The following is a 57671-nucleotide window of genomic DNA, read 5'->3' on the forward strand; positions in this document are numbered from 1 at the left end:
ATCAAAAACCGTGAAATCGAAGAATACTTCACACAAAAGGAGATCAACGAAATTTTATCGGATATAAAAGCTGAATTCAATTTAGATTCCATTCGTCCATGGAATAATATTAAAGATAATCTTTTCCACTATTTCCTAAGGAGCCATCCCGATGAGCCGTGGAAATATTACCTGACAGACTATGCTAAAAATGTAGTGGATTTAATGGTAAGCAAATTAGAAAATCCATACAAGAATCATCCGCTGAAAAAAAGTGTGCAAGACTCATTTACAATACGACATGGTGAAATCAATACTATTGAAGAGCTTGAAAGAAAATTCGGAAGAATATTTATACAAGGGTCAAAGAAAATTATTACGGATCATTTAGAGGCATTGGAAGATGAATTGCGTGAGGCATATAAAGAATTAAATGATATTCTCAGAAAAGAAGACGAACACAGTGCAACTTCTTTAGTACGAGAGTTTACTGTTGTTTTTAGAAAGTTCGGAGAAAGAGCAGAAGATATTACAGAAGCCATTATTTCCAAAGACCAATTTCTTGGTAATTTACTAAATGTTGTCGATCATTTTTATAGAAAAATGGAAGACGATGGGAAATTTGACACAGTCAATGTACAGAAAAGTAAGAGTGATTGGGAAAAAGCACAGGAAATATATACAGATATCAGGGAATTTTTCACTTCGGTTGATAGCAAAGTTTACATTATCCGCAGGCAAATCAATCACGCCAGTGAGAAATTGACGGAGTTACAGGAACAATTTTCTTCCAGAGCCTTCTTTAGATTGCAAATAAAAAAATTACACAGGACAATGTTGGAAAGTTCTCGATACACTCCTGACGGCGTAAGGTTTGGCAGTAATTTCCCACTAAAACAATTGATATATGAGCCTGTCCGAATGTTATACCCAAGATATTATGAGTTTGAGCCTCCAAAGCCCAATATCATTGTAAACGTTGAGGTTGATGAAACATATGAACGTAGTGAAAAGCAGAAAATAACGAAAGAAATCAACCGCCAGCAAATCATCAATCAATGGGTTGATAAAGCCAAAGATATTCTGGAAAGCAAAGGGCAATTGTCTATAGATGAATTGATGAATAGTATCATGGATGAAGAAAAGGATCTGTCAATTGCTTATCAGGTAGCATCTCGTATGACAGCTTATACTTCAGAGAATAACGATGTATTTATCGATGTAGAACAAAAAATCATTTCCTTGTCACAACATAACCTATCCCTATGGAAAACGAAAATTATGAAATAAGCGATTATTCTTTTCTCACAGAGGAGAGTGTTGAAAAACATTTTGCAGACATCAATATTCTGTTGTTGTCTGGCAAACATATCGACCACAAGTATTATGCAGAGTATACCGTACTGGAAAGCTATGAATCGCAGTGGAGAAATTTTTATAGTAACTTATACAGGCTTAATCTTGTTGCTGATATCTCTGATAGAAGTCGATATTATTATCTCGATTTTACGGAAAACGGGAAAGGAAAATTAAGCGATGCAAATCGTAATAAAGAGCTTACTGAATTACAAACACTTATTGGGCTGACGCTTTTGGATATGTATTATCAAAAGTATTTCGACGAGGAAAAGATTATTCACTGGAACGAGATCAAAACACAAATACTGGAGAGTGATCATCAAGAAGCATACAAAAGGATTTTGTTTAATGATATAAGGGATTCTTATGATGAAAAAGAATGGAGTACAGTAGAAAGCAAATTTGGTAAAACGATAGACAGCTTTGATAAATTAGGCTGGGTAGAAAAGCAATCGGGGAGAAATGAAGAATTAGTCTTTGAAATAAGACCTGCTATTCACCGTTTAACCAAATTGTATCAGGAGGAGCTTCAGAATTTTGAGTCATTTAGCCAACAACTTAAAAATGATGAAGTACTATGAGTTATCCAAGAATCTATTCCTTATCCACAGTTGGTATTCTGAAACACTATATACACGACTACCTTTTTCATCCGACAAGAACGGATTTTGTTGGTGCAAATGGTGTTGGAAAATCCATTATTGCCGATTTGCTCCAAATGATTTTTGTCTATGATAAAGACATTATCAAATTCGGCACTGATGGAGTAAAGAAAGAAGAACGACAAATCAATACTCTTCCCTATAAAACAAAATGTGCCTACTGTTTCTTGAATATAGAGGTAAATACTGGTAAATTTATTACCATCGGAATACAGATAAATAGCCAGAAGGGAAAACGTGTAATTCCTTTTGTAATTACAAAACAGGCAGATCTAAGCCTGAAAATAAATGAACTGGCTCTTGAAAAAGAAGAGCTTATTTTCGCTAAAGATTTATTGAAGGAAAAAGAAGCTGGAGAGAAAGAAATAGTGGACATACAGGATTTAGCAACATTCCTATATCAAAAGTATGGACTTCGATTGAATTTCTTCGGCAACAATGAAACTGTCAATAACTATTACAAGTTCCTTTATGACAAAAATGTATTACCTCTGAATCTTAGCCAGGACAAAAATCTAAAAGCTTTTGCTAAGGTCATACAATCTTTTTCAAAAGCTAAGACACTGAATTTAAGTGGAAATCAGGCTTCCAGAAACTTAAAAGAATTTCTCTTTGAAGAATCCGATGAAGATATTCTTACCAATTTTCAAAAAGAGCAATCCGAACTAGAAAAGATATTGAGAGAATATGAAAGTCTTAATAAAGACATTCAAAATTTGTCCATCAAGCAAAAAAAGTTAATCAATTTAAGACAGTCGGAACAGTCTCACAAAGTAAAATTCAAATCATTTAAAGAGGCTGAATTACAAAACGCCTTTATAGAATTAAAGCAATTAGAACAAAGAGAATCAGAAGGAAAAACACTGATAACGACCCAAGAGACTGAATTTACTGAACTAAAAACGGCTATCGAAAATCTTCCAGTAGAAGAAGAAAAAATAAAAAAGAGTTATGAGGAAGCGGATGAAAATTTTAATATGTTCAACCGTTATCAAGACTTATCTAACAGCATAGAAATGTTGGGTAAAGAAGTCGATGAACTTAAAATGCTTATCCTTCCTGAAGTAGATGATAGCTGGGCGAATGAGATTCAAAGAATTGACATTTCAAATAGAAATATTCAAGATATAAAAAACGAGATCACTTTTGCAAAACCTTATCTGGAAAAATACAAAACACTTGAAAAAATTATCCAAATCCGAAAAGAACAATCGGAGATTTTGGATGAATTAAAATCATCCTTAAAAAATGATAAGGCAACCAAAGAAAAACTATTAGAATTATTGCAGGACAATAATGAAAATGGACTTTTATACTGGTATATTAAGAATCTACCCTCGTTAGATAATGAAAAATTACAGGCCATTTTGCATTACGCAACCAAACCTATTTCTGAAGTTTCTAATCCTGACAATTTATCTCAATATATCAATCCCGATGAACTAATTAAAAATTTTGAAGCTAATCCATCTAAAGATGGTATCTGGCTTAAATTGGGTGCATTACATCAATTTATACAATTTAATCCAGATGCAACGCTATTGGGAGACAAAGCAAATCTGGAACAATCTGTACAACAGTTAATTCAAAAATTGAACACCGAAATCAGTTTCATAAATATCAAACTGGAAGCATTAGAGAATATCGTAGATGGAAAGCCTTACGATGTAAGTCTATTTAGTTATTTTTTTGATATCTCTATTGCTGTTTTTAGCAATATTGAAAAATTAAAAAATGCCGTAGCCTGTGTTTTACAGATTGATGAAAAGACCTCTCAATTGCAATCACAAAAGAAAAGAGAAGAAGAAGACCTATTGGAAATAAAAAACCGATTTAAAATTGAATATGATGAGCTGGAAGTCGTAAAAAAAGAATTATTGAGGGTTCGTAAAGAATGGAGTGATAAGAAAGACCAGTTTTATGAACAAAAAGGAGCTAAACAAAGTAAGTTCAAATCTCTTGAAATTAAAATAAAGAGCGACAAACAAGACTTGCAGATAATCATTGGTAATCTGATTAAGAAGCAAACAGAATTCACTACGCTCAATAGCGCTTATTATCAACATTTCCTAGAGAACATAACAGACTTTCCTTTAACACTTAGAAACACAGAAGAATTGGAGCAAGCTTATAATGGTTTGTGGGAAGAATATAAAACAGCATTTATTGGCATTTCGAATTTATTTGAAGAAACGAGTGATGAGAAGAATCTGGCAGTGCAATTAACGATTAAAAACCAGGATTTTTCATTCAGGGTTTTGGAAGAAGCATTATTGGGTAATAAAATCAAATCTACTGACGATATCACTACTGCTTTAGACGAAGCTAATCAAACCCGAACAACAATAGCCAATGGTATCAGGGACAATATGATTAAAATATTCAGTAAAACTACTGAGCGATACGAAAAATATGATGACCAAGTAAAAAGAATAAACGCATTCTTTGTTGATAGAAAGATTAGTGATAAGTTTTATTTCAAACTTGAATTTGACGGGAATAAAGAAATAAAGATTGATTATATCAAGCAGATAGCTTACGAGGTTCGTAATACAGCCACAAAAGGAGAGTTACAGTTTGGACAATCTATAGTGGATTTCATTGAAGATTTTTTCAGGAAACAAGCAAAAATCAAAAACAAAGTTCCGATTGATAAATTACTAAACCCCAAAACATACTTTGAACTGTCAGCTAAGCTCACAGATCAGTTTGGAACAGAAGTTCCTGGTAGTACCGGAGAAACTTATTCAGCTATTGCGTTACTGGGGATTGCAAGACTTTCTGCCGTACAAAAGGAAAAACGTAACGGTTTAAGATTTATCATTTTGGAAGAATTAGGAAGTTTGGATAATACCAATTTTAATACCTTTCCTGCTATCGCAGAGGAATTCCAATATCAGATTATAACAATGGCACCACATACATTCAATATCGGTTTGTCTGATGAATGGTATGCTCATCATTTGATTAAAGGAAAAGAGGATGATAATATCAACTATTGCCCCTCAGCTTCCTATTTTAAAACAAAGGACAACAACGAAGATTTGAATATCTATATAAACAGAATAGAAAAATGAATTGGATTGAGTTAAGAGCGTTAAATAATTTATATTCAAACGGTGACGTAAAAATAAATGATACTCTAGCGAAAAGTGGTGAAATTAATTACCTTATTAATTCTCTCAGAATACTTGAGAGAACTCATAATAAGCTTTTTGTTTTAGAGGGCTTTACAGAACTGTATGAAAAAGATTATCTGGAGAAATATCACCGCTATGAAACTTTTTTATCAGACAATGAATTATTAAAGCCCCAACTTCGCTTTGAAGAATCTGATATTCAAATATTAATTGGAATAAAAGAAGATATGGATAATGGCAATTTAGAGCCATTGCGGGAGCAGATTATAAAAAATGAAGCAACTGTTAGAATCGTATCTCTTATGTTTTTCAAAAATGAAAAGTATCTATTAGGCAAAGACGCTTTGATCAATGCTGTTAAATTACTTTTGAATATTGACGAATTAGCTGATGATAAGGATTTACAATATAAATATGTGCTTGAATGTAATAATCCCACTTGCATTGTACTTTGTGAAAACATTGATTTTTTAAAGCGTCCTACATTAGCTAGAGCTAACAATATAGAGTTATGGTATGCTGGTGGTAAAAATGTTACTAAATTGGATTATGCAGATACAAGAGGGTTGCCTATCTACTACTCTTGTGATTGGGACTATGATGGTTTGTTCATCATTTATCCTTTGGTAAAAGAAAAAATACCAAATATTGAACTACTTACGCCAAATGGTACTCCAAAAGGTATCGTAGAAACTGAACATAATAGTAAATGGGAGAACATCAAGGATAGAAATATTAATTCTCTACTAACACCTATTCAATTAGACATCATGAATGAGCTAATAAAACTCGATCAATGGATAATCGAAGAATCTAATAATTTGATTGATATGGTTAATAGATGATTATTCTTTACTTATATCTTTGAATCAACATATTGATCTCTCTTTTATAAAATCAGAAAGCATTTAACAAAAAGGTTTTTCTCTAATGAAATTTGTAATTTCATTAGAGAAAAACCAAAAAAATACTACTTAGTCTCTCAAAACCTTACTCAAAACCTTTAAAAAATCAAATAAAAGTTCAAAAGTACTCCCATCCTTGGTACAAAAGCTTCAAACTATGTTTGGAGCTTTTTTATTTTACAACGTATTAAATATCAATTGTTTACAAAATAAATCCGATTTCAAATCCTCGCTTTTTTCAAAATTGCGTTTATAGTCTATCGAACCAATCCAATAAAACATAAACAACTAAACAACAAGACATTACAACCCTAAAATCAGGTTTTTTAATCAATTTTACATTGGTTTCCCAGCATGTTGGTTGACAGGACATGAACCACTACAACAAACTGATTTACAAGCAAAAACGAAATTAAAAAATTCATTTTTACCCTCTAATGATCAACAGGGTTATTTTCTTTAGGAAAGTGACGATATTTTTAAGATTTACTAGTTATGACAAAAACATTCAAAGGGTATCCTCAGAAAACAATAATAAATCTGTAATCCAATCGATACCCTTATTCAGACAAAAATCAAGAGCGTCTCGACTCTTATTTTATAGTATAGAAGAACCTTTAGAGAATTGTTAATCTAACCGTCAATATAATATCTGATATTTGTGATTGTTTTTCCTTGCCACGTGTGAGTTTCCATTCTTTTGACTCTTCTTTTGACTTTTCAATAATTTCGAAACCTTCAAAAGGCATGTAACGACCATCATTCATGCTCTCCGGAAACACACCAAAATCATTAATTCCTCTGGATATTTCAATTTCCTGATCTAAAACATTGTTTTTTAAAGTGATGTCAAACGTTTCGTAAGGACCTACTACTCCCGGAACAGAAACACTTAGACTTTTTATTCTTAATCTATTTGATTTATTGGAATTAAAATCGTTTTTAGATAAATCAAATGAAATCTCGCCTCCTTTACTAATAAAATTTTCCCAGTCAGCAGCAGGATTTTCACTTTCAAACTTATTACGCAAAGAAATTACTTTTTCAACTTCTTTTCTTCGAACATTATTACGGAAGTAACTTTCTTTTAATTGTGTTAATGCCAGTTTAAGCGCTTCTCCCGCTAATAATCCTTTCTTTAAGCTATCCCATGAATTTTGTGGTATAAATGAATCTGTACGATCAAGTTCGTAATTATATGAATCCTGTAGTTGGTTTAAAGAACGTAGACCAATCTGATACACTGAAAAATAAAGCGATGAAAGCTTAGTAGACATCCAGGAATAGAGATCGACATTCGTAAATTTAGTCGTTAAATGGTCTAACATGGTTTGTTGTTGAACAATTCGCATTTTATGCTCCTCCAGATTATTTTTGATGATTTCCAATCTTTTTTTAGTGGCTTGTATATTGATAGCGATCTCTTCCAAATGGATCATGCTTATATTAATTTCTTTAGCTAAATCCAATGCTCTTCGTTTAGCTTCCGCCTCATCTGTGACAAGCTGTGCTTTTAATATTTTGTTATGAGCAATCATATCAGTAACATTAGCAACAGCTTCTACAGCTTCTCCAAAACGCATTCCTCCATTAGCCAATCCAAAGGTATTGGGTAACAAATGGGCTATTGCGGCTCCTGCACGAACTTTATTTGCGATTAATTGAAGGTTATGCGCTTCATGCTGCATTGTAAAAGCACTTCTTTCCTGTTCGATGATTCCTGATCCAATTAGTTTATGGTAGTAATCTAATTGTAATTGAGCTGATTTCCGGTTTGTTTGTAATGCATTTAACTGTAGTTCAATTTCCTGAATCTGCAATTCAAAATTCTGCGTAACAAATAGTTCTGCTGCCATTGTTTGGGTATGCATCAGTAGCTGGATTTCTTCGTTGTCTTTTTGCTGCAAAATAGAATAAAACTGATTTCCAAATTGGATTACGGTGTCGATGATGGATTCCGTAACGGACATCAAATCCCGGAATTGGTAAATTCTCTTTTTATCCTGTAATGACTGAAGTCCGTGATTATCTAATGAATTAGCTTTACGCAACAACTGTACACTCACCGGATCGATAACCGTTCCGTATTCAGAAGGCGTAAATCGGCTGCCATCTATATTGAGTCCATTTCTTAGATTATATAGACGCCCTTGTACTTTCTTTATTAATTCATTGATGGTATTATGGCTAGGAGTACCAAAATAGTCATTCTCTTTATTTTTTATAGATGAAAAAGAACGATCGTTTTTTGGATCTAATTTTTCATTAGCATTACATATTATAATTTCCTCGCCTAATAAATCTTCAACTTGTAAGTAAAGTTGTGTGGCATGGTTTATACTCTCCCAGGATACGATACGGTATTCATTATCGGCCCAGTCAAATAAAGTATTAACATATTGCTCAAACAACCATTTATTCAACAATTCTTTGTCTTTATCATTTTGATCAAAAAAGTATTGTAGCACATCTTTTTCCCTTTTATAAGGATTAAACACTTTTTCCAACCATTTTACAGCTTCTTCATACTGAAGATTATTACGTAAATAAGAAGCAATTAAGCAAGGAATGTAGACAAAAAATTCTTTGGCGTATAATGTATCGGTACTATTACGAATGTATTTAGTCGCATTACAAGTATTTTCTTGAGGGCTTATTTCTCCGGAGGGAGCATATGTATAAGTTTGATTGTAATTAATCTTACTTTCTGGAAAAAGTTTATTATTCAAATCTTTTTTTAAAACCTCTTCATTATAGATTGTTGCTAAGCCTTCTTTACCCACTAATTTTTTTAGAAATAGTGAAAATTTATTTCCAATGGGAATAATGTTAAAAATATGGGAGCTTTCATTAGTTATATCGTAAGCTCCTTTTTTTTCTGTACATGAATATACATTTTCGAGTTTTTTATCAACTATCAAATATGTATTTAAAGAAGAATTAAAAATAAACCCATTTATCCCTCCAATTTTTAAAAAATTTCGATAGCTAATATACTTATAGTCAATATTATTTATATACACAGAGTTGTCATCAAACACATCAAATTTTAACTCAAGAGCCGATTTATTTTCAGAGGATACTTTGCCTCTACACTCTATTGATTCGTATGAAAATAAGCTTTGATTTAATAGAAAAAAATCTTGATTATTGATGTTTCTAAATCTTGTAATCAAACCTTTTTTTCCATTTTTATCTTTTGTAAGAGGAATTAATTCATCCCATAATGCTTCAAATTTAAATTCTTTTCCGTTGTAGGAAATTTTATTGTCCACAGATATTTTTCCTCGAAACAATGGTCGATATCCATAAAAAACGGGGAAATTTGGCAAATTAATTTGACCCAAAATTTGACCCCAAAAGGCTAAATGTATTATTATTGAATCTCCTGTAAAAAACAATATGGGTTTAAAAGAAAAAGGCCTTCCCTTATTTTCAATTTCAGAAGTATTCCATTTTTTTTCATTACCCCAATTCCCATTGATATCTTGACTTACTGAGCATGTTTCTATCAAATATTTTTTTGACTCATTATTTGAATTATTGTCACTATTTGATTCAGATAATCTAGCGTAAAAAATGTAAATTCTATTAAATGCATAAATAATATTTAGTGAGTTTATGTCTGCATCTATTTGAGTATTAATTTTTTTCCACTGGGAAGTATTTAGTAATTTGGATTCAGGCCTTATTTCAGTATTTAAAAAATAAAACGTATTCTTTTCATTAGAACATTTTGCAAGTAAACACAGGTTTTTTTTATCTTTTAATTTATAATAATGAGAAGTAACAATTTCATTCATGGACAAATGCGACCATTGCTCCAAATAGTCCATCAATGACGATTTAATGACATCATCATTGACTTTATCCCCCTGAAGTTTTAATTTTAATTGTTTATATAAATCGCTTGCAGTATCCAAATTATCGATCTGAAAATACTCATTGGGATAGAGTTCTAATTTTTGCTCCGCTTGCCAGATTCTGAACTTTTCGATCTTTAGCCATTCTTCAGCAGTAATTTGACTAACTTTTTCTGAATCCACATTCTCTAATCCGGATTTCACATTCGCCATATACCACTGTACCGCATTGATAGCTTCTCTAAGCGGAGTGATTGCTATTTTATCGGATGCTTGTACATCCATCAACAAATATTCCGACAGTCGATCTGCATTAGTAATGTCATCATAATTTTCACTAAGCTTCTGAAAAACCATAGGTACCAGTATATCTCTGTCAGCCATTAATTGTTCTCCATACAGTTCTTCAGTTAACACTGAATCTAGCTTATCTAATAAAAGTTTTTCCTGCTTTTCCACCATCATACTTCTTATTACTGTAGCTGTATCCATTGCGGAGAGTTGAAGTTTGTTGTATATTTTGCGATAGACACTAACTTTATACAGAGTTTGATACAACAAACCGCGATCTGAAGATCTCGAGATTTTATACTGCCCGAATATTTCTGTGATTTCCTCCGGATTACATTTTTCTTGTTTCGCAACCTGTTGAATTAAGAGTTCTCTATTGATTTTCTCATCGGATAAACATTGGATCAAACCTGAATTATCACCAGTTGACTCATCGAGGTATTTTTGCAGATGGAGAATACCAATAAGGTAATCAAACGTGTTTTTCAAATAGATCTTACTATCCTTTTTCATCATTATATGATCCAGGAAAATAGAGACCACCTCTTTTCTAATGTTTAGGGTTTGAGCGAAAACTAATGCCGCATATGGAGACATCAAAATCTCCGCTAATTTGTTTTCAAAGAAACTGTCGATGATTTTATTCTCTACTAATTTAAAATTCAGGTTGGAATTCTCTTGAACAAATTCATCTAAATTATTAATGAATTTTTTAACGTTAGGTTTTACAGTTTTCTTTACGAGTTCTATATCTATATCAATTCCAGCAGGAAAATAGTTTCGGATTTTATTTAGTGTAATACAAATTACAATAATAGACGCATCTAAACCACTGTTTGATAAGTATTTATTTGCGTCAAACTCACCAAATTCGTTTAAGCCAATAATTGAATTTGACAAATACCTATTTACTTCCTTTTGAAAATCAGAGAGAACTTTGTCATTTTCTAAATCTTTTGAGGCAGCAAGGTGTACGAACTCAGAAATAATTTTTACAATAATTTCTTTAAAGCGTTTCAAGAAGTTATAGATTTCATCTACAGTACGTCCAGTATGTTGAATTCTTTTAATCAGTGATGCAATCTCAAAAAGATTTGACTGCAATTGAATAAAGTTCTTCGAACCCTGAAAAGGCTTACCAGGACTATACCAGTTATATAAAGCTTCTACATTACCCGGCAAGCGATATAACTCATTCAATGAAGAGATATTTTCCAAAAAATGGAGTATGTTTTCTTCGTCTGTACTTTGGCTTTTAATATTTTTATTGGTAAAAGAAAGGTTGATGCTGGATAGTCTGTTTTTAACCAGTGATTTATTTAGAAATTCTGATTTTTTAATGTCTTCAAACACCTCTGCAATTAGGCTCAAGCGGGCGATTTTTTCTATATTTTCTTTAGAGAATTCTTTAATTTCAAGGACTTGTAAAACAGCAGTAAGTGTTGAATAGTTCCACTTTGTTGCATTGGCAAGGATCATAAAAGACCTTAGTTTTTTGAGATCTTCTTTTCCTATTTTGAGAGAAACTTCATTTTTTTGATACACTAATGAAATTTCTCCCATACCAAAATAGGATAAAAACGCTTTATTATTTATCAGGTTTGAGAGCTTTTTTTCCAAGTTTTCATTTGCATAGAAAAGCTTATTGATAGCTATGTCATCAGTATTTTCTAGCCAGTTTTCCTGATCAGTACTGCCGCTTGTAATGATTTTGACATCTTCACTGTTTAAACCCAGTCTTGAATTGACCCATTCAATGCTTTTGTACGATTCAGGATCTAATTTAGCTGTGATTTCATGCAGAGGAAGTTCTACTTTCTCTAATCTGTTTTTGATGATTTCGAATGTTCTATTATATGGGATAAAACTAATTGTTCCCGCAGCAATGTCTTGCCATATTGGATTCTCATGAGAAACTCTCTTCCAACTATTTTTATCAGGACTGCTCCAATCTGTTAGCTTATTCAGCAATACATTCACTACGCCTTCGAGGTAGTGATGCTTATTTCTATTATTATTGGCATTGATCTGAAGCAGGTTTAAATCGGGACGACGTTGAAACAATTCTAAACCTTCCTGTTCTTCTGCATGTTCTACAAAGTCCTTTTTCTGTTCATCTGAATGTTCTACAAAGTCCTTGTTTGTAGCTATATCCAACAGATAGACTAAATAGGCGCCAGGCCCGTATACGCTGTAGTCTTCAGAAATATTGTTGTATTCCTCGTTTGGGAATAGTGTTTTGTAGTTAGTTGGTGTGTTAAATACTTTTTTCATATCTTATAGTAACAAAATCTTCAATTGTTTACGCAGCAGCTTTATATAATTTTCCCATTTTAATTATTGCATCTTGTCCATCGTATCTAGAGACGCCTATCAGTACTCCCGAAAACGCTCGGTTTCCTATACTGCTCGTCTGTTCACTTTTAACAGGATTTACAGGAGCCAGCGATCTGCCATACTCTAGCACAGGTGTTGAGGCATTAATTTCGCTAACCTTACGTTCTAGATCGGTATATTCATTGCGATCTATATCACCTCTTTTTCCATCAGAAATGTGATCAAAAACCTTGTTCGTGTTATGATATATTTTATGCCTAGCAAATGCCAATGTTCCATCACTCCCGACATAATGAGTCACTTTTAATGATAATTGACTCCGATTAGGATTATTCTTTAAACCCGTTTCAATGGCTAAAGCTTCCGTATTCTGATGCGCACTTGCCGGGTGAGCACTTAAGACATCATTTGGCCCATGAAGTGACCCCGCTAAAGCATGAGATATTTCTGATTTTCTCCTTGCAGCACCTACAACGCTATGCACAAAATTCCTATCTAACCTATTGCTGGCTTCTCTTTGCTCATCAGTCCATGGTTTAGTAGACCGTTTGGTTAACGAAATTTTAATTCCGGAGGTTATTCTTTCATTTTTAGGATCTCTGTTTCCCTTCCAATGAACTCTATATAATCCTGCCTTGTTTATACTTTTAATATCATTGCCTTTTGACGATTTTACTCTGGGTGCTCCTGACCTCATTATACCTAATGAAGAAGGTTTATAAGTAAGTGATTTTACAAGCCCCCTATGATCAATATTAGCCAAAGGCTCATTTCCCACAAAACAATAGAGATTCAACCCATCTACTGTACCAGCTGGATCTGGCCGTGTCCAACGGCATATAGTGGACGAATAATACCTGTAACCGTAATAATACAAGCCGGTAGTATCATCTTTTTCCTGAGCGCTGTAACGATATTCTTTAGTACTATCTAAATTCTTGGGATTTAATAAATAGGTCGTTTCTCCAAAAGCGTTATATTCTTCATAAGATATAATTTCGCCTTGCAGATTTGTTTCTAAACCGATGGAGTGCAAATTATCGCCATGTTGGAAGCGAAATATCAGTTCACTTGTCACTCTCCTGAACAAATGTTTAATTTTTTGATATTGTAATACACAATCATTTTCACCAGCTCCTGACATGGTGATACTATATCGGATTTCTTTATCGCATTTGGTTTGGCGATAGTCTCCAAGGTATATTTTGTCTGTTTTATGAACTATTTTGCCTTTGGAATTGTATGTTTCCTTCACTTTTCTGAGGCGTGTGCCATTTCGGTAAATGTAATATTCGGCATCATCATTTGCGCCGTTTCTTTTTACCAGGATTGCGGCCGATATATTTCCTGACACATTCCATTTAAGTGCGGCGCTCCCTGAGTGAAATGTATTTAACATATAACCCGCCTGATTGTAATTTACCGTAAATACATCTTCACTTTGGGTATAATTTAAAACGCGATTGCTGTATTGGTCTATTTCATAATTGCGGGTATATGGATTCGTTTTGCTGTGACGCCTCGATTGAAGCATGTTGTTTCCTTTATCATAGCTAAAGGTTTCTGTATACATTTCAACAGGATTAGCATTGGCACTTCCAATTATTTGTTGCTTCCTTCCCCCAGATGCAGACAATCTGTACAAGGAATCATAATTATAGTGTGTAACAGGTGAAATAAGCTGATTGTCATAAAAAATTGCTTTTTCACACTTATTTTCAATGGTAGCAATCAACTCTGCCGGTGCATACCAGTAATTTTGTTCCTGTAGCGCCAGACTCTTATTATACGTTTTAATCTGCGTTAAATTAGAACTCAACAAATCATATTCGAATTTTGTATGAATACCATTGGCAAATCCAATTTTTAAGCTATGTCCGTTGGCATCAGTCTGATGCTGTAAAAGTATAGGCATTCGTTCTCCTTTTCCATTGGGAGTTACAAACGAAGCAATACAATGTCCTTGATTATCGTATTCCCATTCCACAGTCGTTTTATCAGGATGACATTGCTTAATCTTTTCGCCCACAGCATTAAACAGTGTACTACTCTTAAAAACTTCATCTTCTAATAAATGCTCTTTCAATGCAATATTGTCATTACACCAATTCGCTTCGGTTTTATACTCTTTTCTGAGCTTGTTAAGTTCTTGAACTGGATATCCGTCAAATGTATAAGCGGGTATTTCAAGTAATCCGGCAGCATCAAATTGTTGAAATAGCTTCCCAAAAAGGTTTTTATTTTTAGCATCAGGAACAGATTCCCCGTATTTAATCATAGAGACGAGTTGATCTACTTTTTCTCCATCATAATTTTCCGGCGTTTGCACATAAATGGAAACAGGTCGTTGGATTGCATCATACAACGTTGTAGTTTTGATAGCTAACCCATCCCAATGGCTTACCATAGCGCCATGAACATTTTTATAACCAAAGCTCCAACCAGCATCACAACTATACATCATTTCCAGATCGTCGCCTAAAGCATATTGATGCATAAAATTATATTGCTTATTTCCGTCGGATTGCTCCTGATTGTATTCGTTAAATCTAGCATCAGCTTGGAGAAGTACACGGCCAACACTATCGAAACGCTGCCAACTAACCAATAAATCAGGGTCTTTAGCATCAATATCTTTACTCGCTAATTTTTCAATTGACTTATCAATTAAAGGCTTAAAACCGCTATTTATATTATAGGATTTATTAGACAAAACAGTCATGATTTCACGATCTAAGCCGTCAGTAATTATTGTTGTTGGCGTATTATAAAACAGCATTGCTTTTTCTGTGGCATTTTTCTCATATTGTTCTGATTTCCAAGACCCATTTTTATAATATTCTGATTCCAAAATGGTATCATTATAATCATAGGCTTGTGTTTCCCATGCATTTAAAATATGGATCAAAGAGAAAAATCCTTTGGGTGTATCTATTCTGATTTCCCGTTGTAATAAATCGTAGGTATGTTTCGATCTCTGATTATGCCACTCCGGATTATTTTTTTCTTGATATTTCCACGAATCGGAAAATCTACTGAGATAGGTATATGCGATTTTACCACCGGCGTTGTATTGCACCGCATTTGAAACAATCCATTTACTCGTTTTTGATTCACGTTCAGTATGTAGCGTTCTTTTCTCTAATTCATGTCCGGTAGCATCATTATACACGATAGCACATCTTAAATTGTTTCCATTTGGCTGACGATGCGTTGTCCGAGTTATTGCAATCATGGATGCGGGTCGCCATGCACCTTCAATTAATTGAGGAAATTCATAAAAGGTAAAACTACCCGCCTGTTGCAAATACTTTTTTGGACTACCGATTACTTCTTCTGAAGAGGCTGGTATATGTTTCCACTCAGAAAGAGGAAGGTCTCCTTCTGTTTTAGTCTTGTCATAAGTAGCTGTAACGCTAACCCTTCCCCATCCGTCAAATAGAATTTCATTCACATTGTCGTTTATATCAATACTTCGATAAGGGCTTAGAACCCGGTAATCAATTTTCACAGCACTTTTGTGACTGATTTCAGCATTCAGCCAATTGACTTCCTTAACCTGAAAAAGTTTATAGCTATCATAGCCCATTGATTGTTCAATATATAAAGAATCATTTTTATCTACCCAATCATAAGCACTACGTATAGGGACAAAAAAGCTACCCGGATTATTATCATAATAGTTGATGACCGAATTTTTCCACCAATAACCGGATTTCCCATCCCAGATATATCCTGCTTGAATCAGTTCCCTTTCATTTATTTTCCCATTTAAAAGCTGATTAACCTGGTCATTGTCAAATGAAGCTATTGCTGTATGTTTCAATAAAACTACTTCCGATACATCCCGTTCATTAGTCCATTCTAAATCTTGCTTTGGACTACTCCAATAAATATTTTTACTCCATGCGAGTAGTCGCATTTGAACAATATATTTTTCAGGAGACCGAGAGTTCGGTATTTGATTGACAAACTCGTTGCCTAAGAACAGTGTTTTCTTTATTTCATCCAAAGTATAATATTGATCTTCGGGCAAATCAAGTCCAGATACTTCAAAGGTTTTAGTTGCCAGTTCAATCCCGATAAAATGAGGCTTCTCAATATTGACCTGATTTAAATAAAGATGTTCTTCCGCAGTACAGAACAATTGACCTTGCTCGTCGATTAAAGGTTTACGCCTAGGGTAAGTTATTGCACATGTCTTGATGGTGTTATTAAAATCATCCGTTTCCAGAATAAAGCGATGATTAACTTTAGGGTCGTCAGCTCTTTTTTCGTAGTTTATAGAAATTGTTTCATCAACGTAATATCTAAATATGGGTTGGCATACTTCAGTCGAGGGTATACTTTTGATGATCTTTAAACAGCTATTTTCTACTGTATAAGGACATGACATATCTGAAAGATCGTAAAATTCCTTCCTGATAATTTCACCAGCCAAATGAAAAAGTTCACTATTTAAATAAGTCTCTCTTATAATAGGAAGATTGGGCGCATTTTTATCGCCCTTGTAAAATTCGTTTGTTGTGCTTTGTTCTTTAAAACCTTGTCCGATATGAAACCATGTTTTTAATAAGGAAGTGCTGTCTGTTTGTGAATCAGAATTCGAAAGATATGTATCTCTTACGATCTCATTTACATTTCCAAACCCCAGAAAAAGCTTTTCATCGGGATCATAATATCCATTGCGATACGAATACGTTGAAGACCGCTCTGTCTGATTAATCTCATCAATAGTACGTATTTCACTTACTGTAATCGTTGGAAATGGAAGATTCGTATACCATTTATCGGAACTATTTTTTAGGTTAAGATAATCTTGCACAGAACTTTTGTAGGAGAAAATTGTTTTGATCCCCATATTATTATTGATCGTATGTAACAATAAGGAACTTTGAAAATTATTTTCCTCATCTGTCCTAAAATCATAGTAGTAATGCGCCATACCTGCTATACAATCAGCGTTATAAATATGAGGATGCATTTTTGAGAGTACTAAACTGGAATTCCCATTTCCTTTAAAATTCACAATTTGAACGATATCATCATCAGACCAGGTCAATCCATTTCCAAAGAAATAGTTAATCGGAATCGTAAAATTACCGGCCCCTTTATTTAAGAAAACTTTTATGTGATCGGGATATATGATAAGCATATCCGACAGACCATTACCATTGACATCAGCAAGTAACAATCGTTTACTCAGATCAATAGTATCACTTTGCAAGTCTAAATCTGGTATTGCATAAACAATCTTTTGATCAAATTTCCCATGTCCTAAATTGGGCCATACTGTAATTTTTTTATGTTGTATTTTTATACGATGCGAAAGTCCGTCTCCAAAAAAATTTGTAAATCCGTAATAAGTAGACGGTTCCTCTATATTTGTAGCTTCAACACCATTCGTATTATCGATTATTATTTCTTTAAAGTCAATTCCTTTTAGCCCAACAGATTCTCTTATATAGAGTTTTTCCGGTGTTATGATTAAATTATCCAATTTCGAGTTACCTCTTAAATCAACCAATTCAGTATATTGCGGGATGTCATTTCTGAAATTACCGGAAAACGCATGAAAACCATCCCATTCATTTGAACTATTTAATGGATAATAACCACTTTGAATACCATCATTTACAATGATCTGTAATTCTCCATTTCCCTCCAGACTCGTTATGGACATCGGCAAATCCGGATCCGAAAAACCATTTGGTGCTTTAATAGCGCTATTGGACTTTGAAAACATTCCATTCCCTAATGCTTCATGGTAATATAACGTTTCTGCATTTCTGTATAGAATCCCGGTGATTCCTTCTTTTTTCAGATCAACAAAATTTAAAGGTATCGTAATTACTTCTCCGTTAGAAAATCGGATTGGTTCAAGTGCAATCGCTAAATTGGCTTGTTCTAGTGAAGCATTAACACCAAAATCAAAAGTCTGCTTAGGAAAATTATATACGGAATAAGCGTTATCGGCATCTTGAATCAGATTTGATTCCGTTATATCGCGAAGTAAACTACAAGTATTAGCATCCTTTGGGGCTATGTATTCAAAACTAAAACACTTTGCAAAAAATGTTTTAGTTTTTTCTTCCTCAAAATGGTGTTTAATAAGTATATTTTGGATCAGATATTCCGTAGCAATTAAAAAACCAGACCGATAGTTATAAATTATATCGTCTCGTTTTTCTGGAAGTTTTTCACCTTTAAACGCAAACGATTTATCTGTTAGCGTTAAATCAAACTGACCATAATTGACTAGTATTTCATAGGCAAAGTTTTCTTTATCATTAGTAAAGTAGTTACCATATTTAATACCGATCAGGTATTTATTATTACCTGTTTCAAAGTCGGCGTAGGAATATTGAATCTTGTTTCCCTTGGCGTCATACACTTCCGAAAGCAACCATTTATATATTTTAGCAGGATCCTTTTTATCAACAATTCTACTTTCTTTTGTTTTACCATAATATGAGGTCACATTATTAGAACTGACAACTTTCCAATAAACATCTTTCCCTGTGCCAATTTTTTCAATACGTGAAAATGATATTAATTTTTGCTCTTTAAAGACTATTCTTTGTGAATCCTTTTTATCAACAAGAACTATATCTTGTCCATTCCATTGGTATTTATCAGATTCGTTATAATACGGTAGGTTTTCGTTGGTTTTTATACATATTGCAGATTCATTGAGATCAAATCCCATACCTAATAAACCATTACCATTATTCGAATTATAGATAATCGAAAAATGAAGCTCCAATTCACGACTGGTTGGTATGGTCAAAGGGAAATCGATGGAAGAGGCTCCTGTAAATAAATTTGTGGCATATTTAATATCCTGAGAGCGACTGGCTTTTCCTTCCGGTAATTTAAGGTTTGTGGTATCAATAGTATTTTTCGGCTTATTCATAATAACTATTTTATAATCTAATCATCCAGTAGAAAATCTTTAATTGATTTTCTAAAAAAGTAAAATTATTCTGTCATAATGTAAGCAATATATTTAAACCATTAGAATTTAAGCCGTAAAAATTCTAATATCAGTATAAATAGTTAATACAATTACGCATAAACACTACAAAAATGACAACTTCAATAGTTCTATAAAAGTTTATCAATCACTTTCAAGCTTTTTCCAGCAAACAACTACAACAACAAACTGATTTACAAGCAAAAATGAAATCAAAAAAATCATTTTTACCCTCTAATGATCAACAAGGTTATTTTCTTTAGGAAAACGACGATATTTTTAAGATTCGTAGGCTGAACCATTTTCTTTTCCATAAAATAGTTCTCGATAAAGACTAAATACTTTTCATCCATTACCTGGAAAGAACCTGATTCATTGTCTTGATCGTCATGTTTTGGATTTGAACTCTTGATATTAAAAACTATCCTTGTAGGCTCATTCACCATTTCATCAAACCCTTCTTTTAACAAAATCGCTTTTTCAGGCAACATATAACTAATAAGCTCTCTTTTGACATCTAACGAAGCTTCTGTATAAAAATCATACAGTTTATTCAAAACACAAAAAATCTCTTGAGAAGATCCTTTTTTAGACAGTATGGCCAACTGCTTCACTTCTTCAACACATGTTTTGATTTGTCTTTTACAATTGGATTGTATTAAGAGATAATCATCATAATCGATATCTCCTTTTACAAACAAATCATGCGCATTGACCATTTTATCCGAAAACTTCTCAACCATGGAAGCCTTTTGAACTCTTTCTGCTTCATTTTTTCGATCGGATGCAGTTTTGAAATTATCCTGAATCATTCCTACCAAAGTAGTATAGGGTTCATTAGCTTTTAGCTTCTTTAGAAATTCAACGAACTGATGGTTTACCTCATCCGCTCTTACACGGAAATTACATCCCGGATGACAATGATAATAATGATACTTTTTAGACCGTCCTTTTGAAGCACTTCCTGTTAGGTTTTTACCACATTCCGGACAAGACAAAAAGCCTCTTAATATAAGCTCTTCGCACAATACTTTTCTTTTCGATGTTTTTCGCTTACGCTTATCAATCACCATCTGAACTTTTCCAAATAGTACAGAGGAAATAAGCGGTTCATGCGCACCATCAATATCATATTCTTTTCCTGTATTCGAATCTTTCCACAATAAATCGGATTTTTTAATAATCTGAAAAAATTGCTCCTACTACATTGCAATCCTTCCGAAACAATTTGATTGTAAACATCCCCTACACTAAATATGTTTTTCGCTACTTCCTCAAAAGCTTTCTTCAACAATTTAGCCTCCGGTTCTTTCGAAGCAATATATTTCACTCCATTACTAGTCTGTCTGTTTTGATAACCCAACGGAGCTTTACCGATCCACTTCCCTTCTTGCTTTGCTTTCAATATTCCTCGCCTAACCCTTTCACTCAACCTGGCATTTTCTGCTTCTGATTCCGCAAAATGTATTGCCAATCGATATTTAGATTCCACAGTATTAAAGTCAACCGGATGATCTACTGTTTGCACACTTACACCAAGCGTTTTCAGCTTTTCAATCATCGTATACGAGTCGATAATAGTTCTACTGAAGCGATCCCAACTGGTAAACAACAGCATATCCACACCAGTCTTTTTAGTTTTAAGTAAGCTGAAAAGCTTTTTCCATTCTGGCCTATCGAAAGATTTCGCAGAACAATCTTCATAAACAGTATCGTATATTTTGACATTATTATCCCTACAATACTTCTCCAGTCTATCCAATTGGCTTCTTTGAGAATACCCTCTGGCCGCTTGCGCTCCCGTACTTACCCTGATATATAAAATTGCTGTCGGCATACAATTATGTTTTACATAATGAAACAAAAGAGAATAGCATTGCAAAAGCATACCGCTTTTACAACGTTATTGAATACTAAGAATTAATCATTTTTTTCACCCCTCAAAAGTCAAAAGGGCATAAAAACGACAGGTACTATTCGGGGATAGCGCGTTTTTTTTACAAGGATAGAATTGTAAAGATATTATTTTTTGTTCAGAGTACCTTAAACGTTTAATTTTAATATCTTAGACAAAAGACAATAATTACAAGATATTATATCTGAAAAGTAACATGAGTTTACCGTTTTCCGAAAAGCTACCTATTTCAAAATTAGCATCTGCCTTTAATAATACCTCAGCAACATACAAATTTTACTGGCTCATCGCTATCGTTGAAGCCGTAGAGGAAAATCGATTACATTTGGACAAAAAAGAACTGTTTGCCAGAATGATCAGTAACGCATGGTACACCGTAAACTACTTTCATATTTCTTTTGGACAACAGGACATTATACAACAAGCAGTAAATACAATTATCATCACAGAAAAAATTGCAATAGACACTGCAAAAAACAACATTTTAAAGCAACTTTGTGAGAGTCAAAATCCCATTACTGTAAAATCATTAAACCATTTCAACAAAAACGTACCTCATTGGTTCTTATCACCCTGGTTTTCCAAAATCAATACTGAGAATGACACTCAATATCGCAAAAGGATTTATTCCGAATCGAAAACATTTGCGAATCACTCGTTATACGCTCTTTTTGATGATCAAATAAAAATAAATCCGGAATGGGTGTCTTACATCAAACAGAATGGCAGGATACTAAAAGATTTTTGCTATTGGAATTTGTCTTTATTCCTTCAGACACGTAATCCAAACGTTCCCAACATACAAGGTAAATTGATAAAGCCTGCTGTTCGTAACTCTCTGATCAAACAACGGAAAAATTATTGGGACATTATTTTTAGCGAATTAGGCACGATTGACTGTATCTATACAAATAAAAAACTATACATCGATAAATATGCCCTGGATCATTTTGTCCCATATGCTTTCGTCACACATGATCTAATATGGAATCTTATTCCGATAGATACACAATATAATTCTTTTAAAAGCGACAAACTTCCTGAATTAGAAAAACACTATGATCGTTTTTTCAAGATTCAGAAAATAGGATTTGAAATCATTAATCACCATCATCCTAAAAACCGATTTCTTGAAGAATATGTAAGTATTTTTCCGTTAATGGACAATACGATTCATTTTGATTACACCAGACACAAGGAGATAATTCAGCCCTTAATTACAATCGCACACAATAATGGTTTTCAGTATATTTGAGATTTCCTTTTTCCCCCAACTTCTGACTATCTTTTTATCTTTTTCAACTTTACTTAAGAGTTCTTTTAGAAGGTAAGTTTTTTGAGATATTAGCTTCTTTTAAAGTCTCGCAATGATTAGAAAATTAAGTAGAAATACGTATTGCTTAAAATCATGTAATTTATTTTCTTACACAAAATTCCCCCCTCAAAAAAACTTTTTTTTAAACCTATAAATAATAAGCATTTCTATTCAAAACATCCTATAGTCCAATACAAATAGAACTATTAAACAACCCAATTATGCAAGAAATAGTCAAACCAAAATTTTTACCTAATACTCCTATTGGAGATGATCTATTCGAAGGAAAATCTCAAAACAAAATTGCAGATGTTGTTGCCTCTGTTATTCAAGATAAAAATTTTCAGATTATTGGCATAGATGGATCTTGGGGAACAGGGAAAAGTAACCTTGTTGAGATCATTAAGAAGAAACTATCCAATCATCATTTTTTCATATATGATGTTTGGGGGCATCAAGAGGACGAACAACGTAAAGCAATTTTAGTTGAACTAACTGAATATATTTCTTGCGAAAAAAGGAATCTCATTACAAACAAAACCAAATGGAAAGACAAACTAAAAAAACTTCTAGCCAAAGAAAAAGAAGTCACCACAATTAATAGACCATACCTAAGTGCCGGTTTTATCTATTCTCTTTTTTCCATTATATACATTCCTACAGTTAACACTTTCAAAAGTGACTTAACAAATTTTTTTGGAATTCAAAGCTTTTTCTGGAAACTTTTATTAGTTACTTTCCCTATATTCATTGTTATAGCTATTTATCTATACAATTTCGTTTGCTCTTGGACAAAATATGATTTTTTCGCTTCTTTCAAAATTGCATCACAAAAAACTTTTCAAGTTTACACAAATAAGCAAGAAGAAGAAACCAAAATTGAAACTATTTCTGAAAACGAACCGTCTGTAAGAGATTTTAGAAATTGGTTAAAAGAAATCGATATTGATTTGGAACAAAAAAAATTAATCCTAGTTTTTGATAATTTTGATAGACTACCCAAAAAGCACATATTAAGCATCTGGTCCTCAATTCATATTTTTTTCTCGGAAGAGAAATATAAAAACATTAAAGTTATCATCCCTTTTGACAGGCTCCATATAAAAAATGCGTTTAAAGAATTAAATTCAGGCGACAGTAGCACTGATTACGCTAATGATTATATAAATAAAACATTTGATTTGGTTTATCGAGTTTCACAGCCTATTCTATCCGATTGGAAAGATTTTTTTAAAGGAAAATGGGAAGAAGCTTTTGGAACAATCGACGAAGAGGAATATTTAAAGGTTATTCAGGCTTATGAAACTTTTAGAGAAAAAATCACACCACGAGAAATAATAGCCTGTATTAATGAGATTGTTTCTATCAAACTCTTAGACACATCAATACCCGATCGTTATATAACTATTTTTGTTTTAAATAAAGATGAAATTCTGGAATCACCTTTAAAAGCAATAAGTGACCCAACATTTTTACAAGGATTATCTCATTTATATAAAGAAGAAGAAGATTTTCAAAAATACATAACAGCACTTACCTATCAGATTAATCCAGATAGCGCTTTAGAAGTTGTATATAAAAAACAACTAAAAGACAGTATCATTAATTCAAAAGAAGAGCTATTTAAAGAAATATCAAAAACTTCGGTCTTTGACAAAATTATCGATTCTGTAATCTCAGAATTGTCGAGTTTGGATACCTTAATAGTAATTTTAGATAAATTAGATGAACATGCAAAAATTTCAAAAGTTCATCTTCAAAGTCTTTGGAATAATATTTACTACAGGACAGTCAATACTTTTGCTGATAATTTTAGCATTCTTGAATACCAGAAAGTACTAACAAAAAACATTGATATCGATAAATCAAAAATTTGCATTTCTAAAATTATTGAAAAGCTCCAAAAATACAGTCAATTTGATCCCTCTGAATTTCCAAGAATGATCAATGATTTTCAGAACTATCTAGATAAAGAAAATATTGTGATTAACATTTTTGACATTCTAAAAACTATGCCAATCAAAGATGTAGATGCAAAACATTTTATAAAATTCATTCAAGGGCAGAAGGATAACTATAAAAACTATAGAATATCAACAAACGAAAATAATCTAAATGAATTTCTATCATCTCAGGAATATCAACAACAAAATCTTGATTATTTAAAAGCTATAGCTAATGATTATAATTTAAGCGATTTCGAAGCAAACATCAAAGGCAAAATCAAAGAAAACAAAGGCGCTATAAGCACATTAAAGCCGCTTATTAATATATTAAAGATTATTTCAGGACATCCTTTAGACACAAACTTAACAGATAGTGATATCTATTCTTTATTCAACCAGACCAATAATGACGAAGACTTTTATTATGATTTAATTTGTTTACGATTATCTAAATCAAACAATTTTGATAATCATTATGCCAGATATTTTAATCAAATTTTGGACAGTAATGATATCAATCTTGCCAAGCAAATAGCTGAACGAATTGAATTTTATATTGATTTTGATGATTTTCTAATTAATGGCAAACATTTTTCAAATTCACCACTTTATAAAAATGCAACGAATTATTTGCTCACTCTTACAGATACAGAACATCTCTATATTCTTAAAGATTTATTGAACAACTTTGATGAAATTTGTAACAACTTAGATATAGCACCTGATATTTTAATCAACAAATTAAATACTTTGTTAGATGACACTCTAAAACCTGAACATATTGAAGAATTTCCGACGAGTTTATTTGACGACATCAAACAAAACGATTGCCATTTAAAACATGAGTTATTCCAATTAGCAAATACATACTATAAAAATTTAAATAAAGAACAATGGTCTAATATCTTCGAAGATTTTGAAACCGAAGAATATACTAGACTAAAGACAATAGAATTTAGTGATTGGAACAGCTACTCTTTAGAAGCTCTTAAGACAGTATTATCTACCTCTATAAAAGATAATACTTTTTCAAATATAGATGAATGGGAATATTTATTAAATAGCTTTATTAAATCTGGCTTAAGTCTTGACAATACCCTCAAAGATCTTAGAGATATTTTTTACAGCAATGCCGGATATATCTCAATTGACCTGTTTAAATTATTATTCAAACCATTTATTGATCATTCTATTTTACAAGACAATCCGAAAGAAGCATTTAGAACTTTTATAAAGGCAGATTTTTTAAACGATAGTAAAATAATACAATTGTTGACTGACAATTCTGAAAAAGTTAAAGAAATAATGCAGGCTTTAGATAATACATCTTTAGCAGATTTTAAACAAGCTATCAATGACAAAATAAATGATGACAATATAAAACTATTAGCTACAAAACTTGGAATTAAAACAAATAAAAAAAAGTAAACGTTTTCACTCTATTAAAAAAGTCCAGGATAAATTTATCCCGGACTTTTTTTAAACACCAATTTTTCGAACAAATAATAGTGATTTTTTACTTTATCACCTCGGAACTTGACAGTACATCGAACACTTCTTCCCCTCCTTCATCCTGAATATTGACCCAAAGTGACTCCATTTGTCCAAGATCGGCTTCGAATCGGTTCGAGATTTGTACCACCGTGGGTACAAAAGCTCCAAACATAGTTTGGAGCTTTTTTGTTTTATATCCCTATGTTTCTACATCTATTCCTGATAATGTAATTTCGCTTGCATATTTAAGCACAAAAAAAGTAACCTTAATGACAATATTTCATTCCGGTTACACTCTATAAAATACGACTGATTTTCAACACACTATACAACTTAAAAAACAGCTCTTATCCGGCTATGTTCAAACCAATCGATAAAGTCAAAGCCTGTCGAAAATCTTAAAAGTTGATCAACCTAAAACAATACAATTACGTTGGTTCAGCACAGGTAAAGAAATATCCCCAATAAATCTTAGCTATCATCAATAAATCTAAAGCAAAACCACTATCTGTCGATACAGCATACGATTTCTGAGCTACAATATTAAACAACAGTGCCGGAAAAGAACCAACTAGTAACAAACCCGTTCCCTGACAAGTGATAGGCGCTACCAATTACACAATAGCGCGCTCTAAAAATAATTATTTAGTTTTTTTTGAATACCGTCTTTCCTTCTTTAATCGTCTCCACTACCCGGATATCTCTTAGGTTGATCGGGTTAATAGTTAATGGATTTTGATCTAAAATTACCAGGTCTGCTAATTTCCCTTCCTTTAGAGAACCTTTTTCATTTTCTTCCTGATACTGATAAGCTGCATTAATCGTAATCGCTTTCAAAGCATCGATAACCTTAATACGTTCATCAGGACCTAAGACCATTCCTGAACGTGTTATTCGATTTACAGCAGAATAAACACCCGTGAGCAGATCAGGAGGTGTAACCGGCGAATCGTGATGAATGGTAAAAATGATTCCAGCTTCTTTTGCTGATTTCGCAGGACTTATAAACGCTGCTCTTTTTGGTCCGAAAACACTATTGTAATGCCAGTCACCCCACAAATAGACATGAGAAGAGAAATAGGATGGAATTACACCGATTGCCTTTATTTTAGCAATATGATCGGGTCTGCTGTTTTGAACATGGATTAAGGTAGCCCTTAGTTCCGGTTTGTAAACCCCTTCATCTTTTAACCTCCCTATAATCCGCAATGCCTGATCAATAGCCGCATCGCCATTAACATGAAGTTGAACGGTAATGTTTCGGTCAAAAATGGTCTTTAAATCTGCATACAAGGTTTCATCTGTAAAAATAGGATAGCCTTTATAGTCTGAAGACTCACCTTCAGGCGGAATCAGATAAGGTTCCGTTAACCAGGCTGTTTTACCTTGCGGAGAACCATCGTCGGAAAATTTAAACCCTCCAAACTTGAGCCTTTTTTCATATTTCATATAATGAGGCAAAAACGACTCCCATTCTTTTCTGTTGGCCTCAAAATCGGGAAAATAAACAATGTCTGCTTTTAGCAGTTTTTTTTCTGCCGCCTCCTTCAACAACCCCACACTATTTCCCATAGACCGTCCATCACAAATGGTCGTTTGTCCATAACTCAGCCATTCATCCTGAGCCTTTATAAAATCTTGTAATGACTGAGAAATCCCATCGGCGGAAGGTTGGGGTTTTGGCAGCATTTCAGTGAGCCTGATCAAAGCCGCGAAGCTCGCATTTTCTTCCAACTTACCATTCAAGCGATTGGTTTTGTAATCCCTACCATAATGACCACCATCCGGATCTTTTACATCTTCCGGGATATTCAACAATTTAAGCATCGCACTATTTACGACACTCGCATGACCTGATGCATGGATTACGATAATCGGATTTGTAGTACTCACCGCATCCAATTCTTCCCGGGTAGGATGCCGGTGCTCTGTCATGATGGCATCATCATAACCATTTCCTAAAAGAGGGGAAGTGGATGACATCTTGTTTTTATTGATCGCGTTTTTTAAAACATCTTGAAGATCCGGAATAGAATTTACCGTTCCATAAGGACTTGGAGAAAGATCAATAGCCTGTTCCATACCTGCTCTGGAAGTAATATGACCATGAGCATCAATAAAACCCGGTAGCAACGTTTTTCCTTCCAGGTTTATCTGTCTGGTGCTTTTACCTACAAATTCCGATGCTTTATCTTTGGTTCCGACAAAAATAATTTTCCCATTTTTAACCACTAATGCTTCCGCTTCCGGTAAAGCATCCTCCATTGTAAGAATGGATCCGCCAAAATAGATTGCTTCCCCCTCATTGTTTTTTTTGCAGCTCAGTAAACACACACACAAGAGAAGGATATACTTTGAGATACTTTTCATACGTCAATTTGATTTAGGATTATCGCTACGCTATTGATTTTCAAAAGATAATAATCCAAAATGATGTTTTTTTTGCCGGACGACACCAGAAAAGTTAAGGATACCTCTTAATAAGATGTATTAGTATCGGGCCTGGACATCCATTTATTCAAAACGAATACAGGACTATTATCATCTATTAAAGATAACCATTTTATTTTGAAGCAAATACAAAAAAAACAATGTTTATATTGCTTTGCTGCTATTTACAAAAATCATTATCAAACCTTTAATAAACCCTCTGAAGCAGCTACATCAGAGAATAGCTTAAAAACATTACAGCTGCCTTTATAAATCAGACCTGACGTTTTTACACTACTCGTTATACCTTTATACCCTATCTTTCGGGTTAAGTGATATTCTTAGATTCTGAACAAAATATACAATTATATTGACCGCAATAAATACCGTTGTAATAACTGCCGCTATATAAACACTATAATTGAGCTGATAATTAGCATATGCTATAGCGATTAAAGCCCAAACCGCTACCATTGCAAATACCGGCATGTTCCGCTTCCAGATCATCATTACATGAAGTAAAGCAGCAACTGCAAACATTAATATAGTCCAGACAGTTTCTGAAATTCCGAAACCATTCCAGCCAATTTTTTTCAGATAAGCTGCTATATTGGCAATCAAGGCTACAGAAATCCATCCGGAATAAATATAAAAAGGCACTCTGAAAAAAATGGTAGTTCCGCTATCTGACTTTTCCAAAACCTGATTTGTATTACGGATTATGAATAGAAGTGACACAAAAAGTAAAAGCATTAACAATATGGTGCTAAAAGTATATTCATACAACCAGGCCAGCACCCACAAGCAGTTTACAACACAGGAAATCACAAACCACCAACCTACTTGCAAACATATTTTTTCTTTAATCGCAGTTGCTTTAGCAAAAGGCCCACAATAAACAACAAACCCCAAAAGGCCTAAATATATAAGCCCCCAAATTGAAAATGCATAACCTGCAGGAGTGAACAGATTTTGGTATTTTGCAGAAATTGTTGCCATCGTTTGCCCGTTAAAAACCCCTGAATTGGACAAATAATTAATAACAACTGTCATTACTAATGCAATCCCATTTGCTATTTGAACTGTTTTTTTCATAACCTCTATAGTTTAAGCATTCTGTTTAATCTGATTTTTTTTAAAAAAATAAAGTACCAAAAGAAATTGTGTATAGCCATAAACGGCATCTTCAACAGGGATTGTAAGCATCCTGATTCCTAAAAATTCTTTTGGATTATAATTCACTATTGGACTTTCTATACCCGTTCCGGTTAAAATACCATTTACCGGAAAGAAACCGAGCATCAGTATCGTAAAAACCAGAGATGCCTTAGTGATCCACACTGCCCGAACTACAAAATGGAGATACAGAAGAGTCAAAATCGTTGCCACAGCCGTAACCAGTGTATACAGTTTATCGGTGTTTAACAGAGCTACTAAAGACAAAACAATAACACTCACAAATACCAGGATATTATTCAAGGCGCTCAGGCTATCCCATTTATAATATTTATCAATTGAATAATACGTAAACACGCAGGAAAAAGGAATAAAAATAAAAAAAAGCATCTCTTCCAAAGGAAGCCCGGCTATTGTAATTCCGAGTGTATAATCTGTATTGAACCACCATACATTACTGGCTGTAAAATAGATATCCCAGGCAATAAAAGGAATAGCAACAAGAATAGCTGCTTTGATAAAGGCTCCAAAGTGACGGTTAAATCCGATACGTTTATCGAAAGATGCAATAAAGCAAATAATAACCGTAAAGAATAAAATAAGTGAATAAGTATATTCCATTATTATTTTTTATTAAAATACATTTTAAAATACTTAAAAGGAACGTATAAAAACCCAAAACACTCCCCTTGTTCTTTACCAATATGCTTATGATGTTGCTTGTGAGCTCTTCTTAATGCTAAAAAATAAGGATTTTCAGTATACTTAAACAATTTCATTCGCTGATGAATAAAAATATCGTGTACAAAAAAATAAGCCATCCCATAAAGCATAATCCCTAATCCTATAAAAAAAAGGTAATTAAATCCTTGATTTGCTCCAAAATACATCATCAGTATGGTTGGCAGCGCAAAGATGACAAAGAAATAATCGTTTTTTTCCAAGACTCCGGCATTACTATGATCGTGATGATCTTTGTGTAAAAACCATAAAAAACCGTGCATAACATATTTATGTATAACCCAGGTCGCCCCTTCCATTACAATAAACGTACACATTGTTATAATAAAATTCATACTCAGGTCTTTTTTTGATTAAATACTTTTTCCAAAATCTGATACCGGTAATCAAAAATATGCTCCAGTTTCCTTCTTACAAAAACCCGATGCGCAATTCTACCTAAAAACCCCGCAGGTAACTCATAATCCACCGTATCTTTCATTAATATTCCCCGATCATTAGGGATAAACTCATGGAAATGATTCCAATATTTATAAGGGCCTTTTTCCTGGAAATCGGTAAAACTTTTATTTTTGTCAACTTGAGTTATTCTGGTTCTCCATTTTAAAGGAATATGAAAAACGGGAGACACCTTATAATCTATAATCATACCTTCGTATATTTCCTCGTTCAGAAAGTTTGACACGACAACAAAGCCCATTTCCTCTGGTGTTATTTTTGACAAATTCATCGGAGAGGAAAAAAAACTCCAGGCTGTTTCTATGTTACAACACAATTGCTGTTCCCTATATAACTGATATCTCATAAAGTATTATTTTAACAGTGTACACGTATTGTACTCTAAAATTTTTCGAATTATTTATTTTATTCCTTTCAGGCTCTTTTTTCCGCTAAATCTTAATGCCTTATATTTTCACCCTAATTTTCCTTTACTGAATTCAATAGATCTGAAAAAAAGTGATGCCATTATAAAGCAGCTACTTTATAGCGAACATAACTCTTTAAAGCTACAAAAATCTTTTGTCCGTTAGGGATACGAACTCTTGCGTTTAGTATTTCTTTAGACGATTTACGTTTTATTTTATAAAACAACGACAAATAATATTTGTAGGCCAGATACACTCCAAACCGGGATGAAACCGGCAGCATTTTAATCCCAACCAAAGCTTCCTTAAATTCCTGTTCGATTTCCATTTCAATCTGACTTTTTACCCAATCATCAAACACCTTCATATCAATATCAGGAAAATACGTTCTCCCTAAAATCTGGTAATCGTCTTTCAAATCTCTCAGGAAATTGATTTTTTGAAAAGCAGAGCCCAATTTCATGGCAAAGGGTTTTAAAGCCTCATATTGTTCTTTATTCCCTTCTGTAAACACCTGCAAACACATTAAACCGACCACTTCAGCCGAACCATAAATATATTCGTTATACAAAGCAGAATTATAATTGATCTGCTGTAAATCCATTTCCATACTATGTAGAAATTTTTCAATCAGCTCCGGATCGATTTGATACCGGTTTACCGTTTCCTGAAAAGATTGCAGAATTGGATTAAGCGAAATCTTTTCCTGTAATGCCTCAGCGGTATCCTTTTTAAGCCTGAGCAGAAGCCGCTCCTTATCATAATCATGAAAACTATCTACAATCTCATCTGCTAAACGAACATAGCCATAAATGGCATAAATCGCAGTACGAATGGACGGCTTAAGCGCCAGGATACCCAGTGAAAAGCTGGTGCTATATTTTTGAGTCGTAATTTTACAGACTGTATTGGACAGTTCATCAAATAAATGTTTCATACTGTGATTATATTAAAGCAAAAGGGCGGGACAATGTTTCGATCCCGCCCGAGATTAATTGTCTGCATTAAATTCAAAAAAACTTATGGTAAAAGCACACGGTCAATAAGGTGAATCACACCATTATCAGCCATTATATTAACCGCAGTGATGTTACTGGCTGTGGTATTTCCATTTCCTTTAACAGCTGCTCCGTTTACAAGACTCACCGTCACTTGTCCCCCATTGAGGGTTGTTAGATTCTGTCCATCAGATAAATCAGAAGAGAATGCCCGGGCAGTAACAACATGATAAGTCAGAATATTTGCAAGAACATCAGGATCAGCAGCCTCAATAGAAGCGATAGTTGGGAAACCAGCCGCTATAAATGCCTGATTGGTAGGCGCAAAAACCGTAAGAGGTCCTCCTCCCGAAAGTGCAGCCGCAACATCGGTACTCCCCTGACTGGCTCGTAAAACGGCAGCTACAAGATATGTCAAATCATTGTTAGCCTGAGCCGTAGCAACAATATTCCCGGTGGGAGGTAACAATACATGTTCGAGTGCATGTATAACACCATTACTTGCCACAATATCCGGAGCCGTTACTTTCCAACCGTTCACAAACACACCATTAGTATTCTTAGTCACATAAACTTTACCGCCTCCGGCTGTAACAACCTCAGCATTGGGTCCGGCAGGTACATTTACACTCACAATTTTAGCCGGCAGGGTATGATAAAGCAGAATATCCTGAAGTTGCTCAGAGGAAAGAGCATTAATTGTAGCACTACTGATACCGGAAGCCGCGAAAGCATTATTATCGGGTGCAAAAACCGTAAAAGGTCCGGGACCGCTTAGCGTAGTTGCCAGATTAGCTTTTACCACCGCGGATTTCAGAAGACTAAAATTTGGATTAGCCACAACGACATCCGTAATCGTACTGGTAGGACTCATAGACGTTTCAGTATCGCTGTCACAGGAAGTGAAAATAAAACCTAAAAACATAGCGACAGCAGCCATAGTTGCCAGCGAACTTTTAAAAAAATTTGTTTTCATTTTTTAAAAAATTTAGAGGGTTAATATTTAAGTCAATACAGTTCTCATTTATTGTAACGCACTTCAGCAGCGACAATTTTCCCGGAAATGATAGCAGGCGGAACCCCTGGTCCGGGAACAGTCAACTGGCCGGCATAGTGCAGGTTTTTTAATTTCTTATTTTTCATTTTGGGTTTAAGTACCGCCGTTTGTCTAAGCGTATTTGCCAAACCGTAGGCATTACCACCATAAGCATTATAATCCTTAACAAAATCACGTACACAGTAACTCCTCTTGTAAACAATCTTATCCCGAAGATTTACAGCACCGGTTTGTTTTTCAATTCTACCGAGCATTTGCAACAAATAGCGCTCCCGGATTTCCGCATCGTCATCCAACCCTATAGCCACCGGCAACAACAGAAAAAGATTTTCTTTCCCTTCGGGTGCCACGTTTGCATCCGTTTTAGAAGGACAACAACAATAAAACAAAGGATTTTCCGGCCACTTTTTTTCTTCGTAAATACAATCGATATGTGCTTCAAAGTCATTTTCAAAAAAGAGCGTATGATGCTTTAAATTTGGGATTTTCTCGTCTATACCTAAATAATAAATCAGGCTGGAAGGTGCAAAAGTTCGGTTTTCCCAGTAATCTTCATTGTAATTGCGATCAGCGATATCGAGCAGGCTTTCCATATGATGATAATCACAGGAAGCAATAACCTCATCAAAAAAATATTCCGATCCATTACTTACAATACTTTCAATTTTACCGTTTCGCGAATTAATTTTCTCGATATTTTTGTTAAAGTGAAAGTGCGCCCCCTGATTTTCGGCCACTTTTTGCATCGCCAAAACAAGCTGATAAAAACCGCCCATCGGATAGAACGTTCCCAATGCATAGCCACCATAATTCATTAAGCTATACAGAGCGGGTATATTCTGAGGCGCTGCTCCCAGAAAAATTACGGGAAACTCCATCAGCATCCGGAGTTTATCATTTTTAAAATAGCGCGATACATATGTCCGGAAATTAGTCAGCAAATCCAGTTTTAAAGCACTTCGTGCAATTTTCGGCGAAAAAAATTCCAACCAGGAATGAGCAGGTTTAGTCACAAAATCTTTCATTCCCACCGTATATTTATAACGGGCCGCTTCCATAAATTTCTCCAGATTTTCACCGGCACCCGTTTCTATCGATTCAAACAGTTTTTGGAGGTCTTCCAACTTTTCCGGCACACTTAAAACGCCATCCGAAAAAACCATATCAAACTGTGGATTCAACGAAATCAGTTGAAAAAAAGCAGCACTTTCCGTACCGAAATCTCTGAAAAAATCTTCCATCACATCCGGCATCCAATACCAGCTAGGCCCCATATCAAAAACAAAACCTTCCGGCGTCTGAAATTGGCGGGCACGGCCACCAGGTTGATCGTGTTTTTCAAAAACATGTACCTCGTGACCGGCTTTTGCTGCATAAGCTGCTGCCGACAAACCGGAAAAACCGGAACCAATTATAGCAATACGTTTTTTCATATTCACCTGTTAATTTCCTTTATAAGTAGCATAACCGAACGGACTCACCGTGATGGGCACATGGTAATGCTGATTGTCACTGATGGCAAAAACCACCTCTATCCAGGGATAAAAACTATCCCGTTGTTGTCTCTTAAAATACGGTGCTGTTTCAAAAACCAATTTATAGGTCCCCTGATGCCTGATTTCCCCGTACGGCAAAAAATCACCTACTCTGCCATTCGCATCAGTAGTTTTCCGACTCACGAGCGACCAGGTGTTATTTTCTGAAAGCTGCTCCAGTCGGATAACAACATCAGGAGCAGGCTTACCGGTGGTAATGTCCAGAATATGACTGGATAACTGGTAAAGCTCTTTTTTTTGTGCCGAAATTGCGGCACTAAAAAACAAGACTAAAACAAAGGCAAAAAATTTTTTCATGTTTGTATTTTATATATTTCAAATAGTACTACTTTACTTTCAATTGTAATTTTGGAAACAGAATGTTCTACTTGTAAATCAATTTTCACTATACAGCAAGGCTTCGGAAAGGAGCTTTTCAGGCTCAATATTTTTATCGTATATCCGTTGGTGGAAATCATGCAACTTATTCAAAAGACGAATCAACTCGAGTTTTTCTGATTCGGCCAGATCACCGGAAACAATATGGGTCGCCGCGCGAACTTTTAGCATGATCCCCTCTAATGCTTCAAGTCCTGTCGAAGTAATATTGAGAATTTTACTTCTTTTATCACTATCCGAATCGGTTTGTGAAACCCATCCTTTATTGATCAAACGATTGATGATCTGCATTCCTGTAGGCTTATCGTGTACATTTTTTTTTATCAAATCTATCTTAGTCATATTCTTACTAAACTTTAAAACAATCAGGTAGATCACATCCTCCTGCGTTGAAAATTCAGATCCATAAATAGCCGACTTAAAATAGCTTTTACCAAATCGATTCATATGAACGACCAAACTTGCTATCACACTCTCCGATGTCCTCCCTATGGCCTTTCCTTCCCAGGCTGGCTGTACCTCATTGTTTTGAGGTTTAAAAGTGTTCCCCATCCAAAGCTTGAAACCCTCCAAGTCAGGACTGTAAGCCCCGTTTTTCAGAATTTCAACTTCAAAATCTTCCATTAAACTCAGAATATCTTTAATCAAATTATAATTCATAACCCTATAATTTAGTATACAAATATACTACTTTAAATTAAAAAAGTATTTTTTAGTACCATTTTATTTAAAAATAGTATACATTTGTACTACTTATGAGTAATTACAATCAACACATAGGCGGGAATTCGTCTGAATTTAGAGTTGTATCAGTATTAAAAATGCAAAACAACACCCGGAACAATTCCCTCTAGGCTCCGACTGTTTCGGAAACAAAGACCCTCAGAAAGCATCACTGCGAAGTGATCCGGCCTAATGATTTTGGAACTAAGAACACCTAATTGTTTTACATCAATAGATTTGAGCATAGGGGTATAGGGTATTATGATTTAAAATAATGGGCTATGAAAATACTATTGACTGGCGTTACAGGATACATTGCCAAAAGATTGCTTCCCGTACTGATCGAAAATAAACACCAGGTTGTTTGTTGTGTCAGGGATACAAACCGATTCTTTTACAACAAAGATTTTGAACCCTATATTACGGTAATTGAAGTCGACTTCTTAAAAAAGGAGACTTTAACCAATATTCCCAAGGATATAGACGTAGCTTTCTATTTAATTCATTCGATGTCTACCGAACATGGTGACTTTGAAAACATGGAAAAAGTTTGCGCAAATAATTTTAAAGCAATAATTTCCGACACCACTGCCCGTCAGGTAATTTATTTGGGGGGCATCAGCAATTCCGATCATCTTTCCAAACACTTAAAATCGAGACAAAATGTTGCCTCCATCCTCGCAATGGGCAGTTATGCCCTCACAACTTTAAAAGCCGGAATAATTGTAGGCTCCGGAAGTGGATCCTTTGAAATTATCAGGGATCTGGTAGAAAAACTCCCGGTTATGGTAACCCCTAAATGGCTAAAAACAAAATGCCAGCCCATTGCCATCAGAAATGTAATCGAATTCCTTATAGGTGTAATCGGAAAACCCGAAACATACGACAAAAGCTTTGATATTGCAGGCCCTGACATTTTAACGTATAAAGAAATGCTATTGTACTATGCCCGGATCAGAGGTTTAAAAAGAAGGATACTGATTGTCCCCGTGATGACCCCGAAACTCTCCTCCTATTGGCTTTACTTTGTAACTTCCACCTCCTATCCGCTGGCGCGGAACCTTGTGAACAGCATGAAAGTGGAAGTTATTGCCCAACCGAATAACCTAAGAGAATTATTAGCTATAGAACTGCTCGACTATGATACCGCTATCCGATTAGCTTTTGAAAAAATCGAACAAAACAATGTCCTTTCCAGTTGGAAAGATGCCCAGACCAGTGCTATTTTAAATAGCGGAATGAGTACCTTATTAGAAGTTCCTGTTTTTGGATGCTTTCGTGACATTCGTACAGCAAAACTTAAAAAACCAGAAGTTGCCCTTGCCCGAATATGGGCAATTGGCGGACAAACGGGTTGGTACTACGGGAACTGGCTCTGGAAAATACGCGGATTTATGGACCAATTGGCAGGAGGCGTTGGTATGCGTCGTGGCAGAAAAAGCACCATTGATTTGTATGCCGGCGATGCTCTTGACTTTTGGCGTGTACTGGTAGCCGACAAAGAAGCAAAGCGATTGCTTCTGTATGCGGAAATGAAACTCCCCGGTGAAGCGTGGCTGGAATTTAAAATCAATGAGCAGGACCAACTTATTCAAACCGCAACTTTCCGACCGCTGGGAATTAGCGGAAGATTGTACTGGTATAGCGTTTTACCTTTTCACGGTTTTATATTCCGTGGCATGATCCAGCGCATTGCAAATCCGGACAAAATATAAACTCATAAACCCCTAAAGATGAAAAACATTGTTATCATAGGACATTCCAGCGGTATTGGAAAAGCACTCACAACGCTACTGGCAGATGATCATCGAGTTTACGGAACATTCTGTACTACATCTGAGCACATTGGTCATACGAACGTAACCACGCATTACGTAAATATTTTAGAAGAATCACCCGACTTTTCGTTCTTACCGGATACGATCGATGGCCTTGTATATTGTCCGGGTGCCATCAATATGAAACCCTTTGCAAGGATAAAAACAGAGGATTTTCTGATCGACTATCAATTACAGGTAATCGGAGCCGTTAAAGCCATTCAGGCTTGCCTGCCAGGGTTAAAAAAAAGCGCCTCACCCGCTATTGTACTCTTCAGTACGGTAGCCGTAAAAATAGGTTTTCCCTTTCATAGTATTGTGGGAACAAATAAAGGCGCCATAGAAGGCCTGACCAAATCACTGGCCGCCGAATTGGCACCAACCATCCGCGTTAATTGTATTGCTCCATCCCTTACCGAGACACCGCTTACCGGTCACTTATTAAATACACCCGAAAAAAAAGAAGCAAATGCGCAACGACATCCGTTGAAAAAAATCGGAGAAGCCAATGATATCGCTCAGGCCGCGGCATTTCTACTTGGCAACACCAGCCAATGGATAACCGGTCAGATTATCGCTGTAGACGGCGGAATCAGTACTATAAAAGCCTAAGCTTACCGCAACGAACACCGCTTAAAACAGAATGCAAAAATATGAAAGACCTAAATCTAATGATCAAAGACCGAATTATAGAAATGGCCTGGGAAGACAGAACGCCTTTTGAAGCGATAGCATATCAGTTTGGCTTTACCGAAAAACAAGTCATTGCTTTAATGCGAAAAGAATTAAAAAGGAGCAGCTTTAAATTATGGCGAAAACGAGTGAATAGCGGTGTTAGTCAAAAGCACTTACACAAAAGAAACCCGGAGATTAGTCGGTTCAAGTCTAATTTACAACGAATAATCACCAACAATAAAATTTCAAAAAAATCGTAAATAGCTTTATGATCTTACAAACTATTCCTATATCTAAAAGAGGCGGCGAGTTACAACATCTTTACGCCATAAACAAATAAAAAATCCGGGATAAACTTATCCCGGATTCTATTTTAAACACCCATCTTTCGAACAAACAATAGTGATTTTTTACTTTATCTCCCCGGAACCTGACAGTACATCGAACACCTCTTCCCCTCCTTCATTCTGAATATTGCCCCAAAGTGATTCTATTTGTCCAAGATCGACTCCAAATCGGTTCAATAATTGTACCCCACTGTGTCCTTTGCTATAAATTAGTTTACACTACTTTCCCATTCACACTGCCACCCTTAAGCACCCTCAATTCAAAAACAGCTCTAATATTTTCCAGACAAAGGATATTCACCACTACTAAATTAAAGCAGAAACCAGAATAAAAAGTGTTTTTAAATACTTTATTTGCATTTTTTAGTATTTTTACATACTAAAACATTCCTTATGAATTATCAACTTATCCAGGAGGTCCTTCAACTTGTAGAAAAGTTTGATTTAAACAATACAAATGGTGGCTATACAGAAGATATAAATGGGTTTAAAAGATGGATTTCCGATCACGAGAAGAAAGAAGACTCGTATTCAATAGAACCCAACTGGGAAGGCAAAGCAGAAGGAAGAAGTCCTGAAAGTGTGATCAGTACTTTACTGGTACACCTGAATCGATATGCCAAAACCTACTCCAGGTCCGCCATACAGGACTCAGAATTTTCGACTCAGGAAGATTTTATTTATCTGATCAATTTAAAAGCTTTTGGCGCAATGACCAAAATGGAACTTATCAAAAAAAATATTCAGGATAAGCCAACCGGAATGCAAATCATCAACCGCTTGATTAAAAATGGTTGGGTAACACAAAGTGATTCCGAAACAGATAAAAGAAGCAAGGTAATTGAAATTTCACCGGAAGGCTTACAATCATTGGATGCTCAAATGGGAAAAATACGCCTTGCAACCCAAATCGTTTCCGGAGATCTGTCTCATTCTGAAAAAATGCAATTAATACGGTTGTTAAATAAGCTGGATGATTTTCATCACCCGATTTTTTCTCAACAGATAGATAGTCATGAGCTTTTGCAAAAAGTGAATGCGACCTATTTTACAGACTAAAAAATATTGGCTATGAAAAAGAAAATCGCAATAATCGGGAGTGGAATTTCGGGTTTATCGGCTGCTTGCTACTGTGCCCAATCCGGCAATGAGGTACATGTTTTCGAAAAACAGAGTCAGCCCGGCGGGAGAGCCAGACAATTTCAAACCACCAACGGATACACCTTTGATATGGGACCAAGCTGGTATTGGATGCCAGACATTATCGAGTCGTTCTTTAATGACTTTGGTCATCGTACTTCCGATTTTTACGATCTGGTAGCTTTAAACCCTCAGTTTGAAATGATTTTCAACGATGAAAACATTAGTATTCCGAAATCCTATGAAGCGCTTAAAGCTTTATTTGAGGATATTGAAAAAGGAGCCGGAAAAAAACTGGATACATTTATGAAAGCGGCCAAATTCAAATATGAGGTCGGCATGCGTGAATTTGTAAATAAGCCCTGTCACAGTTGGCTGGAATTCATGTCTCTAAAAATCGCGGGGAGCGCTTTAAAACTGGATTTACTTACTAATTTCAGAAACTATGTAGGCCACTATTTTTCCGATCCCAAGCTCCGAACGCTGATGGAATTTCCGGTTATATTTCTCGGTGCCTCGCCAATCAAAATTCCGGCCATGTATAGCCTGATGAATTATGGCGGTTATGCCCTGGGAACCTGGTATCCGATGGGCGGTTTCTACCAATTGGTTCTCGCCATGCAAAAAGTTGCAGAAGAACAAGGCGCCTATTTTCATTTCAATCAAAATATTGATCAAATTATCGTTGAACAAGGTCAGGCCAAAGGATTAATCGTTAACGGAGAATTCCAGGCATTTGATGCCATAATAGCCTCCTGTGACTATCATCATACAGAGATATTACTGGAACCCAACATGCGCAATTACAGTGAAAAATATTGGGCCAGCCGTACCTTTGCTCCTTCCTGCCTGATTTACTATCTGGGTTTTAACGAACGGATTCCCAATTTAAAACATCATACCTTATTTTTCGAAAACGACCTGGACGAACATATAGCCAGCATTTACAATACCAAAAAATGGCCGGAAAAGCCATTATTCTATACCTGCTGTCCGTCGAAAACCGATCCATCGGTTGCACCGGAAGGCTGTGAAAACCTTTTTTTATTAATCCCTCTTGCAACAGGTCTTTCCGATTCGGAGTCCACTCGGGAGAAGTATTTAGACGAAATGTTGGAGCGTATCGAAAAACATACCGGAACGCAGCGCCTGAAGTCAAAATTAGAATATAAAAAAAGTTATTGTGTCAGCGATTTTATAAACGATTACAATGCCTATGGCGGCAATGCCTATGGATTGGCCAATACGCTAAATCAAACGGCGGTATTAAAACCATCCATTAAAAACAAGCATATCAAAAATCTGTTTTATACAGGTCAGTTAACGGTACCAGGACCGGGAGTTCCTCCTTCTATTATATCTGGTACTATCGTTGCAAAAGAAGTAAACAAACTTAAAACATCCCGGCATGAAAAAGCTATTTGATGAAGTATCCTATAAGGTCAGCAGAATTGTAACCGAAAAATACAGCACCAGTTTTTCCCTGGGCATTCTGGCTTTAAAACCCACCATCAGACCTGCGATATATGCTATTTATGGCTATGTCCGACTGGCTGATGAAATCGTTGACAGTTTCCATGATTATGACAAAACCACTTTACTGGAGCGCTTTCGAAATGAAACCAACACGGCACTTCAGGAAGGGATTTCGTTAAATCCGATATTACAATCTTTTCAGGAAACGGTAAACCGTTATAAAATCGATCCATCCTTAATCGCACAGTTTCTACATAGTATGGAAATGGACTTGTATCCGATAGATTATAATTCCGAACGCTATCAGGAATACATTTTAGGTTCCGCCGAAGTGGTCGGACTGATGTGTCTTCAGGTATTTGTGGAAGGCGACAAAGCTACTTTTGAAAAACTAAAACCCTATGCGATGCAATTAGGTTCTGCTTTTCAAAAAGTAAACTTTTTACGGGATTTAAAAGCCGACTATCAGATTTTGGGACGCACTTATTTTCCAAACATCCAAATGCATCTTTTTAGCCCGGAAATCAAACATCAGATTGAAGCTGAAATCGAATCGGAGTTTAAAGAAGCACTCATCGGGATCAAAATGCTACCGGCTTCGTCCCGATTTGGAGTCTACTTAGCCTACCGATACTACTTATCGTTGTTTACTAAAATTAAAAATACTCCGGCGGAAAAAATAATGTCCCAACGGATTCGTATTCCCAATAGCCAAAAGCTATCTCTTGCAATGCGTAGTTACGTACACTATAAAATAGCCGTTCTATGAAAGTATTACTGGTATGGCTACTCTTTTTTTCCAATCTGACGAAAGTAGCCCATAATGACCCAAACAAGGAGTTGGATTCCATACGTGTGAATTATACCAAAGCGGTATCGGATAAAAAGCTATGTAAAACCATGTTAGCGCAATTACAGGTAAAAAACGGAAATAGTGTTTATCTTGCTTATCGGGGCGCTTTTAAAACAATCTGGGCCAGTCATGCCATCAATCCGATTGTCAAGCTCAATGCTTTTAACAAAGGCAAAAAAGATATTGAAAATGCTGTAAAAGAAAGCCCTGATAATGTTGAAATCCGCTTTATCCGATTATCAATTCAGCAAAACTGTCCTTCTTTTTTAGGATACAACAACGAAATAGCGCAGGATTTGCAATTTATTCATGCCAACAAAAACAGCATAACCTCAATACCGCTCAAGAATATGATTGCTACAGTCCTTAAAAAGGAAATACGATGATACACCCATTTATAAGGAAAAACAACCATCACAGCTGTCCAAACCGCTTTTTTATGAGAAACACAATCAATCACCAGTTAACACGCTATTGTTCGAGCATTTTAACACGATGCCTTTCTGTAAAAGACGGGCATATATCCGCAACCGGTATGACCATGCACAGGAACAATTGTCTAATTAATCTTTCAAACCGATATGAATTTTAGCATCGTTCTTTTAACATTTATACTAATGGAAGGTGCCACCTGGATTATCCATAAATATGTGATGCATGGATTTCTATGGTTTTTGCATCGGGATCATCACGACCACAGCAATACAGGCGCTCTTGAAAAAAATGATTACTTTTTTGTGATTTTTGCCTTACCGGCTATTGCATTACTATATTGGGGTTCGTTGAACAATTTTGATTTCCGGTTTTATATCGGTTTCGGAATTACCTTATATGGGATTGCTTATTTTTGGGTACACGATATTTTTATTCATCAACGAATAAAAACATTACAAAAAACACAAAACCCTTATTTTCTGGCTATTCGAAGGGCACACAAACAACATCACAAACATACCGGCCAACACGATGGGGAATGTTTTGGATTTTTATGGGTTCCCTTAAAATATTTCAGAATGTATTTTAATGCTAAACAATGATAAAACCATACACGTATTTATTAATCAACTTTCTGACTGTAATTATTTGTTTTATTTTTTCATTCGACAAAAGGATACAATTCCACAAACAATTTCCTGCCTTTTTTAAAGCCAGTATATTGGTTGCCATACCGTTTATAGTATGGGACATCATTTTCACCCAAACAGGAGTCTGGTGGTTTAATAATACCTATACACTCGGGGTTCGCGTTTTCGGCTTACCAATAGAAGAATGGTTATTTTTTATCTGCATTCCGTTTTCCTGCCTCTTTACATTTTTCTGTCTGGACAAATTTTTTAACCTCAACTGGACCAGAGCCTATAACACGATCATTGTATTTATCAGCATAATTGTGTGTGCTGTAGTTGCTTTACTACACCCTGATAAAATGTATACTTTTGTTACTGCCGTCATTACGATGCTAACTTTGATTTTTTTACATTTTATAGCCCGGGTAGATTGGATCGGAAAGGCTTCTCTGGTGTTTTTTATATTAATGCTTGGCTTTTTTCCTGTTAATGGCGTATTAACCGGTACCGGACTGGAAGCGCCGATTGTGAATTACAATCCAAAAGAATTTTTAACGATACGTTTACTGACTATTCCTATTGAAGATGCCGTTTATGGTTATACACAATTTCTGTTGAATCTTTACTTTTTTAAGATGTTTCAACAGCAACAGGCTGTACAAACAAAATAGCCGACTACAAATAAGTCTAAAACTCCGACATACAAGTTTAATCGTCTAAATCCCTAAGGCTGTCTCGACGGATAGCCTTTTTTATTCTCGCGGATTGCACCCGGGGTTTAGCAAACTGACAATGTAAATCTGTACCGTCAGGAATTAACAATATGTACTTATTTGCTTTTTATGAGCCGTTCCATCCTTTCAATTATTTCTTCCTTTTCTTGTAGCATCCGTTCGTATAAAGCGATCTTTTCATCGTAGAGCGCTACTATTTTATCAATAGGGTTAAAGGTGCAACTAATGTTGTTTGCTTTATTATTCGTGATAGCACTCGGACTATCGTGAAATGTATTTCCAATAATATTCATAACGCCTTCATCGTCTAAATTTTCTATGGCCGCCACCGGAACTTTTAGTGTTTCGGCTAACAGTTCGAGAGTATCCGCCTCTATGGTTTCCCGCTGTTCCAATAGCGATATCTTTTTTTGCGTCCAGTCGTGACCCAGTTCATAAGCCAAAGCTTCCTGTTTGATTCCAAACATTTCCCGAAACCGTTTGATGTTTTTTCCCTGGTGCACTTTTTTGTCTACTGTTTCAAAATCTGACATAGTTACTATTTTTTAATGGATTATGTTAGCAATTTATATAAAGTTAGGCTTCTAAATTATTCCCGGAAAGGACAATACGGTCAAGATCGCATCCAAAATACTGTCGGCACTATATTCTAAAAATGTCTCGTCCTGAAATAACGATACAAAAAAAGCGTTATTTCAGGACGAGACACTCTCTTTAATAAAAAAGCCCTAACCATAACGTTAGGGCTTTTACTTTATTTGTTGTATGCACGGATTACAAATCCGCGCGATCGGGATTATTGACAAAAAATTTCGATATCTTCTATAACTTCATCAACAATATACTTCAAATCTTGTCTTTCAATACTCTTTAATTTTTTTAAAATTTTATTTTTATCAATTTTTCCAAAAATTCTAGCCAAATCACCGAATAAACCAATTGAGGTCTTGGAAATCCAATAATCTTCATTTTCTACATAATTCATGAGTAAATCCTGAAGCCAGTTTACATCATTAATGCCATTAACGGCACCAATTAATATTTTTGGTATTTCAACTTCACTCGAAGTCTTGAGAAGTTTTTCGATTTCACTTTTATCAAAAAACTCAAAATTTTCATATTCTATCATTTTTTTGGTAATATTTTTCCTTTAGTGTTAACCTCTTTAGCTTTAATCAATACGTTTTTCATATCCTGACTTAATTCTTTCCAAGCTCTACTATGTCCATGGAATTTACTTGGGGCATGCTCGTCAAACACATTAAATTCACCTGTTTTTCTGTCAACTCCAACACGTCTAGTTGTATTTTCTGACACTTGGTATGAATCATCTAAAACTTCTTGAGGATTCTCTGGTGCTTTATTAGCATTTCCTCTATTTATTGAGCCATGTTTAGGGTTTGGTTCATATGTCCTAGATTCTGTATTAGAGTTTTCAGAACTGCTTCCACTATTTTCACTATTGCCTTTATTATTTAAATTATTAGACATGCTAAGGAATCTAGCTCCTTGTTTTAACAAATCTATTTCGGCTGTTATTCCTACTCCTGCACCATGTAGTGCGACAAATCCTCCTGCGACAGCTCCTACTCCTGCGGTTTCTACGCCTGTAACCAAAGCCATTCCCCCACCATAAGTAATTTGCTCTCCACTTTGAACAATAGCTGCCAAATCACCTACAATTCTTCCAGCTGTATAAAGTCTTTTATCACGAATACTTTCAAATTTATTGATCGTCTCTTTATGAAATAATCTTTTTGTAGCATCGAATGCTCCAATAGTATTTGCATTTAAAATTGACTCGCCAAATCCTATTGTAAATATTAATAAATCACGACCTTTCGTTTTACCTAATGCCGCTGCTCTCAAAAAGACTTGTTGCATTTGTGCTGGCGTTGGTGATTTTTCTTTCCCTTCTAAATCAACAAAATTAATTGGGTCATTTTCAGAGAATGCATATGGAGAGTTCCAAGGATAATCCCTTGCCAACGGATCTGTAGCAAAGAACCTACCCACTCTAGGATCGTGCATTCTAAAGGTATAGTTTAATGAATTCCCTTCACCTTTAATTTCATTATCCATTTCCTGACCCTGGAATCCATAACGATAATTCGCTTTGGAACCATGACGGGCCTCCTGGAGCATTCCAAACGGATAATAATCCGAATAACTAAGAACGTCGGCGTTAAAGGCAACTAAACCGGTTTCCGGCATGTCTGGTTTTTCAAACTCCGGGATCTTTTTATCGTTGATCACCACCAGGACATTACCCAAATGATTGGATAGTTCGTAACGTTTGTCGCCAGTCAAATTTACATATTTTTTATAGGCAATCAGTCCGTTATGTGGATAATTTCCACTGGTCTTGTCTAAATAATCTGGAATTCCGTCCCCATCGGTATCAATCGCATCGGATGGATTGTGATCGCCATTCGGATCGGCGCCTTCAACAGCTTCCCAGGTCGCATAACCGTCGCCATCGTCGTCCAGATCCAGATAGTTTGGAACCCCATCACCATCGGTATCATCGTTGGCCAGGTTATTATCATTGTTTACATCTTCATAGATATCGTACAATCCATCGCCATCGGTATCCATCAAACACGGTCCTAACACGCGTACCGTACCCGGTGTAACCGTCATCGTAATATTTCCGGATGTCGACACCGGCGGATTGTTCAATCCCGCACCTACATTATTGTTAAAGTCGAATTCACGGTTTAAGGCATTTACCGGACTTCCAAAATTGTAGTTTACACCACAAATGTCGTAGGCTCCGGGCTCCAGTTTGGAATATGGTCTTTCCTGTATATACGCACCGGACGAAACCACCGGGCTTACCGTAAACGGATAAGGCGTTCCATTTAGGGTTAGTGTTCCTGTTAAACCAGTATCACTACCTAAAAGCTGTGTTATTTGTCCACTATAGTCAATTTCCATTCCTTTTTCGGTCATCTCCTGAGGCGTGATGGTCGCATTCGGAAGATTGAGCACTTTATACTCTTTTCGGAAATTCGTTCCGTTTAGGAAGACTTCCTTCGCCAATAATACCTTAGGACTAAATTTATTGTTTGCATAGTCCGCATAGAATTTAAGTCCGGTTTTGATATCGCCCTCCTTAATCTGTTGCGGCATCACATAGTTGACCACTTTTAGGTTGTAGATACTCGAATTCTGATTTGGCATTGAGAAATCTACCAACATTGGCTGACCGGCATTTGCAGCGGCTTCATTTAAAGTATGTAGTAAAATTCCGTTGTTGTAGAACTTAATTTTACCGTTTAAACGTTCCAATCGCAACACATCCCCAATTTTGAACACATCGGTTCCTGCCGGGAATGTCCCTAACAAGGTTCTGTTTACCCCGTTTTCATAGGCCATAACCTTGTTATCGATCATATAGGTATAAATCGCATAATTAATCGTTCTATATTCTGCAAGATCGGTGGCAGTAGACTGGTAGGATATCCCCAACATAATGTTGTGATTCGATTCCAGCGTTCCCCCGATGGTTCGCTCCACATAACCGTTAGCCATTAATAATTTGGCCGTTTCACCACCGGCATCCCATGCCTGAGGCGAAGTTTTTGTGATTTTCCCATTCGCATCAACACTTATATTCTGTGAAGCCGTCAATGGTGGCTTGGTAATCGCATATTGGTTTTCCTGTAGTGGTACCGCATCATAATTAACCACTTTCAGATTGTAGATACTGGTATTCTGGAAACACATCAGGAAGTCGACCACCATTGGTTTACCAGCATCCGGTCCATCCTCGGTATAAACATGCAATACTGCTCCGTTTTTATAGAATCGTATTTTACCATTCATCCGTTCAATTCGAACGACATCTCCTATAGCATAACGGTCGGCTCCCGAAGGATAATAGGCCGTAAACGGATTGTTGACACCGTCTTTATAGCCCAGTAATCTTCCATCCTGATACGAATACAGGGCATATTTAATCGTATTGACCGATGCTACACCTGTAGCTCCCGGAGTATCAGCATACGATACTCCCAGAAATACATTATAATTGGAATCCATAGTTCCGCCAATGGTTCGTTCTACATAACCATTACCGGTTAGAATATTGGCCGTTGCTCCAACAGCGTCCCACGTAGGTGCGCTGGTTTTCGTAATTTTTCCAGCCGCATCCACCGCAATATTCTGGGTGTTGTATAATTGCGGTTTGGTGATCGTTTCGTTTGCATCGATATACGGATCGTTGTATTTCACCACTTTTACATTGTAAATACTGGTATTCACATTATACATGGCAAAATCGACCAACATTGGTAATCCCGGATTGGATTCCGTTACCTCTCGTAATAGTATTCCGTTTTTGTAATACTTTATTTTTCCTTTTATTCTTTCAATTCTAATGATATCGCCAATACTATACACTTTGGCTTCGGCTGGTAATGCCGCATCCAGCGTTTTCTGGCTTCCGGTTTCGTAAATAAAAACACTATATCCCGAAGAAGCGGTATTCACAGCATAATTAATCGTAGCATAAGCTCCCAAATCGGCATTATTCTGATAGGACAATCCTAACATGGTATTGTTATTCGAATGTATCGGTGCTCTAATAGTACGCTCTACATAACCATCACCAGTTAACAACTTAGCCGTTTCGCCACCGGCATTCCATGGCGCATCTGCTGTTTTTGTGATTTTTCCAGAAACATCAACAACCACATTCTCTGCGTTCACAATCGGAGGATTGTTAATCGTTATGTTTTTACTACGGTATTTTACAACTTTTAAATCATAAATCTTCGTCTGACCTCTATACATCGCAAAGTCCACCAACATGGGTTGACCCGGTTGCGATTCTACAATTTCTCGTACCAAGGTTTCATTTCTGAAATATCGGATTTTACCTTCTTTTCTTTCGATTCGTAACTTGTCACCAATAGCGAAAACATCGCCACCTGTAGGTAATGTATAGCGTACGGAATTCTCATACGCATACAAGATACTGGATCCGAAAGTGTAGAACGAATAGTTGATCGTATTATAATGTACGTTTGGATCGGAATACGACAATCCTAACATCACATATTCATTGGATGCCAAAGTTCCTTTTATAGTTCGCTCTACATAACCGTCACCTGTTAAAAGATACGGTGTCGAACCACCAACAGTACCCCAACTATCGCCCGCTACTGTTCTGGTGATCGTTCCATCGGCTTCAATGTCTACGTTTGACATCACATTTAATGGCGGACGTACAATTGTTTTGTTATCATCAACATACGTCCCCTGACCCATCACTTCTACCTGACCGATTAACGTGGAAGGAGCCGGCGCTGTAGTTTGATCAAGTTTGAATTTCGTTTTAAAATTAAATTCATTAAAATTAGGGTTAATCCCATATAAATACGGTTCATTCCACGTCACATTCGTAGACGGTGTTAATTTTAAGGAATAAATTTTCAAATCGGATACACTCAGTACACTCGGAACGCTTGTTGTAGCGGCCATGGCACTAGCCTGAGCTGTCATCCCCAACGGTCCTCCTCCAATTTCCGGTTTTTTGTATTTATACAAGCCAACCAATTTGTCTTCCAATCCCAATCGGCTACTACCAAAAATATGGTGCTCTTTTATAGAATAATTTCGGTTATAACCATTTCGGTTTGAAATCTGGGTATCTTTATACACGGCCAATACATTCCCCTGCGCATCTCTGGCATAGTAATCGGAATTGGTAACCGGATCGCCAAAGGAACCGTCATAAACACTTTTCGAAATCCGGTTTCCTAAACCGTCATATTCAAAATAGATAATGGTTTGAACATTATTTTTAAACTTCTCTATTCTTTTGACTTTACCATCGGCACGCCAGTCAATTTTTAAACCTTCGGTTTTGTCTTCGACCAGCTGACCAATTTGATCATAGATATAATTATGTGTATTCAGGTTATTAATGTTATACACAATTCCTAAATCAGCCAATTGCTGTATCTGATCGCCCAGTTCGTTAGTCGCCAATCCGGAGAAACCTGCTTTGTCTTCCACTAAGCGAAGCTTGTTATCACCTGGTAAATAATGGTACACTAATTCATCCATTTTTCGGAAAGTCCCATTCGGATCCGGAGCGGTTCTGAGTAGTGTTTTCAGGTTTCCATTTCGATCGTACGTATAACTGGAACTATAACTTTCGTTATTCACATCAGCCACTCCAAGAGCATCCGGTTTTATAGCCGCCGATGTCATCCCGGTAATACGGTTTAACTGATCATAGGTATAGCTATTCTTCTGAACATCCAATAAAGCTTCTCTATTGGTACGAATAGCGGTGGTCATCTGTTTGATGTTTCCGTTGTACAGATTTCTAGTATTGGTCGCAATATTTCCGTTACGACTAAACATCAACGGTTTAAAACTTTGGTCGCCGGTATCATCGGTTGTAATGGCTCTATAATCACCGTCAAAATAGTTCAGTGAATAGCCAAAAGCATCTTTGTTGGTCATCAATCTTGCAGCCATTCCATCCTGTCCCATATCATTTTCCGGTGTCGTCAGATTTTCTCCGTTTACCGCTTTTAACCATCCCTGTAAGGTGTAGGCATAATCGATACCCTGTACTTTTTTGTCTCCTAACTCCACACGTGCTAACGGCCCATGTGCATAATACTGATAGTTGGCGTCATTCTCCCAGACAATACCATCCGGAGAAGTTTTAACATTCACAATACGATTATCGGCATCGTATTCGTATTTATGGATAAACTGATCGACTTTACCCGGTTGAAGGGTAACCGAATTCACATTTCCGCTGATCAGATCGTAATCGTAAACCACACGTTTAATATGAAACTCACAGTCGTTTTTCAGCGTCAAATTCGTATCGGCGATTACGTTTGGATCACAACTATAATCTTTTAAAGTAGCCAAATAGGTCAACATTTCTTTTACGTTGCCGTGTATATCGTAGTTATACAAGATCGCATTTTGATAATCCAATTCTCCATCCGGTACAAGCTCATCATAATAAAATATACCGGTAACGCGATTTCTACTCGTTTGCGGATTATAATTGGAATAGAAGAAATCGGAAGCTCTTTTTTCATCCGGATACATTTCCAGTAACGGATCCTCATTATAAACCGTTCGGGTTACTTCCATCTTCATATATCCATCATTTAATGGAAAGCCATTGGATAGCTGATGAGTAGTCGTTCCATTAATCACATAGCTACGCATTAACCTACCCTCATCAGAGATAAAAAAATGACTTCCGTATTGATCCTCCTGAGCATTACCAAGGATTTGGCCGGCTTCAATAATTCGGCCTAAACTATCATAACCCGTATAGCTAAACATCCTTACCCATGGATAAAGATTGTATTGTTTTTCATTTTGAGAGGCAATAATTCGTCCCAAATCGTCGTATGCAAAACGCGTTTCGCCACCATCCGGTGTTTTTTGCCACACCAATTGGTTTAAAGTATTATAACGGTATTGCGTTTTTAGCGTATGCTGTGGCTGTAAAGCCGTATTTTCAGGGGCAGGCGCCAATGGATCAAAGTTATTTCTATACGCATTGATCGCTGCATTTTTAGCATAGATCTCACTCGGTGTAAATCGTTTTACGCCTTCCGGAGCTACGGTTTGCGTTAAATTTCCGGCCTGATCATAATAGTATAAGGTATATTGATATTCTTTATCAAAATAGTTCATATCAAATTCCTCTTCAACCGTTGCCATTGCTTTTGTAATGTATTCTTTTATGAATTTTTTACGCAACGATTCCAGATAATTCTCATAGGCTTCCTGCTGATACGTTTCATTTAGGTTTTTGATTAAATGCTCGCAGGTACCGTCAGTGTCTACTGGTACATTCGGAGAAACGACACTCATCGTTACCGGAGGACATATCCCCGGATTGGCAGCACGATAATCCGTATTTACCCAGTTGTTCCAGTTTAAACGATCGGGGTTACTGGCATTATTGTCATAATATGTTTTATAAGCATCAACAACCCTAAAGATATTATGAACCGCATCCACGTTATACCCGTAATGCAAATAGGTATTCCCAAACTCTGCAATTGTTCTGAAATTATAGTCATACGATGACGTAACCGCCAACTGATTACAATAATATATATAGCTATCCACAAGATACTGTAAATTGCTTGTACAGAAATTATCAAACTCCCCGGCTTCAATGGTATACCCCGTAATACGCGGCCCATTGTTTGGTCCTCCGTGAAGTATAAAGTCTAAGAAATCGGCTTTTTTAGCATCACAGGCAACCGGAGTAACCGTTTGTGGAATACATACGGTACAGTCCCTGTCGTTATAATTCAAAGATGGTTTAAATCGTCCTGTTATCGCTTGAATACTTCCCGACGCATTCGTAGTATAAAGCGTAACCATTTGTATAAAAGCATTACCGGTAATCGTCATACTACTAAACGGAAACGACGTACTGAATGTAGCAAGATTTTGTATCTGATCCAGTGTAAAAATCTGTTCGTCGCCTCGCATCATAGCATAACTCCATTCCGTAACATTGTTAACACTCTTCCATGTTGTTAGGATCGGAGAATTGGTTGGTTCATTAAAAAACGTTGCCAGGTACGAATTTTTATACGCCGGTACATTCTCTAAACTAACAGGTGTTGCACTTTGCAACTGTCCTGATTGTCTTAACGCATTGATAAAAGCTACAAAAGCCTGACGGAATTGGTATTGTTTCGTACAACCATGTCCACCTGCAGCAGTTCCTAAATTCGGATCCAATACCTGTCCCTCCTGATTATTAGGATTGGTACTACAGGCTCCAATAGCAGCGCAAGTCGTTCCGTAAAGGATCACTTCTTTTGTGGCGCCATTTACTAAAATTTCCGCCACTGCTCTATAAGCAAATACCCTATTTTCCGGTACGGAAGCTATTTGATCGTAATAGAATTGTTTAATCTTCGTGATTTTCCAGGTCGTATTATAATTCGCCCAGGTATAGGTAGCAGAATCGACCTTAACTGTCGTGCCGCAAAACGGTTGCGACGGACTAGCACTAAAATTAATCGTAAGCGTATTATTGGACGTTGCTGTACTAATATTCAATGAATTTAACGGTACAATTATCGACCCTAAGGCTTTAATTAAATCGGGTGTTACATACTGTCCGGTAAAAGGTCGGCTGGACATTGCTGTAATATTCACACTGCTAAATGCCGGATCTTTAAAAAATCCATTTAAGAAATGATCAAAGTCAAAAAGTAACGGGCAATTCCCTGTTTGCGCATAATATTCGTAATCGTTTTGCGCCTGTAACTGACTTAGAACTGTCAACGGACTTACTCCGGAATCATACGCGAAATCGACCGGAATAAAACGTTTTGCTTTTTCTTTATATAAAATACCACTTGAACTTGCACAAAGTGATGGTACCGCTATACTGTTGATATAGTTAAACAAGTTGGTTTTCTGAGAGAAATTATCCGTTAGTACATTCGTAACCGAATAATTCAATACTCCACCGATACAACCGTTATAGGTTCCTTTTTCGATCGCGTAAATATTACTGAAAACGTGCTTTATTTTTGATTTTAAACCTAAATAAAGACTTCTGTATGTTTTCCAAAACTGATCTTTTTGATCTTGTGTTAAGGAAGAAATAGACGTTGGAGGGGTACACTGTACCAATGGATTGCAATAAACCATCTGCAAAGCGGCCTCATATAATTTCACGACTGTCAATGGGTCGTTATGTACCATATAATCGGAATTGATCGCTTCCTGCATAATACCGATTCGGTAACCATATAGTGTAGCACTTTCAAAACCGGTTGGCAATTGTTGAAAATACGGATCTAATGTATAAATACCGCTATTCGTTGCAAGCGTACTTCCAATTAAACCTTTAGTCACGGCATCATTAAACGTGGTTACGCTTTGCAGATAACTATCGTAAGCATCCGAATTTAATAGTGTTCCCCCGACACTTTTCGTCAGATTACAAATCGCTTTGTTATACACCAGATAATTGTATTCCGGGTGGTACGCGATTAGCGATTTTGCCCAACCGGGACCAAAGGCATCAGCGAAGTCCTCATAATTCACCAACTGTTGCGGTCGTACTCTACGAATGTTCTCACCGTTAATCGTTGCCGAAAGCACTTGTCCTGTGGATGCTGGCGTAGTCGTTCCGTTTGCATTTACTACAACATTAACAAAAGCATCATTCCCATCGATATCTTTATAAGGCGTCGTTGGATTTTTCCAATGATGTCCTGTTACGGTTCCATTCGCGTATAATTTACTGTCCGGATTAAAAACACTGATTTCAAAATCCGGGTTGGGCACCACTTGTCCGTCTGCATTCGTAATGGTTGCTTTCGTGCTTCCATATTGCCCAAAAGGACTAACATCACTCAATAAGGTTTGCTCATTAACCGTACAACTGGAATCGTAAAGTGCTTGCGGTGTACACAATTGCGCGCACTCCTGTCTTAACAATTGCCATTCTCTGAAAAAACGATTCGCAAGACCATTGGCCTGACTCTGATCGATGTTTGAATTTCCGGTAATCGTCACTATAATCGGTGGCGTAAGTGTCGATGGTAAACTAAACGTATTTACCGGAACACTGTAAAACGTACTTAACGCATTCAGGATATAATTGGATTGCGTGCCCAATGCTGCCGTACAGCTGGTACAATCCATATTACACATATCTAATAAAATGTTCGGAGAGAACTGATTCGGATTGATATAACAAGGATCATCTTTATTTTTCAGCTTATTGATATATTCCGTTGCATACGTATTGAGTTGTTCCGCATTGACTTTCAGTTCTTTTGAAAGCGCATACGAACCCGAAGCCAGCGCCTGATTAAAGTCACTTGGATTCGACTGATATGGAAAAGCTCCTCCGGAACCACCCAATTTGATTTTTTCAACATTGATCTTATCGACCTGACATTGATCTGTTAATTTGATCACCAAATCATATACAAAAGGATAGGTCGGCAGGGTACACGTTAACGGACTGGATGGTGTGAATTGCTGTGTTTGCTTTACATTATAATCAAATTCATAAGCAATATTATCACCTCCAACAGCCAGTTGTTTGGAAACAATATAACGGTCGTCGTTCCCCGGGAAATTACCGGTTGATTCCAGTCGGTTCTGACTTAACAGGTTATCGCTCATCATCCCGTGCATTGGGTTGTCGTTTGCCGCATCGGTCAATTTATCCAAATTGTCTTTCGGATCATTAGACAATCCCGTAGCAATCGTTCTTCCCTGCGGATCGATGTAACTCACCGATACCTGTCCATTCGGATCGATCACGATGTTCTTTTTATAATGCGATACATCACCAACGCTATACCCAAACAAACGGTTTAGTTCTTTATCGGTTGGAACCGTATACAAATACCGCATTTCATGTCCCGATCCTAACTGATGGTTTACCCCAACACCGCCTTTTCGGGCAATACGTCCAGTATTGTCGGGCGTATACTCTATCTGTGAAAAAGGATGATTTTCGGCATCCGGAACGTATTTCTGATTGATACTGTTGGGAAAATCGATTAGTCCATTGGCCGAATAATATCGTGCGGCACCCGATCCCGTATCCATTTTATTGACCTGTATAGTACAATTCGTCGGATCGGAACTGTCATCGTAATCAAAATCCCTAAAGGAATACGGCGTACCGCTTTGGACGGTATTGTAGTTTTTAAAATAACGAATACTATTTTCATTGGTCGGAGTTGGCAATACCTCAACAGCAGGTCTTCCCTGTGCATCGTACACCACTTCGCCAACAATTGCATTTTTATCGGTATTGATTTTGGTCACCGTTTGTCGGTTACGTAAGGATCCGTCGAAATAACTGATCACTTCTTTCTTTTTTCCGTTTTCGGCATAACTCACCTGTAATTGCCAGTTTTTACCTTTTTCGTGTTCAGATAACTGAGCAATATGCGGCCAGTCGGAAACCTTAGTTTTAGCTCCCGTTCCGGAACTCCAGTTTCCATAATACTTCCCTTTAAAAACCGTAGGATGTAAACCAACAGCTCTAACGCGATAAATTAAATACCCTTTGGCATAGAGCAATGGGATTTCATAGGAATTCGATTTGGTACTGATTCGGGTATTGTTCAATTCAAAATCACGATCGCTAAAATTGATCGTATTGGCAGGCTGATTATCGGTTGCATTGGTCGCCGCATACGAATCGACCCAGGTCCATTCCAATTCATACTCGAGTGCACCGGCCAGTTTTTGCCATTCTATTTTAATTGAACCCGGTACCATTGCTCCGGTAGCCGAATCCAACTGATTCGTTATCGTCGCCATCGGATTCGGTACCTGATCGGAAACCGTATAATAGCGTTTTACCTTTAATCCCAAATCCAAAAATATATTTTCAGGGATATAGTTCGTCGTGGTATTGTTGACCATGTCTTTGTATTCGACAGACCCCGGGATCAGGCTGATTTTGATTCCGAATCGGTTTTTAACCTGTAAAAAATTAATGTCCGTAAACAAGGTATTGATAACCGACGCGCCATGCGGACTATAGGAAACCGCCAGCGTTTCTTCTCTTGGCGTAACCGATTCGTCTATAGAACCATCCGGCATAAGCGGCGTAACCGTAAACCTTGCTTTAAATTCATACCACTGGTACGGTGCCATCGTATTGTCTACGCGTAAACGGGCATAGCAATACGGGTCTTTATTGTGCTGATTGGCCCATCCGGCTTCTGGATCCACTACCGTAGCCAACTGTGTAAAGCCGTTTAGTTGAATCGGCGCCAAAGGATAGTCCTTTTCCTCAACCTGTGCCGTAGCAAAAATGGAGAAAAAGAGAGTAATACTAATCAATAACCTGCCTAATACTGTATCCATATTATTTATAATGTTATAGCCTTATAATTTTTTAATTTACCGGTAACGATAAACTTTTTGTCTTTAATCGTGAAAAAATCCTGTTGTTTGATTTGAGGACATTTCGGATGCTTAGCGTAGCGTACTTCCAGTTTTGGGTTTTTTATTTTTGTCTTCTTATTCTTGACTGTAAACTCTTTTTCACCAACAAAATAAAATTCCTGTTTCACCAGACTGTAATCGGCTTTATTGATATAGATGATCAATCGGTCCATAGCCACCTGGGAATACTTTCCTGATTTTAGCTCACAGATATAATAGGATTTATCCTGCTTAAGTGAGTAGTCCGGAAACAATTTCAGAAACGATTGCAAGGCAATAGGCGAATTGTTGTTTTCCACTTTACCGATCTGCAGTATTTTTTCCTGATGGTTGATCATAATATTATTCGATCCAAAACTGGCAAACTCATTATCTTTAATTTGCTGGTAGTTGATCGTATTATTTTTATAGATCGTTCCGGTATAGGTCTCAATCGGTTTGGTGGCCGTAGCCGTGCTATAAAAATTATAGGTTGACTGATAACAATAACTT

At 36.1% G+C, this 57671-nt stretch carries 33 protein-coding genes (2 of these 33 running past the window's edge); 15 read left to right on the top strand and 18 right to left on the bottom strand.

The genetic code is table 11. The annotated features are described in order from the left end of the window. The 4 genes in view from E6C50_RS13070 to E6C50_RS13085 are tightly spaced (each overlapping or abutting the next) and all read left to right on the top strand, a layout consistent with a single transcriptional unit that may run on beyond the window. Positions 1-1269 carry the 3' portion of a hypothetical protein gene (locus E6C50_RS13070; protein ID WP_136403675.1) on the top strand. 90 nt of this gene lie to the left of the window's left edge, so the window shows 1269 of its 1359 coding nt (coding positions 91-1359); its start codon lies off the left edge, out of view; it ends in the stop codon at positions 1267-1269. Further along, positions 1245-1919, top strand: a complete 675-nt coding sequence (locus E6C50_RS13075; protein ID WP_136403676.1) for a condensin complex protein MksE — start codon at positions 1245-1247, stop codon at positions 1917-1919. Before E6C50_RS13070 ends, E6C50_RS13075 begins: the two co-directional genes overlap by 25 nt. After that, positions 1916-5077 (top strand): hypothetical protein, encoded by a 3162-nt coding sequence (locus tag E6C50_RS13080; protein WP_136403677.1) that lies wholly within the window; start codon positions 1916-1918, stop codon positions 5075-5077. The genes E6C50_RS13075 and E6C50_RS13080 overlap by 4 nt, the downstream gene beginning before the upstream one ends. Continuing rightward, a complete protein-coding gene (locus tag E6C50_RS13085; protein WP_136403678.1) occupies positions 5074-5985 on the top strand; it encodes a hypothetical protein in 912 nt (303 codons plus the stop codon). Before E6C50_RS13080 ends, E6C50_RS13085 begins: the two co-directional genes overlap by 4 nt. Before the next feature lie 677 nt (positions 5986-6662). On the opposite strand, the gene E6C50_RS13090 is transcribed toward E6C50_RS13085, so the two are convergent. From E6C50_RS13090 to E6C50_RS13105, 4 genes are all read right to left on the bottom strand, one after another. Further along, positions 6663-12473 carry a Tc toxin subunit A-related protein gene (locus E6C50_RS13090; RefSeq protein ID WP_136403679.1) on the bottom strand — a complete coding sequence of 1937 codons (5811 nt, stop codon included), beginning with the start codon at positions 12471-12473 and terminating at the stop codon, positions 6663-6665. Positions 12474-12501: 28 nt separating this feature from the next. Continuing rightward, a complete protein-coding gene (locus E6C50_RS13095) occupies positions 12502-19452 on the bottom strand; it encodes a SpvB/TcaC N-terminal domain-containing protein (protein WP_136403680.1) in 6951 nt (2316 codons plus the stop codon). Between the two features lie 287 nt (positions 19453-19739). After that, a complete protein-coding gene (locus tag E6C50_RS13100) occupies positions 19740-20675 on the bottom strand; it encodes a zinc ribbon domain-containing protein (RefSeq protein WP_168732819.1) in 936 nt (311 codons plus the stop codon). Continuing rightward, positions 20579-21349, bottom strand: coding sequence for a recombinase family protein (locus E6C50_RS13105; RefSeq protein ID WP_168732820.1), 771 nt, complete (start codon positions 21347-21349; stop codon positions 20579-20581). Before E6C50_RS13105 ends, E6C50_RS13100 begins: the two co-directional genes overlap by 97 nt. A gap of 274 nt (positions 21350-21623) precedes the next feature. On the opposite strand from E6C50_RS13105, the gene E6C50_RS13110 reads away from it, so the two are divergent. Continuing rightward, entirely contained in the window at positions 21624-22682 is a 1059-nt protein-coding gene (locus tag E6C50_RS13110; RefSeq protein WP_136403683.1) for an HNH endonuclease domain-containing protein, read from the top strand. Between the two features lie 281 nt (positions 22683-22963). After that, the gene (locus tag E6C50_RS13115; protein ID WP_136403684.1) at positions 22964-26116 is read left to right on the top strand and encodes a P-loop NTPase fold protein; all 3153 of its coding nucleotides are present in this window, start codon (positions 22964-22966) and stop codon (positions 26114-26116) included. 711 nt (positions 26117-26827) lie between these two features. Here the strand turns inward: E6C50_RS13115 and E6C50_RS13120 are convergent. The 10 genes from E6C50_RS13120 to E6C50_RS13165 form a co-directional block, all read right to left on the bottom strand. Continuing rightward, entirely contained in the window at positions 26828-28552 is a 1725-nt protein-coding gene (locus E6C50_RS13120) for an amidohydrolase (protein ID WP_136403685.1), read from the bottom strand. Between the two features lie 369 nt (positions 28553-28921). Then, positions 28922-29707, bottom strand: a complete 786-nt coding sequence (locus E6C50_RS13125) for a tryptophan-rich sensory protein (protein WP_211089545.1) — start codon at positions 29705-29707, stop codon at positions 28922-28924. 12 nt (positions 29708-29719) lie between these two features. Continuing rightward, a complete protein-coding gene (locus E6C50_RS13130) occupies positions 29720-30409 on the bottom strand; it encodes a lycopene cyclase domain-containing protein (protein ID WP_230979010.1) in 690 nt (229 codons plus the stop codon). Positions 30410-30411: 2 nt separating this feature from the next. Next, complete coding sequence (locus tag E6C50_RS13135; RefSeq protein ID WP_136403687.1) at positions 30412-30864, bottom strand: sterol desaturase family protein; 453 nt, start codon at positions 30862-30864, stop codon at positions 30412-30414. Between the two features lie 2 nt (positions 30865-30866). After that, positions 30867-31334 (bottom strand): SRPBCC family protein, encoded by a 468-nt coding sequence (locus E6C50_RS13140; protein WP_136403688.1) that lies wholly within the window; start codon positions 31332-31334, stop codon positions 30867-30869. A gap of 161 nt (positions 31335-31495) precedes the next feature. Next, positions 31496-32332, bottom strand: a complete 837-nt coding sequence (locus E6C50_RS13145) for a phytoene/squalene synthase family protein (RefSeq protein ID WP_136403689.1) — start codon at positions 32330-32332, stop codon at positions 31496-31498. Positions 32333-32415: 83 nt separating this feature from the next. Further along, positions 32416-33369, bottom strand: coding sequence for a fasciclin domain-containing protein (locus E6C50_RS13150; RefSeq protein ID WP_136403690.1), 954 nt, complete (start codon positions 33367-33369; stop codon positions 32416-32418). Positions 33370-33413: 44 nt separating this feature from the next. Continuing rightward, positions 33414-34883 carry a phytoene desaturase family protein gene (locus E6C50_RS13155; protein WP_136403691.1) on the bottom strand — a complete coding sequence of 490 codons (1470 nt, stop codon included), beginning with the start codon at positions 34881-34883 and terminating at the stop codon, positions 33414-33416. Positions 34884-34892: 9 nt separating this feature from the next. After that, positions 34893-35303: a hydroxyisourate hydrolase gene (uraH, locus tag E6C50_RS13160; protein ID WP_136403692.1), complete on the bottom strand. Its 411-nt coding sequence runs from the start codon at positions 35301-35303 to the stop codon at positions 34893-34895. A 78-nt stretch (positions 35304-35381) separates the two neighbouring features. Next, entirely contained in the window at positions 35382-36044 is a 663-nt protein-coding gene (locus tag E6C50_RS13165) for a MarR family winged helix-turn-helix transcriptional regulator (protein ID WP_136403693.1), read from the bottom strand. 344 nt (positions 36045-36388) lie between these two features. Between E6C50_RS13165 and E6C50_RS13170 the strand changes: the two genes are divergently transcribed. From E6C50_RS13170 to E6C50_RS13210, 9 genes are all read left to right on the top strand, one after another. Beyond that, complete coding sequence (locus E6C50_RS13170; protein ID WP_136403694.1) at positions 36389-37822, top strand: SDR family oxidoreductase; 1434 nt, start codon at positions 36389-36391, stop codon at positions 37820-37822. Between the two features lie 18 nt (positions 37823-37840). Beyond that, positions 37841-38536: an SDR family NAD(P)-dependent oxidoreductase gene (locus E6C50_RS13175; protein ID WP_136403695.1), complete on the top strand. Its 696-nt coding sequence runs from the start codon at positions 37841-37843 to the stop codon at positions 38534-38536. A 41-nt stretch (positions 38537-38577) separates the two neighbouring features. Then, positions 38578-38859, top strand: coding sequence for a TIGR03643 family protein (locus E6C50_RS13180; RefSeq protein ID WP_136403696.1), 282 nt, complete (start codon positions 38578-38580; stop codon positions 38857-38859). 480 nt (positions 38860-39339) lie between these two features. After that, a complete protein-coding gene (locus E6C50_RS13185) occupies positions 39340-40005 on the top strand; it encodes a MarR family winged helix-turn-helix transcriptional regulator (protein ID WP_136403697.1) in 666 nt (221 codons plus the stop codon). Positions 40006-40017: 12 nt separating this feature from the next. Further along, on the top strand, positions 40018-41511 hold the full coding sequence (locus tag E6C50_RS13190; RefSeq protein ID WP_136403698.1) for a phytoene desaturase family protein: 1494 nt from the start codon (positions 40018-40020) through the stop codon (positions 41509-41511). Beyond that, positions 41495-42331 carry a phytoene/squalene synthase family protein gene (locus E6C50_RS13195; protein WP_136403699.1) on the top strand — a complete coding sequence of 279 codons (837 nt, stop codon included), beginning with the start codon at positions 41495-41497 and terminating at the stop codon, positions 42329-42331. Before E6C50_RS13190 ends, E6C50_RS13195 begins: the two co-directional genes overlap by 17 nt. Continuing rightward, complete coding sequence (locus E6C50_RS13200) at positions 42328-42801, top strand: hypothetical protein (RefSeq protein WP_136403700.1); 474 nt, start codon at positions 42328-42330, stop codon at positions 42799-42801. The genes E6C50_RS13195 and E6C50_RS13200 overlap by 4 nt, the downstream gene beginning before the upstream one ends. Before the next feature lie 195 nt (positions 42802-42996). Next, positions 42997-43452, top strand: coding sequence for a sterol desaturase family protein (locus E6C50_RS13205; RefSeq protein WP_136403701.1), 456 nt, complete (start codon positions 42997-42999; stop codon positions 43450-43452). Next, positions 43449-44153 (top strand): lycopene cyclase domain-containing protein, encoded by a 705-nt coding sequence (locus E6C50_RS13210; protein WP_136403702.1) that lies wholly within the window; start codon positions 43449-43451, stop codon positions 44151-44153. The genes E6C50_RS13205 and E6C50_RS13210 overlap by 4 nt, the downstream gene beginning before the upstream one ends. Positions 44154-44311: 158 nt before the next feature. On the opposite strand, the gene E6C50_RS13215 is transcribed toward E6C50_RS13210, so the two are convergent. The 4 genes from E6C50_RS13215 to E6C50_RS13230 form a co-directional block, all read right to left on the bottom strand. After that, entirely contained in the window at positions 44312-44749 is a 438-nt protein-coding gene (locus tag E6C50_RS13215) for a helix-turn-helix domain-containing protein (protein WP_136403703.1), read from the bottom strand. Positions 44750-45012: 263 nt separating this feature from the next. After that, a complete protein-coding gene (locus E6C50_RS13220) occupies positions 45013-45345 on the bottom strand; it encodes a hypothetical protein (protein WP_136403704.1) in 333 nt (110 codons plus the stop codon). After that, the gene (locus E6C50_RS13225; protein WP_136403705.1) at positions 45342-57098 is read right to left on the bottom strand and encodes an RHS repeat-associated core domain-containing protein; all 11757 of its coding nucleotides are present in this window, start codon (positions 57096-57098) and stop codon (positions 45342-45344) included. The genes E6C50_RS13220 and E6C50_RS13225 overlap by 4 nt, the downstream gene beginning before the upstream one ends. Before the next feature lie 5 nt (positions 57099-57103). Beyond that, positions 57104-57671, bottom strand: the 3' portion of a protein-coding gene (locus E6C50_RS13230; protein WP_136403706.1) for a LolA family protein. Its footprint extends 119 nt past the window's final position; the window shows 568 of its 687 coding nt (coding positions 120-687); its start codon lies beyond the right edge, outside the window — the gene reads right to left on this strand; it ends in the stop codon at positions 57104-57106.

The sequence above is a fragment of the Flavobacterium supellecticarium genome, from assembly GCF_004801375.1.
GTDB lineage: Bacteria > Bacteroidota > Bacteroidia > Flavobacteriales > Flavobacteriaceae > Flavobacterium > Flavobacterium supellecticarium.

Bases quoted from the DNA above. Each gene is read 5' to 3' on its own strand.
- E6C50_RS13075 (WP_136403676.1), top strand. From the start codon at position 1,245: ATGGAAAACGAAAATTATGAAATAAGCGATTATTCTTTTCTCACAGAG.
- E6C50_RS13080 (WP_136403677.1), top strand. From the start codon at position 1,916: ATGAGTTATCCAAGAATCTATTCCTTATCCACAGTTGGTATTCTGAAA.
- E6C50_RS13085 (WP_136403678.1), top strand. From the start codon at position 5,074: ATGAATTGGATTGAGTTAAGAGCGTTAAATAATTTATATTCAAACGGT.
- E6C50_RS13090 (WP_136403679.1), bottom strand. From the start codon at position 12,473: ATGAAAAAAGTATTTAACACACCAACTAACTACAAAACACTATTCCCA.
- E6C50_RS13095 (WP_136403680.1), bottom strand. From the start codon at position 19,452: ATGAATAAGCCGAAAAATACTATTGATACCACAAACCTTAAATTACCG.
- E6C50_RS13105 (WP_168732820.1), bottom strand. From the start codon at position 21,349: ATGCCGACAGCAATTTTATATATCAGGGTAAGTACGGGAGCGCAAGCG.
- E6C50_RS13110 (WP_136403683.1), top strand. From the start codon at position 21,624: ATGAGTTTACCGTTTTCCGAAAAGCTACCTATTTCAAAATTAGCATCT.
- E6C50_RS13115 (WP_136403684.1), top strand. From the start codon at position 22,964: ATGCAAGAAATAGTCAAACCAAAATTTTTACCTAATACTCCTATTGGA.
- E6C50_RS13120 (WP_136403685.1), bottom strand. From the start codon at position 28,552: ATGAAAAGTATCTCAAAGTATATCCTTCTCTTGTGTGTGTGTTTACTG.
- E6C50_RS13125 (WP_211089545.1), bottom strand. From the start codon at position 29,707: ATGAAAAAAACAGTTCAAATAGCAAATGGGATTGCATTAGTAATGACA.
- E6C50_RS13130 (WP_230979010.1), bottom strand. From the start codon at position 30,409: ATGGAATATACTTATTCACTTATTTTATTCTTTACGGTTATTATTTGC.
- E6C50_RS13135 (WP_136403687.1), bottom strand. From the start codon at position 30,864: ATGAATTTTATTATAACAATGTGTACGTTTATTGTAATGGAAGGGGCG.
- E6C50_RS13140 (WP_136403688.1), bottom strand. From the start codon at position 31,334: ATGAGATATCAGTTATATAGGGAACAGCAATTGTGTTGTAACATAGAA.
- E6C50_RS13145 (WP_136403689.1), bottom strand. From the start codon at position 32,332: ATGAAACATTTATTTGATGAACTGTCCAATACAGTCTGTAAAATTACG.
- E6C50_RS13150 (WP_136403690.1), bottom strand. From the start codon at position 33,369: ATGAAAACAAATTTTTTTAAAAGTTCGCTGGCAACTATGGCTGCTGTC.
- E6C50_RS13155 (WP_136403691.1), bottom strand. From the start codon at position 34,883: ATGAAAAAACGTATTGCTATAATTGGTTCCGGTTTTTCCGGTTTGTCG.
- uraH (WP_136403692.1), bottom strand. From the start codon at position 35,303: ATGAAAAAATTTTTTGCCTTTGTTTTAGTCTTGTTTTTTAGTGCCGCA.
- E6C50_RS13165 (WP_136403693.1), bottom strand. From the start codon at position 36,044: ATGAATTATAATTTGATTAAAGATATTCTGAGTTTAATGGAAGATTTT.
- E6C50_RS13170 (WP_136403694.1), top strand. From the start codon at position 36,389: ATGAAAATACTATTGACTGGCGTTACAGGATACATTGCCAAAAGATTG.
- E6C50_RS13175 (WP_136403695.1), top strand. From the start codon at position 37,841: ATGAAAAACATTGTTATCATAGGACATTCCAGCGGTATTGGAAAAGCA.
- E6C50_RS13180 (WP_136403696.1), top strand. From the start codon at position 38,578: ATGAAAGACCTAAATCTAATGATCAAAGACCGAATTATAGAAATGGCC.
- E6C50_RS13185 (WP_136403697.1), top strand. From the start codon at position 39,340: ATGAATTATCAACTTATCCAGGAGGTCCTTCAACTTGTAGAAAAGTTT.
- E6C50_RS13190 (WP_136403698.1), top strand. From the start codon at position 40,018: ATGAAAAAGAAAATCGCAATAATCGGGAGTGGAATTTCGGGTTTATCG.
- E6C50_RS13195 (WP_136403699.1), top strand. From the start codon at position 41,495: ATGAAAAAGCTATTTGATGAAGTATCCTATAAGGTCAGCAGAATTGTA.
- E6C50_RS13200 (WP_136403700.1), top strand. From the start codon at position 42,328: ATGAAAGTATTACTGGTATGGCTACTCTTTTTTTCCAATCTGACGAAA.
- E6C50_RS13205 (WP_136403701.1), top strand. From the start codon at position 42,997: ATGAATTTTAGCATCGTTCTTTTAACATTTATACTAATGGAAGGTGCC.
- E6C50_RS13210 (WP_136403702.1), top strand. From the start codon at position 43,449: ATGATAAAACCATACACGTATTTATTAATCAACTTTCTGACTGTAATT.
- E6C50_RS13215 (WP_136403703.1), bottom strand. From the start codon at position 44,749: ATGTCAGATTTTGAAACAGTAGACAAAAAAGTGCACCAGGGAAAAAAC.
- E6C50_RS13220 (WP_136403704.1), bottom strand. From the start codon at position 45,345: ATGATAGAATATGAAAATTTTGAGTTTTTTGATAAAAGTGAAATCGAA.
- E6C50_RS13225 (WP_136403705.1), bottom strand. From the start codon at position 57,098: ATGGATACAGTATTAGGCAGGTTATTGATTAGTATTACTCTCTTTTTC.